This is a genomic window from Nocardia sp. NPDC051981, assembly GCF_040680715.1.
GTDB lineage: Bacteria > Actinomycetota > Actinomycetes > Mycobacteriales > Mycobacteriaceae > Nocardia.
In genome coordinates this window covers 1-56,056 of the sequence record NZ_JBFAXK010000035.1, presented here as the reverse complement: position 1 = coordinate 56,056, position 56,056 = coordinate 1, and the positions used below count along the sequence as shown (strand labels likewise).

Here is a 56,056-nt window from a genome sequence, read left to right as displayed (position 1 = left end):
CGGCCGGGCGGAAGTTCATGAGGTGCACCGCGAATCGCGTGGACGCACGGAACTCGCCGAGCAGCCCGTCCGCGGCCGCAGGCACCACCGGCATCCGGATGGCGGCCGCGAACCCGTGCAGCCGCGCACCCAGTGCGAAGCCGCGCAGATCGGCGGTGCGGACCAGATACTCGTCGGCGACAAGGGAATTCAGCAGCCGGTAGGTGGTGGCGGGGGCGATGCCGAGGCGTTCGGCGATCTCCTTGGCGGTGACGCCCACGCCGCAGTCGGCGACCGCCTCGAGTATGGCGATGGAGTTGGAGACGGTGGTGGTGCGGCGGGAGTCCTTCATCGCGCCTACCGGAAGGTCGCGGTGGGCAGCAGGTCCGCGCGCTGCGGCTCGTCGTAGATGCCGAGGCCGCGCAACCGATCCGGCGCGCAGACCCCCAGCGCGACGGTGAAGAGCGCCGCGGCCGCAAGCACCACGGCGTAGGCGATCACGACGGTGACATTGTCGTTGCGGGCCGATACCCCGGCGGCGACCATGAGGATTCCGAGCAGGGTCGCGGTGACCGTGCCGAGCAACGCCATGCCACGGCTGGGTTCGCCGATGCGGCGCAGCAGCGCCGGAGTGGCCAGGCAGGCGGGCAGATACGAACCCAGATAGCCGAGCGCGCTCAGGGTGAGGAAGCTCCGAATCCCGTCCTGCGGTTCGGCTCCCGACAGCAGGTACCAGACCGCGCAGGCCGTCACCGCGCCGACCGCCGCGACGATCGCGGGCGCCGGCGTGTGGAAACGCGGGTGCGTGCGACCGGCCGCGGCCGGGGCGATGCCCTCGCGGCCCATGGTGAACAGGACACGGACCAGGGCATTGATCGACGCGACCGTGCAGGCGAAGAACGATGCCGCCACCCCGAGATCCAGGACCGCGCTCAGGAATCGCGAATTGTCCTGCAACACCAGGTCCGTCACCGGGGTGGAACCGGCGGCCAAGCCCGGCGGCGCGGCGGCCAGCGCCACCGCCTGCGCGGACACCGTGATCAGATAGATGACCGCGGCGGCGACCGGCGTCCACGCCAGCGTGCGCGGCACCGACCGGAACGGCCGGTATGCCTCGGCGGACAGCGTTGTCGCACTCTCGAACCCGACGAAAGCGCTGATGGCCACCACCGCACTCATGGCGAGACCACCGGTGCCGCCGTGCCATTCGAAGGCGCGGCCGGCCTGCGCGCCGACGCCGTCGCGGGTCAGCAGGTAGCCCATCAGAGCCAGGACCGTCACCACCGAGACGCATTCGATCAGCAGGGTCACCGAGGCCGACAGCCGGATCCCCCGCACCATGAGCACGGCCGCGGCCGAGGCCGCGATCAGCAGCAGCGCGACAATCGTCGCGGTCCCGCCGAATCCGGCGAGTCCGGCGGTCACCGCGACCTGGTCCAGATACGTGCCGACCGCGATCAGCCCCGCCACGCTGACGCTCGCGTACCCGGCGATCGCCGACCAGCCGACCGGTACGGCCACCGCGGGGCCGAGCCCCTTGGCCACATACGTGTACAGCCCGCCGGTCACCGCCAGCCGCTGCGCCATCGGCCGGATCACCAGCGCCACACCCCAGGCCAGCAGCGCGGCCGCCAGGAACGCGGCCACGCTCGCCCCGCCCCCGGCCGCGCCGATCACGAACGCCGGGGTGACCACGGCCGTTCCCGACGGGGCGATGGCCGCGACCGACTGCGCGAACACCGGCACGAAAGGCAGTTCGCGCCGGGTCAATCCGCGCACCGGCGAACGTCCGGACACCGGGGGCCGACTCGGCGCAGCCGATCTCATCCGTGCGCCTCTCTCTGGACCGGTTCCCTGACAACGGGTTGCCACAGCGTCGCCGATCCGTATTGCACGGGCGTAAACACAAGTAACATCGGCTTGTCTCGAGGCGAGAGAAAAATCTTGCGCCTTTCCCGCCGACGGTCACCGTCGCACACCCGCCGCTGTTACAGACCGTCTATAGCGTTCCGCGCCATCGGAAAAGACCCCGCCACCCGGTGATTCCGGGGCGAGCGCAGCAGAGAGACGGATCCATGACGCAGCAGATCGAACGCGCCACCGCCGCACCGCCCGGCGCCAATCCACCCGACGGGGTGCACCGCCTCAAAGCCAATGCCGTCGGTTTGCTCGGGGTGGTGTTCATGGCCATCGCCACCGCCGCGCCGATCACCGCCATGACCGGCAATGTGCCGTTCATGATCTCGGCCGGGACCGGGACGGGCACGCCCGCCGCGTTCCTGATCGCCATGGTGGTGCTCGCGGTGTTCTCGGTGGGCTTCACCACGATGTCCAAGCACATCACCGCGACCGGCGCGTTCTACGGGTTCATCTCGTTCGGACTGGGCCGCTCGGCCGGGCTGGCGGCGGGACTGCTGGCCACCTTCGCGTACATGGTGTTCGAGGGATCGCTGGTCGGGATCTTCTCCAGCTTCGGCACGAATACCGTTGCGGCACAGTTCGGCGTGCACGTCCCCTGGTGGGTGTTCGCCATCGTCATGCTGGCGATCAATGCCCTGGGCACCTGGTTCGGGGTGGCCGTCGCGGAGAAGTTCCTGGTCGTGCTGCTGGGCACCGAGTGCGCGGTGCTGGCCATCATGGGTATCGCGGTGGCGCTGCACGGCGGTGGGCCGCACGGATTCTCGTTCGCGCCGCTGAATCCGGTCAATGCCTTCACCGGGCCGTCTGCGGGGCTGGGCTTGTTCTTCGCGTTCTGGTCGTGGGTCGGATTCGAGTCGACGGCCATGTACGGCGAGGAATCCCGTGACCCCAAACGGATCATCCCCAAGGCCACCATGATCGCGGTCATCGGCGTGGGCGTGTTCTATGTACTCGTGTCGTGGATGGCCATGTCCGGCAACGGCATCGGAGAATCGGCGGCGCTGGCGGCCTCCGACAACCCGATGGACCTGTTCTTCCACCCCACCCAGACCTACGTCGGGCATTGGGCGGTGAGCGCCATGCAGTGGCTCATGATGACCGGATCCCTGGCCTGCGGCATGGCATTCCACAACTGCGCCGCCCGCTACCTCTACGCGCTCGGCCGGGAGGGCGTCTTCCCTGTGCTCGAGCGCACCGTCGGCCGCACCCATCCTCGGCACGGGTCACCGCACATCGCGGGCGTGGTCCAGACGGTCATCGCCTGCGCGCTGGTCGCGGGCTTCGGAATCGCGGGCAAGGATCCCTATACCGGCACCTACACGCTGCTGGCGATCCTCGGCACCATGGCCATCCTGGTGGTCCAGGCCGCCTGTTCCTTCGCGGTACTCAATTACTTCCGCACCCATCACCCCGAGAGCCGGCACTGGTTCCGCACCGTGCTGGCTCCGCTGCTGGGCGGCCTCGCCATGGCCGGCGTGGTCGGGTTGCTGGTCCTCAATATGGGTACCGCCGCGGGCGCCGAATCCAGCTCCCTGGTCCTGAAGGCCACCCCGTGGCTGGTCGCCGCAATCGCACTGGGCGGCTTCGGTTTCGCCGAATATCTGAAACGTCGCTCCCCCGCCCGGTACGCGCGGGTCGGCCGGACCGTCCTGGAGGAAACCCACGAACGCTGACCCGTCCTGATGGAGCCATTCCGGAACTTGCGGCATGTGAGGTCCAGCGGCATGGAAACGGCCCGGAGCCTTGCGGCTTCCGGGCCGTCTTCAGCTTCGAGTCGGCGTGCACGTATCCGACGCCCCGCGGCAGCACCCTCGGAACCGTGCCATTGCGGTTCGCCCCACGACGGCCCGAACAGCCGAGCCGGAAAATCCGAAATGATCACGAAATCCGGCCGACCACACAGAGTCTCACCGGTCGCAGGAGTGCACACGCATCACACGGGAACGGACGGCACGGTAGGTCGGCGGGTTGGCGCGTGCGGTCAGTACCCGGAACCGGCGGCGCGGCCCATGCGGTCATGGTCCCGAGCTCGGCGGATAGCCTGGCGGAATGCGCATTGTGATCGACGATCTGAGCGGGGACGAGGTGATCGGACTGCTCGAGGCCCACGTTGCCGAGATGCTGGCGAACTCACCCGAGGACAGCATGCACGCGCTCGACGTGGCGGCGCTGCGCAAGCCGGAGATCACCTTCTGGTCGGCGTGGGAGGGCACGCAACTGGCCGGCTGTGGGGCGCTCAAGGAGCTGGATCCCGTGCACGGCGAGATCAAGTCCATGCGGACCGCGGCGAGTCACCGGGGGCGCGGGGTGGCGTCACAGTTGTTGCGGCACATCCTCGCCGAGGCCACCGCGCGCGGATACGCGCGGTTGAGCCTGGAGACCGGGGCGTCGGAGTTCTATCTGCCCGCGGTGCGGCTGTACGAGCGCTACGGGTTCGAAGAATGCGGGCCGTTCTCGGATTACGCGGCGGACCCGCACAGCGTCTTCATGACCCGGGCGCTCTGAGCCTTTCATGACCGGGGCGCTCTGAGCCGGAGTCAGCGGCCGACGCCCCTGGGTACCAGCCCGTTCAGCGCCGCCGCGATCACGCCCAGGATGGCGAAGATCACGGCCATCATCACCAGCCCGCCGGACAGCTGGGCGTAGCCCTGGTCGCGGGGGTCGATGAACGGGTAGGGGTACCAATCGGCGAACGGCCCGCGCAACAGCGTGTAGGCGCCGTAGGCCAGCGGGTAGGCCAGCCAGCCCAGGATGAGCCGGATGGTCGGCTTCAGACCGGCGGCCACCAGCAACCAGTCCGCGATCAGCACGATCGGGATCACCCGGTGCAGGGTGTCGTTGATCCACCGCTCGGTCAGCTGCACATCGATATCGGCCAGCAGCACCGCGTAGATGACGAGGGTGATGGTCAGGTAGAGGGTGGCCGCCCCGCGCAGCACCTGCCAGCGCCGGCCGGCCGGGTCACGCAGCCCGCCGACCAGCAGCACGATGATGCCCAGGATGTTGGACTGGATGGTGAAGTAGCTGAAGAAGTTGAGATACGAATAGTTCGGGTTGCCCGCATTGCGCAGCGGAATCCAGACCAGCGCCACCAAGCCCACGATTCCGAAGACGATGCGCAGCACCCGGATCCACGCGGGCGTTCCACCTCTGACGGCCATGGCCCGATGGTCGCATGCCGAACTGCCCGACCGCAGACAATACGCCGGTGCGGCACACTTCCGGCAAGCGCGAGATCGGGCCGCTCGACACCGTGCCGACCGGCCCGGACCGACTCTTCGCTATCGTTGACGATGCAATGACCAGGACCGCCGCCACCTCTCGCGAGCTTCGTACCCGCCTGGCCGATCTCTCGATCCGCGACGAGCACCGGTTGCGTCGCAGGCTCGACAAGGCCCGCGGCGGCGATCTCACCGACCTCGAAACAGATATCGACGCCGCGCAGCGCCGGGTGGACGCCCGCCGCGCCGCCGTCCCGGCCATCCGGTATCCCGAGCGGCTACCGGTCTCCGCGCGCCGCGACGACATCGCCGACGCCATCGCCGCACACCAGGTCGTGATCGTGGCCGGTGAGACCGGCTCCGGCAAGACCACCCAGATCCCCAAGATCTGCCTCGAGCTCGGGCGCGGGATCCGCGGCACCATCGGCCACACCCAGCCGCGGCGACTGGCCGCACGCACCGTGGCCGAGCGCATCGCCGAGGAACTCGGCACCGAACTGGGCGACGTGGTCGGCTACACGGTCCGCTTCACCGATCAGGCGTCGGACCGCACGCTGGTCAAACTCATGACCGACGGCATCCTGCTCGCCGAGATCCAGCGCGACCGGCTGCTGCGCCGCTACGACACGATCATCATCGACGAGGCGCACGAGCGCAGCCTCAATATCGACTTCCTGCTCGGGTATCTCAAGCAGCTGCTGCCCAAGCGGCCGGATCTGAAGATCATCATCACCTCCGCGACCATCGACCCGGAGCTGTTCGCACGGCACTTCAGTGACGAGAACGGCACGCCCGCACCGATTGTCGAGGTGTCGGGACGGTCGTATCCGGTGGAGGTCCGATACCGGCCGCTGTCGCTGGCGCTTCCGGTCACCTCCGAGGACCCCGACGACGAGGACACCCGGATCGTCGACCGCGACCCCACCGACGCCATCGGCGACGCGGTGCGGGAACTGCAGGCCGAGGGCGACGGCGACATTCTGGTCTTTCTCTCCGGCGAGCGCGAGATCCGCGATACCGCGGATTCGCTGCGGGACATGCGGCTGCCGCGCACCGAGATTCTGCCGCTGTACGCGCGGCTGTCGGCGGCCGAGCAGCACCGGGTATTCGAATCGCACACCGGCCGGCGCGTGGTGCTCGCCACCAATGTGGCCGAGACCTCGCTCACGGTACCGGGCATCCGCTACGTGATCGACCCTGGCACCGCACGCATTTCGCGCTACTCCATGCGCACGAAGGTGCAGCGGCTGCCCATCGAGTCCATCTCGCAGGCATCGGCGCGGCAGCGGTCCGGTCGCTGCGGCCGTGTCGCGGACGGTATCGCCATCCGGCTGTACTCCGAGGACGACTTCGAATCCCGGCCGCAGTTCACCGAACCCGAGATCCTGCGCACCAACCTGGCCGCCGTCATTCTCCAGATGACCGCGCTCGGGCTCGGCGATATCGAGAGCTTCCCGTTCGTCGAGGCGCCCGACGCCCGCGCCATTCGCGACGGCATCGCGCTGCTCGAGGAGCTCGGCGCGCTGGCCCGGGCGGAGGCCGAAGCCGGCGCGCGCAAGGATATTCCCGATGCCGGTCTGATCCTCACCCCCATCGGCCGCGAAATGGCGCAGATCCCGGTCGATCCGCGCATGGCCCGCATGCTGGTCGAGGCCAACCGCGGCGGCTGCCTCGCCGAGGTCCTCATCATCGTCGCGGCCCTGTCCATCCAGGACGTCCGCGAACGCCCCGTCGAACACCAGCAGGCCGCCGACACCAAACACGCGCGCTTCACCGTCGAGGGCTCCGACTTCCTGGCCTACCTGCACCTCTGGGACTATCTCCGCGAACAGCGGAACGCCCTGTCCTCCAACCAGTTCCGCCGCCTGTGCCGCGACGAGTTCCTGCACTACCTCCGCATTCGCGAATGGCAGGACCTGCACGGCCAGCTCCGCACCATCACCCGCGGCCTCGGCTGGAACACCGCGGGCTCGGACGCCCAATTCGACCGCACCGCAACGCCTTCCGACGACGCCGGAAACAACCCGCGTAACCGCCGCGGCCGTAATCCAGGCCGTGGCAGCGGTACCGGCAGTGCCGAGCACGACGGGAACGGCTTCGGAACCGAATCCGCCGAGCGCGGCGGTGCCGCCGCAGGCTCAGTGCAGGGCCGCAACATCAACGGCGGCAATGCCACTCAGCGCGGTGGGCAAAGCTCCGAGGCCGGGCGTGCGGAGTCGGCATCGGTCGCCGACGACACACGCCGCGGCGGATCAGTGCGCGGCCGGGATTCGCGCCGCGCCGATGACAGCGGGCGCGGCAGGTCCAGCGGACGCGGCAACGATTCGGGCCGCCGGGGCGGCGGCGCGGGATCGAGCGGGCAGTCCGGCCTGGCCGAATCGCTCGCGGCGAAGGCGGGGCTGGACAATGACTCGCTGCCGTGGGATGTGACGTCGATCCACCAGGCGCTGCTGGCGGGCATGCTGTCGCATATCGGTGTGCGGGAGGCGGAGACCCGGGAGTTCCTGGGAGCCCGCAATGCCAAGTTCATGATCTTCCCGGGTTCATCGCTGGCCAAGAAGCCGCCGCGGTGGGTGATGGCGGCCGAGCTGGTGGAAACCTCGCGCTTGTGGGGACGGACGGCGGCCCGGATCGAACCCGAGTGGGCCGAGCGGCTGGCCGGGGACCTGGTGAAACGCACGTACTCCGAACCGCACTGGTCGGCGAAACGGGGTGCGGCGGCGGCCTACGAGCGGGTGACGCTGTACGGCATTCCGCTGGTGACGCAGCGGCGGGTGGACTTCGGGCGGATCGATCCGGAATTGTCGCGGGAGCTGTTCATCCGGCATGCGCTGGTGCAGGGCGAGTGGCAGACCAAGCACGACTTCTTCGCGCGGAACCGCGAGTTGCTCGACGATGTCGCGGATCTGGAGCATCGGGCGCGACGGCGCGACATCCTGGTCGACGATCAGGTGCTGTTCGACTTCTACGACCAGCGCATCCCGTCGGACATCGTGTCGGTGCGGCACTTCGACAGCTGGTGGCGCAAGACCCAGCGCACCGATCCGAACCTGCTGGACTTCACCGCCTCCACGGTGGTGAACGAGGATGCGGCACTACTGGATCCGACCGCCTACCCCGACAGCTGGCGGCAGGGCGAGCTGACCTTCCCGCTCACCTACCAGTTCGAGCCCGGCCAGGCCGACGACGGTGTCACCGTGCACATACCGATCGCCCAGCTCGCGCACGTGCGCGCGGTCGGCTTCGACTGGCTGGTCCCCGGCATGCGCGAGGAACTGGCCGCCGCGTTCATCAAGACGCTGCCGAAACAGCTGCGCCGCACCGTGGTTCCCGCCCCCGACTTCGCCAAGGCCGCCCTGGACCGCCTCACCCCGCGCGCCGAACCACTGCGCACCGGGCTGGCCCGGGAGCTGTCGCAGCTCGGCTCGGTGACCATTGCCGCCACCATGCTCGATCCGGCGGGCCTGCCCGACCACCTGCGCATGACCTTCGCCGCCACCGACCCGACCGGCGCCGTCGTGGCCCGCAGCAAGAGCCTGACCGAGCTGAAATCCAGCCTGGCGGAACAGGTCTCGAAGTCGGTGGCGCGCGCCAACAACGCCGCCGAGCGGGCCCCGTCCACGGTGTGGACCTCCGAATCCCTGGGCACCCTGCCGTCCTCGGTGAAGCGCCAGGTCAGCGGTCAGACCATTACCGGTTATCCGGCCCTGGTCGCGGAAGCGGACGGCGTGGCCGTACGCGTCCTCAGCTCCCCCGCCGCCCAGGCCACCGCCATGCGCACCGGCACCCGCGCCCTGCTGCTGGGCGCGATCACCACCAATACCCGCGCCGTCACCGCGGGCCTGCCGCCCACCGATCGCCTCGCGCTGAGCCAGAATCCGTACGGCACCCTCGACGCCCTGGTCGAGGACTGCCGCGCCTGCGCCGCCGACGAACTCATCGCCGCCAATGGCGGACCGGTGCGCAGCCCCGAGCAATTCCAGGCGCTGGTGGAGAAGGTCCGCCCGCAGTTCACCACGGCCGTCGCGACCATCGTCCGCTCGGTCGTCCCGGTCCTCGCCGAGGCGCACCGGCTGCGCGCCGCCCTCGCCGAATCCCGCGACCGGGACGCCACCGACGATGTCACGCACCAGCTCGACGACCTGATCTTCCCCGGATTCATCGCCGAGTGGGGCAGCGCCCGGCTGCGGGAACTCCCCCGCTATCTGGAAGCCGCCCGCCTGCGCCTGGAGGCGCTCCCCGCCTCCGCCAACCGCGACCGCGCCGGCCTGGTCGAACTCGACCGCGTCCACGCCGCCTACGACCGCCTCGTCGGCAATCTCCCCGAGGCGCGCCGGGGCGGCCGCGACATCGTCGAAATCTGGTGGATGATCGAGGAACTCCGCGTCAGCCTCTTCGCCCAGCAGCTCGGCACCCCCTACCCGGTGTCGGCGAAGCGCATCGAGAAGGCGATCGACATCGCCCGCCGCCCACCCCAGCAAAAGCGCTGACGGGGCACGATCTTTCGTGCAACACCACCGACATGCACTGGCGCACATACCTTCTCGGAAAGCAGTTGCGGGTCAGCGCATCGCCCCTCCGCCGGGCATGGGACGCCGGGAAATGAAGTGGTCCGGCTCCGAATTGCTCGGGGCCGGACCGGGAATCGATGTGGGGTGACCGATAGCGGTCGCCCGTTCACTTGGTTGCCGCGCCCACGGTGTGGTCGGCGCGGTGCTTGCGCAGGTCGGCGATCTCGCGTTCGAAATCCTCGGCGGAGCTGAAGGATCGGTAGACCGAGGCGAAGCGGAGGTAGGCGACCTCGTCGAGATCACGCAGCGGGCCGAGGATGGCGAGGCCGACCTCGTGGCTGGGCACCTCGGGGGAACCCTTGGCGCGCACCGCATCCTCCACCTGCTGCGCGAGCAGGTTCAGCGCATCGGAATCGACCTCGCGGCCCTGGCAGGCGCGGCTGACGCCGCGGATGACCTTCTCGCGGCTGAACGGCTCGGTGACGCCGCTGCGCTTGACGACCGACAAGATCGCGGTTTCGACCGTGGTGAACCTGCGCCCACACTCCGGGCAGGCACGTCGCCTCCTGATGGCGGTGCCTTCCTCGGCCTCACGCGAGTCGACCACCCTCGAATCGGGATGACGACAGTACGGGCAATGCATCCGGGATCCTTCGTCGATGCCTGGGCTTCCACAGCAACCTCGAGCAATCTCGAGGATACCGTGACGGACCCGATCGGCGGCGTCCGCCCGTGTCCGCAGGCCCGAATCAGGTGGTCACCTGCCACTGGGAGGTCAGGTCGGCGAGCAGATCCGGCAGGCGCTGCACCAGCCGGCCGTTGGTCAGCATGACCGGGAACGGCACGGCCAGAACCGGTCTCGCGGCGGCCGGATTCGCGCACAGTTCCAGGTAGCGCGGCAGCAGATCGTGGGTGATGTAGTTCCACCGCGTGTCGCGGTCGGCCCAGTTGAAGTCGGGCAGCGGGGCGCGCAGCGACATCGCGCCCGTGATGAGGGTGGTGGGAGCGAAGACGCCGGGCGCGCGGACGCCGGGAACGGCGGCCTTGCCCGCGATCGTGCTCACGTAGGTCATGACCCGGCCCAGGTCGCCGCGGCCGTGCGAGGTGACATCCCACTGGTCGGCGATGATCTGGTTCTGTTCCCGGTCGGTCATGCGCAGCGCGGCGTCGGCCAGGCCGTCGGGGGTCCCGGAATCGATCTCGCGCCAGGCTGTGACGGCGTTCTCGTCCAGCACGCCGGCCCGGTACATCTCCTCGACACCGGCCAGGCCCGCGGCCGCGTAGGCCTCGTGCATGGGCACCTGGTCGATGAAGATGTGCTTCTGCATGATCATCAGCCGGGTCTGGTACCAGGCCAGATCATCGGCGGTGAGCCGCTCGCCCGCGGTGCCGAGGGTCCGGATGTCGGCGGGCAGGATGTCCAGCAGCTGCGACGGGGTGCCGCGCAGCAGATCGGCCACCGAGTCACCGAGCTGATGGATGCCCGGCACGGTGAGAATCGCCGACACATCGCCCATGTCGAAGAAGCCCGACGCGAACGACCCGCCGGCCAGCCCGGCCAGTCCGGTCCACCAGTAGTCCGGGTGCGCGTTGTTGAGCCGCAGGTAGTTCACGTAGACCTGGGTGAAGGTGCGGGTATTCGCCGCGACGCCGCGCCCGGGATCCCAGGCTGCCAGGTCGATATCGGCATTCCGGGTCGCGGTGACCAGCCAGTACTGATGCAGCAGAGTCGCGTAGTGCCGCGGCTCGACACCCGCGGCGCGCGCGTCGTCGAGCGCGGCGCGCAGGGTGTCGGGATCCAGGGGCAGTGCGGGATTCAATCCGCCGCCGCCCGCGCCGTCACCATTGACCGACGGCAGATCCAGATACGCGGCATAGGCGGACTCCGCATGCGCGGCCGGTGCGGTCACCAGCCCGACCACCAGGCAGGTGAGGACACCGGCCACCCGGATCAGCCCTCGAACTCTCGGCATTGAACGCCCCCTGTCGCTGTGCGCGCGGGCCGGAGCACGGCCCGCGCGGATGTAGCCTCTGTCACATCCAGGGGGACGCTAGCAACACGTTTCAGTTTTCAATCTGCATTTTCGGCCACGCCCATGGCCGTCGAGCTCTATCCCGAATAACGGCTATGACCGGGCAACTACCACAGCAGCGAGCTCGCTATCGCACCGGCGCCGGGACCATCTGAACCGAGGACGGTGTGGTCTGCGAATCGAAGTCGCCGGAACGCAAGTGGGCCAGTCCGATCAGACCGGCCACGGCCAGCGCGCTCATCAAGGCGGTGATGGCCAGGGCCGCCAGACCGACCTGGGCGCGCTGCACCCGATCCAGCGGATGCGCGCCACGGGCGCGCCGGGCCGCGTGTCGCACGACGACATGGTCGCGTCGAACACCTGCGCCGGCGGCGGGCCGGACCCGCGCGCGGCAGGGGCGACGGTCCAGGGTGGGACGGCCCGCGGCCGCGGGCGTCCCGGTCCGGAACCGATCCGAACGCAGCTCCGAGGGGATGCTGTCGAATCCCAGATCGCTTCCCAGAGTGTCGATTTCGCTGACCACGGCGCGCATCGAAGAAACCTCCAAAGTAGGGCGGACCGAATGATGCTGGACAACTGACTCGATCATGTGTTCGAAGAACTGATGTTCGAATTTCTACCACGGCCCACCGACAATGTCACTGATTTCCCCGACATGCGTCGAACAGATGTTTGATCACACGCGTCACACGGACTACAGTCGAGACACGAGTTCCCCGGACGCACGATGAACCGCTTCCGGGAACGAATTCCGGTGAGCGACAGCAGTGAACGGAGGACGGCGGCGGTGAGCGAACACGGCGGCGCGGATGGTGAGAACGGACCCCTTGGTCCCGACGGTGGCGGCCCCCTGTCCGAATCGTCCGGTGTCGGCGCCGATCTGACCGTGCGCCAGCGCAAGGTGCTGGAGGTCATCCGCACCTCGGTGCACGACCGCGGCTATCCGCCCAGCATCCGCGAGATCGGCGATGCCGTCGGCCTCACCTCGACTTCCTCGGTGGCGCACCAGCTCCGGGCACTGGAGCGCAAGGGCTATCTACGCCGCGACCCGAATCGCCCACGCGCCGTGGATGTCCGGGGCCTGGACGAGACGGCGGTGCGCGCCACCGCCGGCGTGTCGCAGCTACGCGCGGTCAATACCGAGGCCGATGCCTCCGACGAGCACCCCGTCCCGACCTACGTCCCGGTGCTGGGCCGGATCGCCGCCGGTGGCCCGATCCTGGCCGAGCAGGCGGTGGAGGATGTCTTCCCGCTGCCGCGCGAACTGGTCGGCGAGGGTTCGCTGTTCCTGCTGAAGGTCGTCGGTCAGTCCATGATCGACGCCGCCATCTGCGATGGCGACTGGGTGGTCGTGCGGCAGCAGAACGTGGCCGACAACGGGGACATCGTGGCCGCCATGATCGAGGGCGAGGCCACCGTGAAGACCTTCAAGCGCACCGGATCCCAGGTGTGGCTGATGCCGCACAACCCCCTGTTCGAACCGATTCCGGGCAATGACGCCCAGATTCTCGGCAAGGTCGTCACGGTCATCCGCAAGATCTGACCGTGCCCGCACTGCCGTGGCCCGGCGACCGCCCCGCAGACCGGCCGCCGGGTCACGACAGTCGTCTCCGTCAGTGGTTGAGCACGCCGTTCCACACCGCGTGCGCCCCCGAGTCCCCGACCCGGTAGGTCTGCCACCCGGCCGCCGCGCCGCTCGCGATCACCAGCAGTGCGATCAGCGCCGGCACCGCCCGGCCCAGCGGCTTCCCGCGGCCGCGCCGCAGGTGCACGAAGACCAGCAGCACGGTCGAAACCAGCAGCGGCGCAACGAAATACAGCATCTGATGGCCGAGTCGCGCGTGCTCGTCCACCACCGGGGGATTACCGAGCTGCCGCTGGAACCACTCCCCCGCCTCCACGGTCACCGGCGTCAATGCCGTCACCAGTACCACCAGGACGGCCGTCGGCCAGATCAACCGGCTGCGGGCCGCGGGCCACAGTGCACACAGGATCAGCAACCCCGCGGTCAGCGGGACCAGCACGACAATCACGTGCACCAGCAGGACATGGGCGGGCAGCCCATTGAATGTCGACATATATCGGCTCTTTCGAACTCGGCGAACGAAGCCCGGCGTATCAGAACAACGTAAGCCGGGCCCGGCCGGTTCGGTTCGGACCCACGGTCGTCCGGCGAGTTCGGATCGGGACCGTGGGTCGCGCGAGCAGTCAGTCGGTTTCGGTAGGCACCACGATGCGAGAGATGAGCTGAGTGGGCGCCTCGTCGCGTACGGGCATCGGCTGGGCGGCGGCCGGCGCGGCGCCCTTCGGGGCGACGGTCTCGGGCGCCGCGGACGCGGCCGGCTCGAGCGCCGCGGACTCGGGGGCGGCGACCGCCTCCGGCGCGGGAACCGGTAGCACATCCACGATCTGGGGGGCCGGCTTGTCCTGGGCGGGCGTCGCCGGCAGATCCGGCATGGCGGCCAGCGCAGCGGCCGGGTCCAGGTCGCGGGCGGCGGGTGCGTCGGAGTTCAGCGCGGCCAGGCGGCGGGCCCGCAGGTCGCCGTTGAGCGCCGTGGTCACCTGGTCCGGCGATCCGGCGGGGGCCTGGACGATACGGCGGGTCGGGACATCCTCGACCGGCACGGCCTCGGCTCCGCTCGGCAGACCGGAGCCGGCGACGAAGCCGAGCACCTCGTACTGCGTGCCGATCGTCATGACGGCCGAGTCCTTGTCGTGCGCAATGTATCCCTGGTTGGTGCCCATGACGCGACGCAGCGACTCCAGCCAGCGGTGGTCGAGAACGCGGCAGTCGGCCCAGGGGAAGTACTCCAGCCCGGTCCGTAGGTAGAAGCGGTCGCCGATGCGCGCACCGCGCAACAGCTCCAGCACCCAGGCATCGATGAGATTCGGCTGCGCATTGCGATAGATGCGGGACTGCGGGGGCACGGAACCCTTCGCGAATTCCCCGAAGGAGTTCAGCAACTCACCCGGAAACTCTTCTAACTTCCCAAAACCCACGACATCTAAACCAAGAAGTTGCTCTGGAAGTTGGGCTGCGATCCTGCGCTCGTCGTGCAGTTTGAACTTTCTATTGATGTTCTCAGTGCGCATTTGTCTCCGACTTCCCATTCCAACCTGGACGGAACCCTAGCATGAACCCGACCGTTTCAAACCAGTTTGGTCGGCCGCCCAAAGCCATGGTACGGGCACTCCCGCAACTAATCCGCAACCAGCGGTTACGGCTATCACGACGCAACGAACCGCCCGTTCGGGATCATTGGCCATAGCGTCCGGCGATGATTTCACCCTGATGCCACAGGCCCGGATTCGCAGGCTCCCAGTAGTTTCCGTGTGACACGACATCGAACGGCAGGGCCCGCAACACGGGAAGGTCGATAGTGGCCCCGGAAGAAGTGAAAGCCGTTGCGCGAAATTCGCGATCGACCGGATCGACCCCATGGAGAAACTGTCCGAACCTGGGCACCGGATCAGCGGGGTCGGCCGTGGCGTAGACATGCGCACCGTTGTGGCCCGCAGGAATACCCGTCAAGTGCAATTTCGAAACATCATCAACACCTACCCCAGGACTTCCCACGAACACCACATCGTCGGCAGCCAGAGAGTTCGCTCCGCTGGCCGCCGCTCCGATCACGACGCTCCCGTAGCTGTGCCCGACGACCGTCTGATGGGCCGCGAGCCCGGGGTGGCCGGCCCGCAGTCCACTCTCGAACCGATCCAGCGCGGGCGCGCCCGCCCGAGCCCGGCGATCACGCACCGCCTCGGCCAGATCCGGCGGTGCGTCGTACCCGTACCACGCGATGACCGACGTCCGCGCGGCCGGATCGGCTCGCTCGGCCGCATCGAGCAGCGCACGCGCGCGGTCGACCCCGACACCGATACCGGTCAGCGACGATCCGGTACCGGGAACGAAGGTCGCGACATTGACCGCGAGATCCGGATTGTTCAGTGCGATCGCGCCGTGGCCGTTCCGATCCACCGCCAGCATCAATCGGCCCGAGCCCGGATCCCCGGCCTGATTCGCGAGCGCCGCGTACCCGGCATCGCGCGTCCGCGCCTCCGCCCGCGCGGCTTCCCACTCCCGCAACCGAATCCAGCCCGCGCTGGTGGTCGGCAAGTTCTCGTGCCGCGTCCAGTCCCGGTGCTGGTCGGCCAGCCGCCGATCCTCCGCCGCGGCCTCGGCCCGCAACCTCTGTAAGGCGATCCGGTTGTAGTGGTCGCGAGCCAATGCCGGCACCCCATCGCGGTCCCCGAGCAACGGATCGGCCGCGAACAGCGCGTCCTGATCCGCGGGTGTCAGCGACTTCCACAGCGCGCAGAGCACTGTGGGATCTTCCGGAAGACTCGCGGTCCCGTCGAGAATCCCCGCGACCCGAGTACTCGGCCCGCCACCCGTCGGATCCACGGCCAACCCCGCCAGCGCCTCCGCCACCGCGCCGAGGCGGGCCCCGACCCGCTCGTCGATCTCCCCCGCGAGATCCAGCAGGGGCACCAGCCGGGCCTGCACCTGCTTCGCCTTCGCGTCGAAACCCGCCTGGAAGATCAAGTCCAGCGCCGAGTTCCCGGTATCGGAGCGCGGCCCGCGGACCGTGCCGTCCTCCGCGATCCGGCAGCCGGTGTCCCGGGCCTCGTCGGCGAGCTGCCCGACCAGCGCGCACACTCGCTCGAGCGCGCCCGCCTCAGCGAATGCGTCGGCGATGTCGAGCAGTGCCGCACCGACATGGTTCGCCGCCAGCTGGGACTCCCATGCCCGCAGCGCGGCCGCCGTCCCCGCCGCGCCCTGCCACCCGGCGACCGTGACATCGGCCAGGCGCCCCACCCGTGTCATGGCCCCGGAGAACGCCGAATCAGCCACCGCCACACCAGAACTGGCGCGGATCGCAGCGCCCGGCTCCCACCCTCGCACTTGCGAAAACCCCGCTCGTACCATCGCGCCTCCCCACGCAATCCCTTCCGATTCGCGAAATCCGCACTGCCGCCGGGCGCAAGCGACCCGCGCCCCAGGCGCCCAACTCCGTCCAACGCGCCACTGGTCACCCTCGGCGCGGAACGCCGCACCGGTAGGCGCCAATGGCGAACACCGTTCAGCAGGAGGCGAGTTCGTTGTTCGCGCGGCTGCCGGACCGGCGGGCCGGTCAGGAAGCGCCGTGCAGGTAGCCGTCCAGCTGGGTTTCGAGGGCTAGTTCGGTGGCCTCATAGGTGGTTGCGGTGCGGGCGGTGGTGTCGGCGAAGGTGTGGAGGTGGGCGGCCAGCCCGCGAAGGACGGCCAGGAGCGGGTCGCCGACGGTGACAGCGGCGGCGCTGATCGCGGAATTCGGCATGGCCCGAACGACTTTGGCGATCAGGTCGACCGGGTCTATGGCCGAGATGGTCCCGGCTTCGGAGTGGATGCCCGCCGCCATGATTCGAAGCGCCGTGATGTCGGCGCGCAGCATGTCTGTCATGCCTCCCCCTTCGTGTGGACCACACCCTAGCGGTGGCGGGACGGGAGGGCTCGGCGGAAAGGAGGGGGCTGTGGACAGCGCGGTGGCTGTTCACATGCGGGTGGGTTCAGGTGGTCGCGGCGGCCCGGCGGGCGGCATCGCGGGCGAGCGCACGGTCGCGCTGCTCTTCGAACCGGACCACGTCCTTGCCGAGTTTGTCCAGGTACGTGGCCAGGCTGTCCCGGACTTGCTCGCCGCGCGCGGTGAAGTCGGCGCGCTCGAAGATATTCCATTTGCGCAGCACCGGGAGGATCACCTCGTCGAGATGCTGGCGCAGATCGTAGATGCCGTGCTTGGCGATGAGGACGCTGTTGCGGCGGAAGTCGGGCATGCCGGCACCGGGCATGCGGAAGTTCTCGATGACCGCGGTGATCGCCGCGAGGGCGTCGTCGGGGACCAGGTCCAGGGCCGCGCCGCAGATATTGCGGTAGAAGACCATGTGCAGGTTCTCGTCGGTGGCGATACGGGCGAGCAGCCGGTCGGCCACCGGATCGTGGCAGGCCTTGCCCGTATTGCGGTGCGAGACACGGGTGGCCAGCTCCTGGAACGTCACGTAGGCGACGCCCTGCAGAACGGCATGGTCACCGGTTCCGGTGGGGTCGTCGACGCCGGTCCCGACGCAGATCATGCGGGCATGCTCGAGCGCCACCGGATCGACCGCGCGGGTGACCACCAGGTAGTCGCGGATGGCGATCCCGTGCCGGTTCTCCTCGGCGGTCCAGCGGTCCACCCAGGTGCCCCAGGCACGCTCACGGGTGAACGAGTCGGAGATCAGCCGATGGTAGGAGGGCAGATTGTCCTCGGTGAGCAGATTGGTGATCATGGCGGCCCGCGCCGCCGGACTGAGCCGGGACTGCCCGGGTTCCCAGTCGATTCCGCCCAGGGCGGCGAAGTTGCGGCCCTCGTCCCAGGGCACGTAGTCGTGCGGATGCCACTCCTTGGCCACCGAGAGGTGCCGGTTCAGATTCGCTTCCGCCACCGGTTCGAGTTCGGCAAGCACTGCGCTCGCGGTCATGGAATTCGCCACGTCGTGTCCCTGCCCTACGACTTGATCTCGGCACTCCCCATTGCCAGGAGCCTACCCGGATCCGCGGTGAATCGCCCTGGCGCTCTTGGAAGACGACCGTTCTGTCGATTGGCGGAATCCGGGTGATCGATACCGATGGGCTGTAAAGATTTTCTCCGTCTGCAACACCGCACTCGTTTTCGATCTTCAGATCGTGTTCAATGAACGCGGCAATCCATTGCCTTCGGTTCGAATCACCGATGGGTCCGCGACTGCGGTCCGGACCAGGTAGTCCTCGCCCGCCAGGTGCCGGCTACACCCCACGCCAGCAGAACGACCAGCCCGATAGGAAGCGCCGGTCCGGCAGCGCCGTGATCAGGAGGCGGGTTCCCGGCAACACGCCACGGACCGATCGGGCGACGCGAGTCCATGCGTCACCGACCGCGTTGATGTTGAGCTGCGCAAATGCGATTCACCGGCGAAAACAGATATCTGCGATACCTAGGAGGGCAGATGGCGGCCGTTCCCGCATCTGCGAGAAAGGCACTACTCACCATCGTCTTCACCGTGCTGGTGATGGCCGCGGCATTCTGGCAGCGGGATGCGGTCCTGACCGGAGTCCACGCCCTCGCCGGAGCCGACCCGCGCTGGCTGCTGCTGGCCGCGCTCGCCACCCTCGCCCTTTGGCCCACCTCGGTTTTCATGCTGCGTGGTTCGATACCGGCCGACACCTCCACCCGGCAGCTGTTCGCCCTCCAGCTCGCGGTACCCGCCATCGGCTTGGTGCCCGCGGCCTCACTGCTGCTGCGGATGCGGTTTCTGCGCCGCACCGGACTCAGTCATACCGGCGCGGTGGCGTCCATCGCGCTGATGGGATTCGCCGCGCTGGTGGTGCGGGTTCCGCTGGTGGTGATCGCGGCGCTGGCCGCGCCGGGCCTGATGAGCCGCAATGGCGCGCAACCCCCGTGGCACGACCTGGGTCCCCGTGCTTCGGCGTGGTGGCACCACCTGATCGGCGGAAATCTCTGGCACACAGCCGCGATCATGATCATCGCCGTGCTCGCGGGAGGCATCGTCGTGGCGGTGGCCGCGCGGGCGATGAACCGCCGGGTGCAGGCGCACGGCGGCTGGCGGCGGCTGCCCGCCCGCATGCGGCACGCGCGCTCGGATGCCGAACTGGCCTGGAAATCGGTGGCAGCCACCGCGGTCCGTCCGCGCCGCGCGGCGGCCCTCTGGATCTGTGCGCTGATCCAGCCGCTGCTCATGGTGGTGGCGCTGTGGGCGGTGCTGCACGCGGTCGGCGCGAACCTCAGCCTGCCCGACACGTTCGTGGTGGAACTGGTGACCGTGGCCCTGGCCCCGCTACTGCCCTCCCCGAACGGGGTGGCCACCAAGGAGATCACCATCGCGGCCGGCCTCACCGCGGTCGCGGGCCTGACCGGCGGGGTGGCGGTCGGCGCGGCCCTGGGATTCCGGCTCCTCACCTTCTGGTGCCAGATCCCGCTGGGCCTCGCCTCCTTCGCCTATCTGAACCATCGCCGCGCCATCTGAGCGCGGCCCGGATTCGGTTACCGATCTCGCGGTATCAGTTGCCGATCTTGCAATCGATGGTCGCGAACTTGGCGACCCCGCCCCACATGGTCTGCGCGACGCCCTGCGCCTGATGCTTCCCGTGTTTGGCCTCCACCGTCACGGCGGGCAACTGCTCCCCCGCCCACGTCTGCGCGGTACAGGTGTAGGTCGGAACGGCGGCCTGGGCGGTCGCGGCATCGACAGCCACCAGGGCCGGTGACATGGCGGCGACGGCCAGGGGCAGGCCGACCAGATACTTCTTGCTCACGGCGACTCCTTGTGCGATCTCGGGTGAGCTGCAGCCCAGATTCTCGCACGGCTGCGGCGAGCCCGCCGCCGAACCTGCCGAGCGTGGTCGACGATGAGGGCACTTTCGACGGCGTCGCGGCGTTGATCACCCTGAGGGCGGCCACTATGAAGGAGTTCGCCATGTCATTCCTCGGTTCCCTGCTCGGGCTCGCCCTGACGCTGTTCATGCTGCTGCTGCTGGCCCGCCTCATCATCGACTGGATCGGCGTGCTCGGCGACACCCCGCCGGCGCTGCGGAAGGCTCGGGATGTCGTTCATCGCCTCACCGAGCCGGTGATCGCGCCGGTGCGCAGGGTCCTGAAACCGGTCCGGCTCGGCGGCGTCTCGATCGACCTCGCCTTCACCGTGGTGTTCATCGCGGTGCTCGTGCTGCGCGCGATCGCCTTCAGCTTGTAGCGGCGGCTACGGGTTCCGCGGCGGGGAGGTCGGGAAAACTGTTGGGGCGCAACAGCGGAATCGTGGCGAGCATGAGCAGTCCGGCGAGCGCGATAGCGGTGCGGGGGCCGGTGACGGCGGCGAGGAGGCCCCAGAGGGCCGTCATGGCCGCGGTATTCATGTTGCTGGTGATGGACCAGGCGGAGAGCATGCGGGTGGTGCGGTCGGGTGTGGCGCGTTCGAGGCGGAAGGTCGCGTAGACCGGGTTGAAGACTCCGCAGCAGGTGATGAGGCCGAATTCCACCACGATCACCACCAGCAGGCCGGCGAGGCCGGGGCCGATGCAGGCGAGGGCGGGCACCCAGCAGGCGCGCAGCATCCCGGTGGCGACGAGCACCCGGCGCTGACCGAACCGGCCGACCAGCGGTGTCGCCGCCCGCGAGCCGATCAGGCCGCCGAGGCAGGGAATGCCGAACGCGAGCCCGTACTGCCAGGGCGCGAAGCCGAGATCGCGCAGCATGATGACGGCCAGCAACGGTTGGGTCGCCAGGATCAGGCCGTTGACCAGGATCGTGTTGACGAACAGCGGTCGCAGCGCGCGGTGGGTCAGGATGTAGCGCCAGCCCTCGACCAGCTCGCCCATCCGGAAGCCCCCGCTCCCGCTCGGCGCGGGCTGCGGCTCACCCCCGCCGATGGCCCGAATTCCCAAGGCGGACAACAGGAAGCTGACGGCATTGGCCGCCACGGTGACCACCGGTCCGAAGATCCCGATCGCCGCGCCCCCGAGCGGCGGGCCCAGCACGGACGCCGTCCACATGGTCGATTCGAATCGCCCGTTCGCCAGGAGCAGGTCTTCCTTGGGCAGCAGGGTTTTCAGGTATGCCCCCGACGCCGCCCGAAATGCGATGTCCGAGGCCGCGACGATCACCGAAACCACCACCAGCTGCGCGAAACTCAGCACGCCCGCCGCGAAGGCCAGCGGCACGCTCAGCACCACCGCGAAGCGCGCCAGATCGGTGGCGATCATGACCGGCCGCTTGCGCCGGAATTCCATCCACGGTCCCAGCGGGATCGCCACCACCGCGCCCACCGCCAGTCCGGCTGCCGCCAGCAGCGACACCTGCCCGGGCCCGGCGTGCAGGACCAGCACCGCGATCAACGGGAAGGCGTCGAAGGCCAGCCACGATCCCGCCGTGCTCACCGCGAAAGCCGTCCACAACCAGCCGAATCCGCGTCCCAGTGACCGCCTGCCCGCCATACCGCCCGCCTCGTGCTGTCCCGCCGTCGTTGTCCGGCAAGATCGAAGCAGACCCGCGACCTCGGGATCAAACAACCGAACCGCCCGCGAGCCACAACCGGACGTTGTGCGCATACTCTCGTCGCATGGATCTCGAGGCCGTGCGCACCTTCGTCGCGGTGGCGGACACGGAACGTTTCCAGGACGCCGCCACGGATCTGTCGATCAGCCAGCAGGCGGTCTCGAAACGCATTGCGGCCCTGGAGAAGACGCTCGGCGTCCGGTTGTTCACCCGCACGGCGCGCGGCGCCCGCCTGACCCTCGACGGGCAGGCCTTCCTCCCCCATGCCCGCACCCTGCTCCACACCACCGAACGCGCCCTGGCCTCGGTGAGCCCGGGCCGCCGGGCGCTGCGCGTGGATGTGGTGGGTCGCCAGCTCGCCCCGGCCGGGCTGCTGCGCGACTTCCACCGCGCCCATCCCGATTTCGAACTGGACGTGGTGCGGCTCCCGCACGCGGGCGCGGCCATGGAGGCGCTGCTGGAGGGCTCGGTCGACGCCGCGTTCCGCTGTGTGCCCGCGCCGGGGCACCCACTGCCCGAGGGCCTGCAAGCGACGCCGATCTTCGACGAGCCGCTGGAGCTGCTCGTCGGCCCGGCCCACCGGCTGGCCAAGGCGCGGACATTGTCGCCGGAAGATCTGGCCGGCCATCGCATCTGGATGCCGAGCCTGGTGAGCGGTACCGAATGGTCCGCCTATTACGCGTCACTCGCGGCGGCCTTCGATCTCACCATCGATTCGGTCGGCCCGAATTTCGGCCTGGAGCCGCTGCTGGACGCGGTCGCCGATTCCCCGGAGGTCGCGACGCTGGTCGGCGAGGACACCCGCTTCCTCTGGCCCGACACCCACGGTCTGCGGCGGGTGCCGCTGCGTGACCCCACGCCCGTCTACCCGCACTCCCTGCTCCAGCGCGCCGCGGACCCCCATCCCACGCTGGCCGCGCTGCACGGCCATCTGGCCGGCGCGGATGTGGACCGTCCCGGCACCTGGGTTCCGGATTGGGCGCGCGCCTCGGAATAACCTCCGGCCCGTGGTGATTGGATGAGGGCATGACGAGCGCTGACTTGCTGGTGGACGCATTCGGGCGGATCAAGGAGAACGTGCACGGCGCGGTGGACGGGCTCACCCCGGCGGAACTGGCCACGCGGCCGGACGGGGATGCCAATTCCATCGCCTGGCTGATCTGGCATCTGACCCGCGTGCAGGACGATCACATCGCGGATGTCGCGGGCCTCGAACAGGTGTGGACGGCGCAGGGCTGGGCGAAGCGATTCGACCTGCCCTTCGACGATTCCGCCACCGGATACGCGCACAGTTCCGCCGAAGTGGCGCGGCTGGACGGCGTTTCCGCCGACTTGCTGCTCGGCTACTTCGACGCGGTGCACGATCAGACCATCGGGTACGTGTCCACGCTGACCGACGCCGATCTCCCCCGCATCGTGGACACCCGCTGGGATCCGCCGGTCACCCTGGGAGTCCGCCTGATCAGCGTGGTCGACGACGATATTCAGCATTCCGGCCAGGCGGCCTACATTCGCGGAATGCTATTGCGCCGCCGTTGATCTTGCTGCGGGACGCACGGAGAATGCGGACATGGCATTCACCGTGGACCGTTTCGATCATGTGGTCATCAACTGTCTCGACCCGGTGGCGACAGCCGACTGGTATGCCCGCGTGCTGGGCATGAGCGTGGAGCGGTTCGGCCCCGCCGGGCGGCTCGCGCTCACCTTCGGGAATCAGAAGATCAATCTCCGGCCGGTCGGCGCGCTGGACACCGACCCGAACTGGACCACCGGGGCCACCGAAGCCGCTGGGGCACAGGACCTCTGCTTCGTGACCACGGCCGCGCCCGAGGCGGTCGCGGAGCACCTGACCGCGTGCGGGGTCGAGATCGTCAACGGCCCGGTGGTCAAGATCGGCGCGCTGGGCGAGATGGTCTCGCACTACTGCCGCGATCTCGACGGGAATCTCATCGAGATCGCGGTCTACCCGTCCTAGCTCCGGCCGCCGGTCAGGCCCACCGGTAGTCGACGCCGGTCAGCTCCGCACTGAGCTCCCAAAGCTTACGGGCCTGGAATCGGCTGTAGGCAAGGGGATTTCGCAGGGTACGGCGGGGATATCCGAAGGTCCCGAAGGCCGGGCCGCAGTAGGAGTTGCCGGCCAGGCCGGGCATGGTCGCGGCATACAGTTGCGGCAGCGCGCCCTTGGCGTCGGATTGCGCCAGCGAGAACAGCATTCGCTGCTGGACGGCCGCGAAGGCCGCCGCCACGCCTTTTTCCGAGCCGGAATCGTAGAGATTCGTCGCCGACAGACCCGGGTGCGCGGCTACCGCGGTCAGCGTCGACCCGGCGGCCCGGGCCCGCCGCTGCAATTCGGCGGTGAACAGAAGATTGGCGAGTTTGGATTGGCCGTAGGCCAGCCAACGGCTGTACACCACCCGCCAATTCGGATCCAGCCAGTTGATCAGGCCGCCCCAGGCGGCGATGGACGACACGGTCACCACGCGGGCTTCGGGTGCGCGCAGCAATTGGGGCAGCAGTAGTCCGGTCAATGCGTAGTGGCCCAGGTGATTGGTGCCGAACTGCGCGTCGAAGCCGTCGGCGGTGCGCTGATGTCGCGGCAGGGCCATTACGCCCGCATTGTTGACCAGGATGTCGATGGGCGTGCCGCGCACATCGAGGTGGTCGGCGGCACGGCGGAGGGAGGTCAGGTCGGCCAGATCCAGCGGCAGCACTTCGGGTTTGGGGCCGGTGGCCGCGGCACCCACCTGCTCCAGCGCGGCCGCGGCCTTGAGCTCATTGCGGCAGGCGAGCAGGACGTGCGCACCCTTGGCGGCCAGGGCTTCCGCGGTGCGCAGACCGAGCCCGCTGTTGGCGCCGGTGACCACGGCGGTCCGGCCGGTCTGGTCGGGGATGTCGTCGATGGTCCAACGGCGGGCGAGCAGGGGCGGGCTGGTCACGGTCGGCCGGTCGGGCAGCGCCTCGGTCATACGGTCGTCCTCCTCCTCGAATTTCCGTCTGAGACAATGTACCCAGTTATGTAGGACCGCGCAGTCCCGCGAATAGAGTCGACTAGCCGGGACCAGATCCGATCCCCATTCTGTCTGGGACAATCCCGAGGAAGTGGGGCCATCCCACTCGCCACCATCATGTTTATCATCGTCGCCGTAGTGGGAGCGATCGCCGCGCGGGTCTTGACACACTGGTGCTGCGCGCCTGGGCCACAGCGGTTCTCACCGGCGGTGGTTTCGCCGTGCGGCCAGTGCCGAGCGCCGACATCGTTCAGCTTCGGCGACGTAGTCGGCGCAGTCCGCCGGCACTCCCCGACCGGGCCGGATCGTCGGCGCGATCGAGGCAACCGCGCCCTCCTGCCGCTGCGCGCCGAATTCTGGCTGGCCTACCGGCTCACCCGCGCCTTCCCCCGCACCAGCCGGGCCCCCATGGGTGACGGGCGGACCCGAGGTCGAGCGGGTGGCGCGTTTCCTCATCGACCACCCTGGTTTCCTCGGCGTGGCCAGGGAAGCGGCTGCGATAATGCCCCAACGTCGGGGACTCCAAATATATTGGGAGCCCCCGGAATACGATGGCGTCCACCACCCATATCGATGAGGAGACAGATCCATGACCGTCCATCCACCCGCCGAGCCACCCACCAAAGGCAACCGGGTGATCCTGGCGGTGCTAGCGCTGGCCATCATCGGCGCGCTCGTGGCGGCGGCCATGGCGACCGCCGTCTGATCAGGCGGACGCGCTCTGCCGGTGCACCGCGGAATCCAGGCCCATACCCAGCAGTTCGTCGAATCTGGCCAGCACCTTCTCGTGGTACATGGCGAACAGATCCTCGAACAGCGCCCAGCTGTGCCTGGGATGGACCGGCCGTGGATTCCCACACCGCGAGCAGCGCCCGCCACACCAGGACGTGCAGATCGGCGGAGGCCGCGAAGTACGCCTCCACCGCCTCCGGCACCTCGAACAGCATCTCCCCCACCGAATTGAGCACCGCACGCTGCATGGCGTGGCCCAGATCGGTGAGCACCAGGCGCACCAGGCCGACCTCGAGCTCGAGCATCCGGGTGCGATCGGGTTCGGCGCTGCTGGCCTGGGTTTCGAGTTGGTCGACCGCGGCGGTCAGCACCGCGGGCTCGATGCCGCGCTCGGCTGCGGTGTAGTCGAGCAGTGCCTCCAGCACGATGGCGCGCTCGGCCGCCACGATATTGCCGAACATCTCCGCGGCCACCTCGGGTGCGTGCATGGACAGCCGGAACAGCCGCCGGTACACATCCAACCCGCCCGCGCGGCGCACATCCCGGACGGTGAAACCGCGGCCGCGATGCGCGTCCACGAAGCCGTAGGACTCCAGGCGGCCCAGCACCAATTGCGCTGTGGCCCGGTTCATATCGAATTCCTCGGCGACCTGGCGGACCGACGGCATCAGATCACCGGGCGCGTACTCACCGGTCGCGACGCGGCGAGCGAGCTCGTCCGCGACATCGGACACGACCGTCTGGGCACCCATCCTGTCACCCTTCGATAACTTTCGGATACGTCCCAGACAGTTTAGACTTTCGTGTGCCAAACTGCACGTGCATGCGCCGTGACGGGCCACTCATCGGACCTGGTGAGAGCCACACCGGACGCCGGCGCGGTGCCGCGCACACGACGAGGTGAGCAATGTCGATTCGGCGTATCGGGGAACGGTCGGGGGACGACGGGGGCAGGCCGCCGGTTCGCGGCGCGGTCCGCAATGCGCGAATCGCCAGTCTTCCGGTCGCATTCGCGGGCCGGCAGGCCGCCGGGGTCGGCAAGCGGGCCCTCGGCCGATCCGCGGCCGAGGTGGACTTCGAGATCCGGATGCGCACCGCCCAGCACATTTTCGAGGTACTCGGCGAATTGAAAGGCTGCGCCACCAAACTCGGGCAGTTGCTCTCGCTCTATGAACTCGCGCTGCCCTCGGAGATCGCGTCGCCGTACCGGACCGCGCTTGCCCAGCTGCAGGATGCGGTGCCCACCATGCTGCCCGGGACCGTGCACGAGGCGATGGCCGCGGGCATGGGCGAGAACTGGCGCTGGCACTTCACCGAATTCGACGATCGGCGGGCCGCGGCGGCCTCCATCGGACAGGTGCATCGCGCGGTGTGGCGCGACGGGCGGCCGGTGGCGGTCAAGGTCATGTATCCGGGCGCGCACCTGGCGGTGCTCGCCGATCTGGAACAGCTGCGCCGACTCTCGGTGCTGGCCACGGTGTTCGCGCCCGGCGCGGACGTGCCCGCGGTGACCGAGGCCATCTGCACCTGTGTGGCCGACGAACTCGACTACGCGGCCGAGGCCGACCATCAGCGGCGCTTCGCCGAGGCGTACGCCGGCGATCCGGATTTCGTGGTGCCCGATGTGATCACGCAGCGGGGCGATGTGATCGTGACCGAATGGCTCACCGGCACACCGGTTTCGCGGATCATCGAATCCGGTTCGCCCGGGGAGCGCGGCCGGGTCGGGATGCTCATCATCCGATTCCTGCTGTCGACCTGGTCGCGCACCGGCCTGCTGTACTGCGACCCGCACCCGGGCAATTTCCGGGTGCTGCCCGACGGGCGGCTGGGCGTGGTGGATTTCGGGGCCTGCACGCCCTGGCCGCCCCCGGGTTTCGAGGCGCTGGTGGGCGAGGTGATGGAGGCCGCGTTCAACGGCGGCATACCCGAATTGGACGCGGCGGTGCGGCGGCACGGCTTCGTGCGGCCCGGACGCAACTACGACGTGGCCGCCTTGGCCGAGGGGCTCGACGCGGTCGGCGAACCGCTCACCGTGCCCACCTTCCGGCTCACCACCGCCTGGCTGCGCGGGCACGTCCGCTCGGTACTGGCGCCGCGGTTGTCCAATGTCCACCGGCAACTGGACATGCCCGCCTATTTCACCCCCTTCGCGCGCTGCTTCCTGACCGCGCTGGGCGTGGTGTGCCAACTGGAGACCGAGGGGCCCATCCGAGCCGAATTCGCGCGCTGGTCACCGGAATTGGCCGCGGTCTTCGACCGCCACGACACCCGCCACGCTCAGCCCACCGACCTGGCCGTCGTCCGTCACCTGCGCCCGGTCCCGCCTGATCGCCGTGCGTCGGTAGTCGGCTGAACTCCTCACCATCGCAACGGGTCTCGCGCATCGGCCGGCATGGGCGAGACTCCTGGTCTGCGCGCATGCCGGTAGACCCGCGGTTCAGCTGTTCGGGGTGAGCGCGGGCGGCTGCCAGCTTCCATGGGCGGCGTCGTCGCGCGGTGCGTAGAGGCGCATGGCGAGATTGAACGTCCCGGAGGATGGGATCGGCAGCCAGTTGCCCTGGGGGACTTCGGGTCCGGGCTTGGCGGCCTGCAGGACGAGATCCACCGAACCATCAGGGTTGGGGGTGACGGCGGGCTGGTGGCCGACGGAGTAGATGTTGTCCGGGTTGGGCACCAGGAAGTGGTCGGCGGTGTAGGCGGTCAGCGACCAGAAGGCGTCCGCGGGCGGCAGCTGGCCTGCCGGAAAGTGGCATCGGTAGGTGCGCGGGGTGCCGCCGGAGTCGGCGGGAACATTGCCCATCATCGGATAGATCGCGTCGGCAGGCAGATTCGCGCCGAGGGCGGTCAATGCCGTGTTGGCGCGCAATGGGTAATCGGTGCCGTAGGCGCCGAGGTTGGTGGCATAGCTCCAGCCGTTGACCTCCTTCGCACCCGGGTTCTTGTAGTCGTGGATCCGCTGCTGGGCGTCGTGGACCGCGGCGTTCAGAGTGTCGGCGTCGATGCCGGTGACCGAGCCACCGGGCTTGATGCCCAGGCCGGCGAATCGGGCGAGCGCGTCGGCGTCGGCGGGTGCGGGAGCGTCGGCAGCCATCAGTTCATTGAGCTTGGCGAAAAAGGCTGCACCGTCCATGTTCTGGACCTGCTTGGCCGGGCTGTCGGACATGCCGCCCGGTGCACCATTGAGCGTGGGCGTGTCCGGGTTGGCGGTCCAGGCGCTCAGCGGCATGAGCTTGATCTGGTTCTGCAGAGCGACGACCGCGTCGTGGTCGTCCGGGCTGTTGAGAGCGAAACGGATGATGATCCACGTCGTGGCGGTGGGCATGTCCAGGCGATTGAGCCCATCGGGAAGCTGCCCGTTCCAACCGGGGCCGGTGACGGCGTACGTGAACGGGCCGGACTGACCGCCGCCGGACACCTGCGGGTGCACGCTCGAGGGGTTGTGGACGGTATTGGTCCAGGCGTCCATCATCTGGGCCAGCCAGTAGCGGTCGGGCATGACCGGAATCTGCAACACCATCGGCTCGGCGCGCAGGTCCAGCCACGCCTGGCTGTAGAGGGTGTCGACATTGGGGGTGACGACGGTCTTGTCGTCGGGGCTGGGTGTCGTGTCGAACCGCAGCAGGGTGTTGGTCGGCGCGGCGGTGGCGCGGGTGGCGTCCATGAGGACCAGCGGGTAGCCGAAGATGTAGGCGTCGGTCGCGATCGACTTCGGATCACTACCACCCGCGGCTGCGGGGGTAGTGGTGGTAGTGGACGACGTGGACGAATTCTTCGAGCTACTGCACGCCGCCAGCGCGGCCGTGGCCGCCAATCCGGCCGCGGCACCCAACAATCCGCGTCGCGACATCGGGAATCCGGGAACACCGTCGGGCATGGCTGCCGCTCCTGTCGGTATGGGAACCTGAAAAGGCCGTTCCCGCACGGTAGCTAATCATTAGCGGATTTCCCAGGCATCTCCGGTTCATGTCGATAACGACCGTTCAGATCCCATACACCACCTCGGATTCAATACCCGCAATCGCCACATTATGGTTTCCTATCGATCAGATATGAGATCAATAGCGAACTATCGGCGAATCTGACATGCAGGCCATTCGACAAACCGTGTGGGAGGCGGGTTTCCAGCGGCGTCGAGGCGATACAGCCCGACCATCCGGACGGCTCGGTCGATGTCCACTTCGGACCCAGCGCCCCCGACGGCACGAAGTCCAGCTGGGTTCCCACCAGATCAGGCCGGGAATTCGAGGTCATGTTCCGCTTCTACGGCCGCCGGCAACCGCTGTTCGACAAGTCCTGGAAGCTCCCCGACATCCAGCCCGCGTGACCGCAGTGTCCGATCGCTATAAGGCACCGGATCATGCGATCAGGTGTTTCGAAAAGGGGGTGGGTGATGAGCGGTCTCGATACCATTCATTGGGAGGTGCGCCATGACGAAGGTGCTCTTGATCACAGGGGATGCCGCCGAGGACCTCGAGGTGATGTATCCCTATCAGCGATTGCTGGAAGAGGGGTACGAGGTCGACATCGCGGCTCCGGCTCGGAAACAGTTGCAGTTCGTGGTCCACGACTTCACCGAGGGGTTCGACACCTATACCGAGAAGCTGGGGCGGACCTGGCCCGCTGATCTGGCGTTCGCGGAGATTGATCCGAGCCGGTATGCGGCGCTGGTGATTCCGGGCGGGCGGGCGCCGGAGTATCTGCGCGGGGACCAGGACTGCCGGCGCATCGTCCAGCACTTCGCGGAAACGGATAAGCCGATCGCGGCGCTGTGTCACGGACCGCTGATCCTGGCGGCCGCGGGCGTGCTGCGGGACCGCTCCTCGAGCAGTTATCCGGCGCTCGAACCCGATGTGGTGGCGGCCGGAGGGCAATGGGTCGACAGCCCGGACCATGTCGACGGCAATCTGATCACCGGGCGCGCCTGGCCCGACCATCCGCAATGGATGCGCGCCTTCCTCGACGTGCTGCGCAAATCCGCTCCGCCCACCGCCTGACAATCCAGCATATGGTGGCGGCATAGAACGGGACGGGGGTCGGGCATAGAACCGATCTATGCATCCATCGAATTGTGAGCGCTACCGGGGGAAGTGCCGGTCCGCGAGGGTTGAGACATGACCACCGTGACCTTCCGCCGCACCGCTGCCGCAGCTCCCGCCGCACAGGTGAGCACCCCGACGGCGGCGGGCGAGGGGTGGCAGCCGCTGCGGCACCTGGCGCCGAACTGGTTCGCCGCGGTGATGGGCACCGGCATCATCGCCAATGCCGCCGCCACCCTGCCGACGCAGTTTCCCGGATTGAAGGGCGCCGCCACCGTGGTGTGGGCGCTGGCCGCGCTACTGCTGACCGTGCTGGCCGGGGCCTGGGTCCTGCACTGGCGGCGGTATCCGCAGGAGGCGCGGGCACACGGGCAGCACCCGATCATGATGCAGTTCTACGGCGCGCTGCCAATGGCCCTGCTGACCGTGGGCGCGGGCACCCTGCTGCTCGGCAAGGACATCATCGGCTCGACCGCCGCGGTGGCCATCGACTGGGTGTTGTGGTCGGCCGGAACGGTTTTCGGGCTGATGACCGCCGCCGCCATCCCCTACCGGATGATCACCCGCCACACTTTCGATCCCGACTCGGCCTTCGGCGGCTGGTTGATGCCCGTGGTGCCGCCGATGGTGTCCGCCGCGCTGGGCGCACTGCTGGTGCCGCACACTCCGGCCGGGCAGCTGCGGCTGACCATGTTCGTGGCCTGTCTGGCCATGTTCGGACTGAGCCTGATCGCCTCGCTGGTCACCATCACCTTGATCTGGTCGCGGCTGCTGCATCACGGCCTGCCGCCGGCCGGGATGATCGCCACCGTCTGGCTGGTGCTCGGTCCCCTGGGCCAGTCGGTGACCGCCGCGGGCAGCCTGGCCAATGTCGCCCCCGGCGTCGTGGATGACCGCACTGCCGCCGGGCTCGATGTCTTCGCCGTCCTCTACGGCGTTCCCACCTGGGGATTCGCCATGCTGTGGCTGGCGCTGGCCATTGCCGTCACCCGGCACGCCCGCACCTCCATGCCGTTCAACCTGACCTGGTGGGGCTTCACCTTCCCGCTCGGCTGCTGCGTCACCGGCAGCACCGCGCTCTACCAGCACACCGGCGCCGACCTGTTCGCCGTCACCGCCGTGGGCCTGTACGCCCTGCTGGTCGCCGCCTGGGCCGTGGTCGCCGCCAGGACCGTGCACGGCGTGCTGCGGGGCGATCTGCTGCGACCCGTGCGCTGACAGCGCGACCAGCGCACGTCCCGGGTGGATCCGGCCGGATCCGCCCGGGACGAATTCGTTGCGATACCACCGAAACGTCCCCGCTGTAACCCCGGGCGCTATCTACTGACAGACGTGAACACGCGTCGATGTATTCGTTGGATGCGGGAAGCGGCGGTTCATGGTGCGACGGGTCGAATCCGAGCGCCGGACGCAGCCTGCCTCGAGCTCGAGCTCGGGTCGGGAGTTGCGGCTGGTGTCCGGTGACAGCTACGCCAGCTGGGAAGCGGTGTACCGGGACAATGTCACCTGGGTGTACGCGTTGATGTTCGGCAAGGTCGGCAACCGGGCCGACGCCGAGGATCTCACCGCCGAGGTGTTCACGGCAGCGCTCAAACCGCTGCGCATCACGGCGAGCGCCCCGGAGGTGCGGGCCTACCTGCGCGCCACCGCGCGCACGGTGCTGGCCGCGCACTGGAAGGCGCGAATGGGCCGGGAGATCACCACCATCGAGGGCGATATCCCCGATGAACCGGCCGAGGAATTCCACGACTCCGTGGCGCAGGCCCGCGCCAAGGCGGTACTCGCCGAACTCCCGGACCGCTACCGCCGCATTCTGGAACTGCGCTTTCTCCAGGGGCTTTCGGTCCGGGAGTCGGCGCAGAGCCTCGGTGTCACGGTGGCGAATGCGAAGGTGTTGCAGCATCGGGCGTTGCAGATGGCGTCCCAGCTGAATGAGCGAGGTGTGCGGTGAGCGGGCGGGAAGTGCGGCGGTTCGTCGATGAACTACTGGCCGGCAAGAAGTCCACGGGCTTCCGGCCCGATGAGTCCGAGGCCGAGGAGATGCGCACGGCCATCGAACTGCGGGCCGCGCGCCTGGGCAGCGACGCGCCCAGCGAGGAGTTCCTGAGCAGTCTGCAGCGCCGGCTCGCGGCCGAGATGGACGAGGAGCCGACCCCCTCGCACCCGGCGAACGGTTACCGCCGCCGGAACCTGCTGATCGGCACCTCCGCGGCCGCGGCCGCCGTCACGGTCGGCGCGGTGGTGGATCGGACCCTGATCGGGCACGGGCAGCCGGGCTCCCCGCCCGCCGCCAAGCAGGCCCCGCTGTCCCCCAATACGGGCGCGTGGCTGCCGATCGCCCGCTCCACGGATCTGCCGGAGGGCGCGACGATCGCGTTCGATGTCGGCACCGTCAATGGATTCGTGCGCCGCGACAAGGGGAATCCGGTCGCGGTTTCCGGCGTGTGCACGCATCAGGGCTGCAAGCTGTGGCTCGACGCCCCGGCCGAGCGCCTGCGCTGCCCGTGCCACTCCACTTCCTTCTCCATCCAGGGCGAGGTGGTCACCCATCAACTGCCGGTGGCGCCCGCGCCCTTGCCCACCGTCCAGGTCCGCGAGAACAACGGCACCATCGAGGTTTTCGCGCCCACCGAACCCGCCTAGGCTCCAATAGCGCTGGTGCACAGCGGTTTCCGTCCCGTGTAACCCCCGCCCCTATCTATGGATGATCGGTTCGCAGCAGCGAACGGAACCATCCCGGATGGAGGCCCGGACCCCATGACACCCACCCGCAGCCGGCGGCGCGCAGCCGTCGCCGTCACCGTCGCCGCGGCAGCCCTGCTGACGGCGAGCGCGTGCAGCTCGAACGGCGGCGGCAAAGCCACGGACAACGCCGCCCCCGGCTTCACCTTCGCTTCCGGCACCGCTACGCCCGGCATGGTGCCGGACGGCAGCGGGCCAACCGGTATGCCCGGCATGTCCATGCCGAGCTCGTCCGCCCCGGCGGCGGCACCGGCCGGCCCGAATGCCGTCAACATCGACAACTTCGCCTTCGGGCCCAGCTCCCTGACCGTCAAGGTCGGCACCACGGTGACCTGGACCAACAAGGACGAGGAACCGCACACCGTGGTCGCCAACGACGGCAGCTTCCGCTCGCCGACGCTGGGCAACAACGCGACCTACACCTTCACCTTCTCGAAAGCGGGCAGCTTCGCCTATGTCTGCTCGATTCATCCCTTCATGCACGCGACCGTGGTGGTGACCCAATGAACACTCGCAACCCGGACGACCGGTACGCGGACTTCGAGGACGAGGACACGGCCCGCGATCCACAGAAGATGACCCGCCGCCAGCTCATGCGGCACTCCGCCTGGTTCGGCGCGGCCGTGGGCCTGGCGGTGGTGGGCGGCGAGGTGGTCTCGCACGTGGCCGGCACCGCGCTGGCCGCGCCGGCCCGGCCCACGCTGCGGTTCGCTCAGGTCAGTGACAGTCACATCGGTTTCACCGGCACCGCCAACACCAGCGTGACCGATACCTTCACCGAGGCCATCTCACAGGTGAATTCGCTGGGCTACGAGCCCGACTTCGTCATCCACACCGGCGATCTCACGCATCTGGCCACGGCCGAGCAGTTCGATCAGGTCCATCAGATGATGCAGGGAATCAAGACCCCGCACGTGTTCACCGTTCCGGGAGAACATGATTCGAGCGACGACGGCGGATCCCGATACCGGTCGACGTTCGGGAACGGCACGCGCGGGGACGGCTGGTACAGCTTCGACATCGCCGGCGTCCACGTGATCGGGTTGGTGAATACGCTCAATCTCAAGGATCTCGGACACCTCGGGCAGGACCAGCTGGACTTCGTGCAGAAGGACGTAGCCGGATTGTCCAGTGACACACCGATCATCGTGTTCAGCCACATACCGCTGTTCGCCATGTATCCCCAATGGGGCTGGGGCACAGACGATGCCACCCAGGCGCTCAGCTATATGAAGCGGTTCTCCTCGGTGACCTGCCTCAACGGCCATGTGCACCAACTGTTCACGAAGACCGAGGGCAATGTGACGTTCTACAGCGGCACCACCACGGCGTATCCGCTGCCGAAACCCGGTGACGGGCCCGCACCCAAGCCGGTGACGCTGCCCGCGGGCAAGCTGCACGACGCTCTCGGCATCCGCGAAGTCACGTATCAGAAGGGTCAACAGCAACTCGCTATCAAAGAAGAATCGCTGAAATGACCACTGCCCAACGGTGTGTCGCACCCGAGTCTCACATCGTTGTCATTTCGTCAGCACGGCCTGGCGATGGAAGATCGGAAACGGAGGGTAATCTACTACGCTGGGCAGTAACAAGATGCTGTGCAGCAGTGCGGCGCACGGCGATTACAGGAGGGAAGCTATGCCACCCCGCCGTTTTCGGACGAACGCCGCAGCGAGCGTATTGATCACATTGGTGCTGGTGCTGGCGGCCTGCTCGTCCAATCTCCCGAGCGGGAATGTGGGTCCGCGCACTCCGGTTGCGCAGTCCATCGCCATCACGCCGGCGCAGGGCGCGGACAAGGTGGATCCGTCGGCGCCGGTGAAGGTGAGCACGTCCAGCGGCGTGCTGACCGATGTGACGCTCACCAATGAGGACGGCAAGGTCATCGAGGGCACCTTCACGCCGGACAAGACGGCATGGAAGCCGAACGATCAGCTGGGCTACAGCCGCACGTACACGCTGAAGGCCTCGGGCATGGACGTGACCGGTCCCACCGGTCCGGTCACCTCCAGCTTCACCACCATCGCCCCGAAGAACCAGACCAAGGTGTATCTGAACACCACGGGCGGGCAGGCGATCGTCGACGGCAACAGCTACGGCGTGGGCATGGTCATCGTCGCGCACTTCGACGAGGACATCACCGACCGGGCCGCGGCGCAGAAGCGTCTGGTCGTCACCACAGATCCGCCGGTCGACGGCGCCTGGTACTGGATGGACAACCGCAATGCGCATTGGCGGCCCAAGGAGTACTGGAAGACCGGCACCAAGGTGAACGTGGCGGCCAACCTCTACGGCGTCGAGGTCGGCAACGGCCTGTTCGGCCAGGAGGACTCCAAGGCCAACTTCGTGATCGGCCCGTCGCACGTGTCGATCGCCGACGACAACACCCATCAGGTGCAGGTGTTCGAGAACGGTCAGCTGATCCGCACCATGCCCACCTCCATGGGCCGCGGCGGCAGCGAGACCATCGCCGGCAAGACGTTCACGTTCTGGACCATGCCGGGCACGTACACGGTCATGGACAAGGCCAACCCGGTCATCATGGACTCCTCGACCTACGGTCTGCCCGTCAATTCACGGCTCGGATACAAGGAAGCCATCGGCTGGGCCACGCGCATCAGCACCGACGGCATCTATCTGCACCAGCTGGATTCCACGGTGTGGGCGCAGGGCAATACCGACACCTCGCACGGGTGCCTCAACCTCAACGCCGAGAACGCGCAATGGTTCTTCAACTTCGCACAGCCCGGTGACGTGGTGGAGGTGCACAATACCGGCGGTGCGCCGCTCGAGGTGTGGCAGAACGGCGACTGGACGCTGAGCTGGGATCAGTGGCTGGCCGGTAGCGCCAGCTGAATCCGCTCGCGCGCGGCCAGCTGACCGGTCCGCGCGAGATACCAGGCGGCGACACAGAATTCGGCGGCCACCGTGCCCCACACCAGCGTCCACACCGAGTGGGTGCGCAGCGTGAGGAGCAGCGCGGTGGCCGCCACCGCCGTTCCGATCACCGCGCCGATCATGATGCCGGCGGTGTCCTGACGCACCGGCAGGATGGCGGTGGTGACGAACGAGGTGGTGGCGGTGGCGACCAGAATGCAGACCTCCACGCGCAGGATCGGCACCACGGCCCGGAAATCGTCGTCGTAGATGAGCTGCACGGCGAACGGGGCGGTCACCCAGATACCCGCCACCGCGACGGCGGCCACGATCACACAGGCGGCCAGAGCGCGCATCTCGTGCCGCCAGAAACCCGGATCGGTGCGCTCGCGCGCCATGCGGGGCAGCAGCGCCAGCCCGATCGGATCGAGCAGCGATTGCACCGCGCGCACGAGTTTGTCACTCGCCGAATACAACCCGAGCGAGGCGGCGTTCAGCACCGAGGAGTAGACGGTGGCGGTGCCCTGCCCGTAGCTGGTCACCAGCAGCCGTGACGCGAGTACGGGCGCACCGGTGCGCAGGATCATCGGGACCTTGGTGGGGCGTCCCGGGCGGCCGAACCGGGTGTGGGCGTCCCGCCAGGTCAGCGCGACGGTGACCACGGACGACAGCAGCAGGCACAGCAGCACCACCTCGGCGTGCGGAAGTCTCGGCAGCACCGCGACCAGCAGCACGAGGTACGCCACGCGCCCGGCGATCTGATAGGTCATCGAGGCCCCGAATCTGGCCTGCCCCACCAGCAGCCAGTCCTCGGACATGGACAGGAATCCGCCCACGAACAGCCCCAGCAGGATCATGCGCAGGTGCGGGCCGGCGCCGACGGCGAGTCCGGCCGTGAGCGCCACCGCGATGATGCTCAGCCCCGCGCCCCGCACCGCGAGGTAGCTCCCCCGCAGCTCGTCGAGCCCCTCTTCGTTCAGCAGCGCTGCCAGAAACGTATTGATGCCGAGGTCCACCAGCAGCGAGCCCAGAAAGTAGGCCGACATCCCGATGGCCAGCAGCCCGACCCCGCTCACCCCGAGCGTCCGCGCGGTCAACGGCACGGTCACCGCGGTCACCAGGAACTGCCCGTACTTCCCGAGACTGACGAACCCGATGTCCCGCAACACCGGCAGCAGCCCATCCTCGGCCACCTTCGCGCGCATCCGCCCGACCAGCGCCGTCCCCACCAGTCGCCGTCCCGCCATAGCGGTCCTCTTTCTCCCCGACCGCGCACTCCGGCCAGATCCCGAAATTCTCCTGCCCCCTCCCCACCCCCGCCACCTCGAACCCCCGACTCACCGCAAAACGTAACCCCGCATTCAAATCAATCGCCCAGTCACCCAGCCCGATTCACCACGACCGTCGAGTACCGGGCACCCAACCACCGACCTGCGCAACGGGTTCCAACGTAGGCTCGACGACGCACCGCCCAACCGAAAGGGTGACCCGATGTCCGACGACACCATGTTCAGCGTCTACGGCCGAATGACCGCCCTCCCCGGCCGCCGCGACGACCTGATCACCTTGCTCCTGAACGGATTCCGCGCCGGCGGCCCCACCAGCGGCCTGCTCACCTACACCATCAATACGGCCCGCGACGACCCCGACACCATCTGGCTCACCCAACTCTGGATCAACAAGCCCGCCCACGACGCAACCACCCGCTCCGAACCGGTAGCCGCCATCACCCGCCAACTCCCGCCACTCCTGGCCCGACAACCCGAAGGCTTCTACGGCGACACCGTCCACGCACAAGGCCACACCCCCGGGTAACAAGAATTCCCGCGGCCCCGGGAATCCGCCGTCAACATCATGACGAGTTTCGATACCTGGCGCGCGGAACAGACCTGACGTGGGTCCACAATGTCCAGAATGAAGGGGTTGCCCATCGAAAGGTCGTTCCGACGATGAAGTCCACCCGTATAGTCCTGGCCTCCCGCCCGACCGGTATGCCGCAGCCGGAGAACTTCCGCACCGAGACGGTCGAACTGGACCCGCCGCAGCCGGGCGAGGCGCTGCTGCAGACGCTGTACCTGTCGCTGGACCCGTACATGCGCGGCCGTATGAGCGACGCGCCCTCCTATGCCCCGCCGGTCGAGATCGACGAGACCATGTGCGGCGCGACCGTCTCCCGCGTCCTCGAATCCACCGATCCCGCACTGCGGCCGGGCGATATCGTGCTGGGCTGGGGCGGCTGGCAGACGCACTCGGTCGAGCATGTGCGGGCTCTGCAGAAACTGGACCCGAGCGCCGCGCCGCTCACCACCGCGCTCGGTGTGCTGGGCATGCCGGGTTTGACCGCGTACTCCGGTCTGCTCACCATCGGGCAGCCGAAGCCGGGCGAGACCGTGGTGGTCGCCGCCGCCACCGGACCGGTCGGTTCGACCGTCGGCCAGATCGCCAAGATCAAGGGCGCGCGAGCCGTCGGCATCGCGGGCGGGCCGGAGAAGGTCGCCCTGCTGCGCGAGCGCTTCGGCTTCGACGCCGCCGTCGACCATCGCGCCCCCGACTTCGCCGAGCAGCTGGCCGCCGCCACCCCGGACGGCATCGACGTCTACTTCGAGAATGTCGGCGGCGCGGTCTTCGACGCGGTCCTGCCCCGGCTCAATCAATTCGCCCGAATTCCGGTGTGCGGCTTGATCGCCAACTACAACGACACCGACCTGCCGCCGGGCCCCGACCGGCTACCGCTGCTCATGTCGAGCATCCTGCGCCGGAGCCTGACCGTGCGCGGCTTCATCGTGTCCGAGTTCGCGAGCCAGGCCGGTGAGTTCTATCCTGCTGCGGCGCAATGGATCGCGGAAGGCAAGCTCGCCTACCTCGAGGATGTGGTCGACGGCCTCGACCACGCCGTCGCCGCGTTCCAGGGCCTGCTCACCGGCAAGAATCTCGGCAAGCTGGTCATCAAGGTCTCCGACTGACGACGGACCCCGGACTTCCGGGACTCCCGTATCGGCGGGCGGAAGTCCCGGAAGCCGTTCTCTTACTTCATGACCGCGATGTACGGCCGCAATCCCAGAGCGATGTCCACACAGACGCCCAGCAGCACGTCCCGCTCCACCGGGTCGAGCGGGTGCTCGAGCCAGAGCCGGGTGCCCAGGATCGGGACGGGAAGCGGCTGCCCGGCCCGATCCCACCAGAAGGACTCGTTGTAGAGATCGTTCGCGATACGGCGCAGGCTCCAGCCGCCGACCGTGCGGACCACGTCGAGGCGGCCGGTCTCCTGTCCCATGCGGTCGAGCACCACGATGCGGAAGAGTTCCGGGGTCCGGGCCTCCTCCGGATCGGGTACGAAGTGGAAAAGCGTTCCCGCCGTGGATCCCACGGCGGTCGAGGTGTCGGCGCGCTGCACGGTGGCCAGGGAGGTCCCGTCGCCCCGGCTGAGCACGGTGGGCGCGGAGTTCTTGGACTCCACCCACACCACCGACCCGTCGGCGTAGGTGATGCGGTGCTTGCCGGTGCCACCGTTCTTGAAGCCGAAGAGGATGGCGGCCTTGGCCGCGAGACCATTGCCCGCGCCCTGCACCCCGGTGGCCAGCGGGTCACCGGGGCCGGCACTGAAGGTGATCTTCAGTGCGTTGCTCACCTTGTGCACGACCCGGCCCTCGATCATTGTCGAGGGGTCCTGCGGCGCTGACATCGTTCGATCGTAGGCCCGCGGGTTCGAGTCCAGCGGCGGTTTCGGCCCGGCACGCCGGACGCGACGCGCCCCTAGCTATTGGGGAAGCCGACCTTCGCCAGCGCGGTGGTCCAGTCGGTGGCGATCGCCACCTGGGCGTCGACCAGCGCCACCTTGCCATTGCAGATCAGGGTGTGCAGCTTGGTCTCGACGCCGTCCTTGGGATTGTTCGGCCCGGCGCCGGCCTGGTGGCCCGGTGACGGCGGTTCCACCCAGATATTGCGCGGATCGTTGGGGTCGCCGCCCAGTTCCAGCGAGATCAGGTGGTCGTACTCGGCATCGCGGGGGTCGCCGGTGTAGTCGTAGGACTTGATATTGGCGGCCTTCTCCGGATTCGTGATCGACGTATTGGGCCGAATCGAGGCGGTATAGCCCGACTTACAAATGGTGTCGGCCAGATTCGTCGCTGTCACTTTGGGATTCGTCGCACCCGGGGTGCAGTTCGGGTCGGGCAGCGGCTGGCCGTCGGCGGTCTGGCGGTAGTGGCAGCTGCCGGGCGCGGGCTGCGCCGCCACCGTGTACGTGCCCTGGGGACCGGGGCCGACCGGGATGGTGCCCTCCTTCTCCTTGGGCGCGGGCTGCGGAACCGCTTGTGCCGGTGCGTTGGCCGGATGGGTGGCCTCCCCCTTCGAACACGCGACCGTCAAACCCAGGACCAGCAGGGCCATCGCAAGCCCTTTGTGCGCCTTCATAACTTCCCCTGCTCGAGCCGGATAGCCGCCTAATTGTGCGCTATCCCTTGGCGATCGGCCACCCGTCACGGCGACACTCCGAGCAGAGAGGCGGAACCTGGTTACCCGCCAGGCAATACATACCGACCGGTTATGCTGCAACGATGACAGCAGATCTGTCGCACTCCCCCGCGGCAATGCAACCGGTCGGCTCCAATGGCATTCGGGTCCGCGCCCTCGCGCTGGCCGCCCTGCTGCTCGGCTCCGGCGTCCTGCACTTCCTCGCACCCAAGCCTTACGACACCCTGATCCCGCCTCAGCTCCCGGGCAAACCCCGCACCTACACCCAGGTTTCGGGCGTGGCCGAGCTGATCTCCGGCGCGCTACTGGTGGTCCCCCGCACACGTGGTCTGGGCGCACGCCTGGCGGTGCTGATCCTCCTCGCCGTCTTCCCCGGCAATCTGCAGATGGCGGCCGACTGGCTGCGCAGCGATCGCCCGCTGCCGCTGAAAGTCGGCGCGCTGCTGCGGCTCCCGCTCCAGATTCCGCTGATCACGACCGCCCGCAAGATCTATCGCGGCGTGTGACCGGGCGCGCGCCCCACCCGAGCGGACCGGTGCCGTCCAGCATGAATCTGAACCGGAGCGAGTCCACAGTTGCTGATGTGTTGTCGAAGAACAGAACACATTCGTTGCCATGGTCCGTGTCAGCGTCGACGAGGACCGGGACGATCATGAGCAGCACCCCGAAACCCAGCGGAGCGAGGCTCTTTACGAGGGCGTTTCGAGCAATCTCACGACTGGTACCCATCACTGTCTCGAGCGCATATAACCCCGACCGTGAAATGATTTGGGTTCGCGGTGAATTAACCAGTCAGAACCGTCTCCGAACCGAGATCCGGTTGCGCCGCAGTTAACAGGAAATTGACAGGTTTCGGCTGGAAATGTCTCGAGGTTCGTGTCGATGTAATTGACTATGACCTCGATTCAGGCCCCTTCACCGCACGCACGGTGGTTCTGGATCGCGGCCGGCAGTTTCGTCGCCGTGATCTCCCTGGCAGCCCTCAGCGCTCCCACTGCGTTCGCCACGTCTCATGATCAGGCCGGTGTCGGCCAGGTACCCGAGATCACGGCCCCCAGCGCGACTGTGATTGCTCCACACCCCATTTCGGTGACGGCCATCGCCCAGCAGATGCAGACCGCCATCCAGACGGCCTCGCCCGGCACCAGTGTCGGCATCGACGTGGTGGACACCACCACCGGGGCGGCCATCGCCAGTCTCAATGCCGACGAGCAGTTCTACACCGCCTCGGTGGTCAAGCTGCTCATCGCCCTGGACGCGTTGAAAACCCAGAACTGGCAACCGGATCCGGACACCACGACCCAGATCACCCGGATGCTGTCCACCAGTGACGACGACATCGCCGACATGATGTGGGACAACGGCGGCAACAACGCCATCATCGATCGCATGGTCGCCGCCATCGGACTGTCCGCGACCACCGCACCGGACGACACCGCCCAGTGGGGCGAAACCCTCACCACGCCACGGGATGTGGTCTGCGTCTTCCACTACATCACCACCGCGATCCCGGCCCCGGCCCGGGACCTGATCGTCGGCGCGCTGCACAATGCCTCCGAGACCGCCGCCGACGGCACCGACCAGTACTTCGGCATCCCCGATGCCCTCACCGGTGCGACCTGGGCGGTCAAACAGGGCTGGATGGATCTGGACTCCTCGACCACCCTGGACACCACCGGCCTGGTCTCCCCCTCCCCCGATCAGCCCTATCGCTATGCCGTGGTGGTGCTGTCCACTCAGCCCGCGGGCACCAGCTGGTCGGTGGCGGGCGCGGCCCTCACCGCCGGGGTGACCCTGCTGCACGCCACCCTGAAGTGAGCCCGCCGCCACCGTACCGAGCATCGTCACCGACCGAGAGTTGGAGTCGGCCATCGGATTCGGGAGACGGAGGAGGAGCCGGACTGGTCACGGTGTGGACGATCGCCCGCGAGTTGGCGCATCGGCTGCCTCGGCTTCGACGCAGCTGGCGATCTATACCGCCTGGCGACTGCGCGGCACCGCCGGGGCGCTCGTCGGCGGATGCTGTTTCATCGCACCGGGTTCTACTGGCGGCGCGCCGCGGTGTGGTGAGCGCCCTGCTGGGCGCGGGCGCGCTCGGGGTGGCCGCGGCGCTGGCGGGCTGGCCGGTCGGCTGAGGTGCGTCAGACCGTGATGCCGAGCGCTCCGGCGACCGCGCGGGTGAGGTGGTCGGTCACCTGGGCGGGGCTCCAGTGGCGATGCTCGGTGAGGTCGTAGACCACGCGCTCGTCGAAGATGGTGATCCACAGCAGCACCGCGTAGGTGAGGTCGTATTCGGCGGTCTTGCCCTGCAGCGCAAGGGCGTTCAGCACCTCGGCGAGCATGTCGTGCAGGGCGGTGATGGATTCGTCGCCGTCGGCCAGCCGTTCGATGAAGCCGCGGGAGCTGCGGATGTAGCGCACGGCCGGACCCCACTGCCCGGCCTGGTCCACCCAGGTGCGGCAGCAGCGGTGGAACCGTTCCACCGGATCGGGGCCGGCGTCGACGGCGGCCAGCGCCTGCACCAGATGTTCGATGGCGCGACGGTGGAAGGCCTGCAGGGCGTCCTGCGGGGTCGCGAAATGCCGGTACGCGGTGGCCACGCCGACACCCGCCGCGGCGGCGAGTTCCGGGATGGAGAAACCGATCCGGCCTGCCTCCAGCAGGCTCTGGACCGCGTCGACCAGCAGCACGCGGCTGCGCTGGGCGTCACTGCGGGTGTTCACGGGCACGCCTCCATCCTGCGCGAGCGCGACGCGGTATCAGTGCACGGCACTCGAGTAGAGAAGTTCTTCTCAGTTTCGTATTCTCTAACAGAGAAGATCTCCTCATTTAGGAGGGCCAGGATGGGGGCAGCCGCACCGGGGGCGCTGCTGGTGCTGATCATGGCGCAGCCGAACATGGCGACCGGGATGATGCCGTACTACCGGCACGCCTGGACGCTCGCGCCCCTGCTCATCACCGTGATCTTCGCCGCCTACCTGTTCGCGCTGACCCCGGCGCTCGCACTGGTGGGCACGCCGCCCACCCGGCGGGGCTGGTGGTGGCGCATCGGGGTCGGCAGCGGGTTCGGCATCGCCGCGGATGCGGCCATGGCCGTGGCACATTCACCGTGGCCGGCGGTCGCCGCGCGCATCTGCGCGGGGCTGTCGGTGGGGTTGGTGACCGGCTCGCTGGCCGGATTGATCCTGGAACGCAAGGGCGAACGCGGGCGCACGGCCATGGCGGTGGCGACCGTGTTCGGCTCGGCGCTGGGGACGATCGCGGCCGCGGTCGTGGCGCAGTATCTGCCCGCACCCGGGGTGACCGTCTATGTGGGGCACGCGATCCTGCTCGCGGTGACCGCGATGGCGGTGCTGAGCGATCGTGCGGCGCGCCCGGCGGCGATCGCCGGCCGCGCGGCCGCGGCTCCCGAGACCGCCGAACCGCGAATCGCCGGATACCTCAGCGGTATCGCCGCCTGGGTGTCGGCGGGACTGGTCGTCGCCCTGCTGCCGAGTTACGGTGCGGAGCTGCTGGGCACGACGAATCTCGCCCTGCCGGCGCTACCCGTCACGCTGTATCTGGTGAGCGCCTGGCTGGCGCAGCGCCTGGTCGCGCCGGGCAGGCTCGCCGCCGAACCTGTTGCGGCGCAGTGGATCATCATCGCCGGGGTCGCGCTGGCGGCGGCCGTGTCCTGGCTGCCCAGCCTGGCGCTGCTGCTGTGCGGTAGCGCGGTGGCCGGTTCCGGGCAGGGCATCGCCTATCGCTCCGGACTCCGGATCGTCAGTGCCGCAACACCTCCCGATCAGCACGCCCGGGCCGCCGCGCGCTTCGCGGGCGTTGCCTACGCGTGCGCGGCGGTCGCGACGGTGGGTTTCGGAGCCATCGCGACCGTGGCGTCCATGCGCGACGCGGTGCTCGCCGCCGCGATCGTCCTCGTACCTGTAGCCATGACCACCGCAGTCTTCCGTCGGCGCGCAACGGCGCGCGCTGCGGACTCCGTTCCCACTCCGCAGATCTCGACAACCGCATAATTCTGCCGCCACATATTCGACGCATCGAATGGAACGGCACAATTGATCGCGCGCGAATTCCGATCGCGCGCAATTCCGCATGCTCGCAATGATTTACATTGCCGAATACTCCGGAATTCGACGAAACGAAGTCGTTACGCGAGTTCACCACCACATAAACTCCGGCCGTTTCACTGGAATACATCAGCCCCAAAGACATTCTCTCCGAATGGATTCCAGAAATGGCAGCACAAACTCGGGCCGGCGTGACTCCGGCAACCCCGGCCGCCGGCGGAACGCTCACCCGCAGTCTCGGCCGGGTGGACCTCATCGCCATGGGCGTCGGCACCATTGTGGGCGCGGGCATCTTCGTCACCACCGGCATCGCCGCCGCGACCAAGGCGGGGCCGGCCATCGTCCTGTCGTTCGTGCTGGCCGGGGCCATCTGCGCACTGGTGGCGCTGTGCTACAGCGAACTCGCGTCCATGACGCCGCTGTCCGGCAGCGCGTACACCTATACCCGCGGCACGCTGGGCGAGGTGCCCGCGTTTCTGGTCGGCTGGAATCTGCTGCTCGAATACGCGGTGGCGGCATCGGCCATCGCCATCGGCTGGTCCGGATTGTTCGGGGCCGCCCTGGATTCCTTGTTCGGAGTGACACTGCCCAAGGCGATTTCCGCGGGCCCCAGTGACGGTGGCGTCATCAATCTTCCGGCGGTCCTCATTGTCGCCGCGCTGATCGGTGTGCTCATGTTCGAGGTCAGACTCACCGCCGTCGTGGTGAAAACTCTGGTGGCCTTGACCATCGGCGTCCTCGTCCTGGTGATCGCGGTGGGCGCGCCCCATCTGCATCCCGGCAACTGGTCACCCTTCCTGCCCTTCGGCGTGCACGGTATCGCGGCCGGCGCGGCGCTGGCGTTCTTCGCGTATCTCGGTTTCGATGTCGTCGCCACCTCCGCCGAGGAGACCCGCGATCCGCGCCGTGACCTGCCGTGGGGCATCATCGGCTCGGTCGTCGTCGCCACCGCCCTCTACGTGGCCGTCAGCGCTGTATTGACCGGTGTCGCACCGTATTCCACTCTCGGCAATGCCGCGCCGGTGGCGACCGCGCTGGCCGCCGTGGGGGCCGGGTGGATCGGCAAGGTGATCCTGGTGGCCTCGGTGGTCGCGCTCACCAAGGGACTGCTCATGGTGTGCTACGGCCCGACCCGCCTGGTGTTCGCGATGAGCCGGGACGGCATGGTTCCGAAGGCGCTGTGCCGCACCGGTTCCCGGGGCACGCCCGTCCGGCTGAGCCTGCTGCTCGGCACGGTCGTCGCCGCGGTGGCCGGGCTGCTGCCCATCGGCACGGTGGCGGAGCTGGTCAATATCGGCGCGCTGTTCGCGTTCGTGATCGTGGCCGTGGGCGTGCTCGTCCTGCGCCGCACCGCACCCGGCCGCCCGCGTCCGTTCCGGGTGCCCTTCCTGCCCGTGGTGGCCGTCTGCGCCATCGCCGGATGCGTCTGGCTGGCAACCACATTCGAGGCGCTGACCTGGTTGCGATTCGTGATCTGGAGTGCGGCGGGAGTCGCACTGTATCTGTTCTACGGTCGCGGTCACGCGACCGCCGTTCCCGGCCACACCGCCACCGCGCTCGATCCGGCCCCGGTGCCCGGTCCGACCCCGGCGATGGCCGATTCGACCGCTGTGACCACTACCGCGACGGTGACCACCGGAGGTGCCGCGTGACCGCGCAGCTCGACAGCTTCTACCCGACCTGCGTCGACTTCGGCACCCTCGACGAGATCCATCGCGCGGCCGCGACCACGCTCCCCGCCGACGTCCTGGACTTCATGGAGGGCGGCGCGGGCAAGGAGATCACCCTGCGGGAGAACCGGCTCGCCTTCGACCGCTGGCGCATCCTGCCCGCGCCGATGAGCGGGGTGGGCGCGCCCTCCACCCGCACCGAATTCCTCGGAATGCCCCTGGAGACACCGCTTCTCACCGCACCGTTCGGCGGTGACGCGCTGTTCCATCCGGACGGGCATCCGGCCGTGGCCCGGGCCGCCCAGGCCCGGGGAGCGCTGTCCGTCGTGCCGGAGGCGGGCAGCTTCTCCTATCAGCGGGTGCGCGCCGACGCACCGCGCGCCGCCCGGATCGCACAGGTGCATCCCTTCGGGCACGCGGCCGCGGTCGCGGACCAGGTGGCGCGACTGGGCTACGACGCGCTGTGCGTCACCCTCGACTGCCCGGTCGGCGGCTTCCGCACCCGCAATATGGCCAATCGCTTCGACCCCGACCAGCGGCACTTCGCCGGGAATCTGACCGGCGAGGACGGCGCTCCCGGCGTCGCGGAGATCTTCGGGCAGCTGCTCAAACGCGGTGGCATGGTGTGGGATTGGGCCGAGCTGGCCGGCGCCGCCACCGGGTTCGGGCTGCCCTGGATCGCCAAGGGCGTGCTCACCCCCGCCGCGGCCGAACGCGCCCTGGCCATCGGCGCGAGCGCCCTGGTCGTCTCCAATCACGGTGGCCGCCAAGTCGATCCGGCCCCGGCCAGCCTGGACATGCTGCCGCGCATTCGCGCGGCGGTGGGCCCGGAGACACCCATCCTGCTGGACAGCGGGATCCGCACCGGCAGCGATGTGTACCTGGCGCTCGCGCTGGGCGCGGACGCGGTGATCCTGGGCCGCGCGGCCATCTACGGCCTGGCCGCCGCCGGGGAGGCCGGAGTGGATCGGGTGCTGGAGCTGCTCACCGAGGAGCTGCGCACCCTGATGATCCTGTCCGGCGCGGCCACCCTCGCCGAGATCGACGCCACCCGGATCATGCGAGCCGCCCCGTGAGCGCATTCCCGTTGGCCCGCACCGCGGCCGGGCTCGTGTTCACCTCCGGCCTGGCCGCCGTCGACCCGGACACCCTGACCGTCACCACCGCATCCTTCGAGGACCAGACCGCCGAGGTCTTCAGGCAGCTCGACGCCGCCCTCACCGCGGCGGGCAGCAGCCGCGCCCACGTGCTGCGGCTGGACTGCCACCTGTCCGATCGCCGCTGGTTTCCCGGCTGGAACTCCGCCTTCCGCACGCATTTCCCGACGGCCGCACCGGCGCGGATCACCACCGTCACCACCCTGCCCATCGACGGGCTGCTCATCGAAATCCAGGCGATCGCCGTCGCCACCGCTCAGGAAGATCGATCATGACCGCAGTCACCCCGCTCGTCCAACCGCAGTCCGCCCTCGGCGATTTCACCATCCGAGACGTCATCGAGGGCCAGACCGCCGGCCAGCTGATCGTCGCCGCCGACGACTGGGGCTGGTGGGTCACCCTGCTGGGCGGCGACACCGTCGCGCCCACCACCGGCATCCAGCAGACCGTCGCCGAGGGGCTGGTGCGCGCCGGCTTCCTGCTGCGACGCGGGCGCCGCTACCGGCTCACCCACACCGGCCACGATGTCGGCAAGAACCGCGGCTTCGTGCGGGTGGCGGTGCGCGGGTGGGAACCCACCTTCCGGCAGCTGTCGGGCAGCCCGCACCGCGAATACATTCCCGCCGCCACCGAACCCAGCGAGGTGGCTCGCGGCTGCACCGATATCGCGCGGCGGCGGCCGGAGATCTTCGAGGCCATCGGGCACGCCATCGCGACCGGAACACCCGGCTGCACCATCGATCTCGGCTGCGCCGACGCCGGGCGGGTGCTCGCGCTGGCCGGAATCGCCGAGCGGGAACGGTTCCTCGGCGTGGACATCGAGGACGGCGTGATCGCCTCGGCCACCGCCGAACTCACCGCGCGCGGGCTCGGCGACCGCATCACCCTGCTCGCCGGATCGGTGCAGCCCGAACCGGAACCGCCCGCCTGGCTGGCCACCGTCGACCGCGATGCCGTCACCACCGCCATGTCGTTCTTCCTGCTGCACCAATTGGCCAGCGACGGTGACGGCATCGCCGCGGTGCTGCGCGGCTGGATGGACTGGTTCCCCAACCTGCGGCGGCTGGTGATCGGCGACGGCTACCTGCTCGAGGCCCCGTATTGGACACAGCAGCCGTGGTTCTCGCCCACCTACGAGATCTATCACGCGGTCACCGGTGTGCGACTGTGGACGCGCCAGGAGTACGAGCAGGCCTTCGCCGAACTCGGCTGGTCCGTGCGGCGGCGGCTCGAGGATCACACCATGCTGGTGACCAGCATTCTGGAACGCGACTGACCCGAATTCCCCGGCCAGAGCTCCGGCCGGCTTCGCACATGGCCGGGGCCGGCCCGGGGTAGGCTCGCCGGGTTCGTTCGATGTTGAAGGAGAGTTCGTGGGTAAAAAGAGCCGTCTCGCTTCGGGTTTCGGAGTGATGGCTGCAGGGGTCGCGTTGCTGGGGGCGGCCGCGGGGGTGGCCGGGGCGGAGCGCGCACTGACCGCGCCGGAGCAGGTGTTCGTGAGCTACCTGCAGGAGCGCGGTGAGCTGCTGACCGATCAGGATCAGCAGCTCGCGGCCATCGATGTCGGCAAGGCCGACTGCGCGGCCATCGCTTCGGGCATGACCAAGGAGCAGCTGTCCGAACAGCTTCCGGGTGGGGCGGCCGAGAAGGAGGAGGCCGTGCTGTTCCTCGACGCGGCCACCGCGCCGGGGAGCCTGTGCGGCTGAGCTGAGCCGCGGACGTAGCGAGCCTGCGGGCGCTGCCGGGCAACGGCAGCGCCCGCAGGTTTTTTCGGGCCCGGACGGGTCCGACTGATTTCCGCGGCGGTGTCGTGATCGCGGCAGCCCGTTCGTGTAGAGGGTGAGCCCGGCACTCTGGCCGGGTCGCAACCAAGGAGCGAACATGGGCAGGATCATCGCGGTCGTCAACCTCACCCTCGACGGCGTCATGCAGGCGCCGGGCCGCGCCGACGAGGACACCCGGAACGGATTTACCGGCGGCGGCTGGGCACACCGGTACGCGGACCCGGTCCAGGGCCGGGTCATGGGTGCGCACATGGCCACGCACAGCGACAGTGGCCTGCTGTTCGGCCGTCGCACCTATGAGGACTTCTTCGGATTCTGGCCGCATCAGACGGACAATCCGTTCACCGAGGTGCTGGACAAGACGGAGAAGTTCGTCTGCTCCCGCACCCTCGCGGAACCGCTGCCGTGGCAGAACTCGACCCTGCTGCCCGGCGATGGTGTCGCGGCCGTGCGCGCGCTCTGCGCCGGGCGGCCGGACCTGGATCTGGTGGTCCTCGGCAGCGGCGAGTTGCTGCGCTCCCTCATGCGCGCGGGCATGATCGACGAGTACCTGCTCTCGATCCACCCGTTGACGGTCGGTCCCGGCGCGCGCCTGTTCGACGGCGTCGACGTGGGCCCGCTGCGGCTGACCGACAGCGTCACCACGACGACCGGTGTCCTCATGGCCACCTATCGTCCCGCCGGAGAGGAGCCGCGTTGACCGAGTACCTGCTCAGCGTCTATCAGCCCGACGACACCGCGCCGCCGGACAACCTCGACGAGATCATGAGCGAGCTGACGGCACTCGATACGGAGATGCGGGAGTCCGGGGCATGGGTGTTCGCGGCCGGGCTGCACGCGCCGAGTACCGCGACCGTGCTGCGCGCGCAGGGCTCCGAGGTACTGGTCACCGACGGGCCCTTTGCCGAAAGCAAGGAGCACATCGGCGGTTTCACCGTCATCCGCGCCGCCGATCTGGACGAGGCGCTGGACTGGGGTCGCCGCATGGCACGCGTCATCGGGCTGCCGATCGAGGTCCGGCCGATCCAGGACAGCTGACATGCCTTCCGGCACAGTCGATGTCGCGGCCGTCTTCGCCGAGCACTACGGCCGCGCGGTGGCCTCCCTGATTCGTGTCTTCGGCGATGTCGATATCGCCGAGGACGCGGTGCAGGACGCCTTCGCGACCGCCGTGCAGCGCTGGCCGCGCGATGGGCTGCCGCCGAGTCCACCCGGCTGGATCATCACCACGGCCCGTAATCGCGGGGTGGACCGGCTGCGCCGCGAGGCCGCCCGCGCGGACAAGTACGCCCAGGCCGCGCTGCTCCGGGCCGAGGGCGAACCGATCGAGGAGGGCCCGGTGCGCGACGACCGGCTGCGCTTGATGTTCACCTGCTGTCATCCGGCGCTGTCCCGCCAGGCTCAGGTGGCGCTGACCCTCCGCCTGCTGGGCGGGCTGTCCACGGCGGAGGTCGCCCGGGCCTTTCTGGTGCCGGAAACGACCATGGCGCAACGCCTCACCCGCGCCAAGGGCAAGATTCGCGATGCCCGGATCCCGTATCGGGTGCCGTCCGACGCCGAGCTGCCCGCCCGGCTAGACGCCGTGCTCGCGGTCGTCTACCTGATCTACACCGAGGGCCACACCGCCACCGCCGGCGCGCGCCTGACCCGCGCCGACCTGTGCACCGAGGCCATCCGGCTGGCCCGGGCGCTGGCCGAGCTCATGCCGGACGAACCCGAGGTCCACGGCCTGCTCGCTCTGCTCTTGCTCAGCGAAGCACGCAGTGCCGCACGCACCTCCGGGGCCGGCGAGCTCATGCCCCTGCCCGAGCAGGATCGAAGTCTCTGGGACACAGCCCTGATCGCCGAGGGCCACGCTCTGGTCCGAGAATGCCTGCGGCGCAACCAGCCCGGCCCCTACCAGATCCAGGCCGCGATCAACGCCGTCCACACCGACGCCCGCACCGCCGCCGACACCGACTGGCCGCAGATCCTCCAGCTCTACGACCAGCTCCTCACCTTCACCCCGAGCCCGGTGGTGCGGCTCAACCGCGCGGTGGCCGTCGCCGAGGTCGCCGGACCCGCAGCCGCACTGACCGAACTGGACCGGTTGGACCTCGACGACCAGCACCTCTTCCATGCCGTTCGCGCCGACCTCCTGCACCGCCTCGGCCGGAATGCCGAAGCCGCACAGGCATACCGCGCCGCAATCGCCAACGCCCGCAACGACACCGAACGCGACTTCCTCGTCGCCCGCGCCGAGGCGGCACGCCCTGTCTGACCCGCTCAGCGCTTGGCCAGTCGCTCCCACCGAGTCGTCCGGCAGCCCGAACTGCATGTCTGCCGCCCACGGCATCACCCGCATTGAGCGGATCGTCACCGACAACGGGGCCTGCTGCCGCGCCGACATCTTCGCGCGAGCCCTGCTTGGCTGCCGGCACCGCGTCACCGACCGTGCGGGGCCCTGCTTCACCGCCGAGGCCGCCCGCCGGCCCTCAATTCTCCTGGGCCGCAACAGGGTCCTGTGGGTTTCCATCGCTGTCAACCGCTGACAGTGTCCTGTCAGCGACCGGGCGCAGAGTGCGGATTCCCCTCTCCGAAAGGAATCACGCGGTGGCACAGCAGGACCCGAAGATCCAGGCGATCAGCGACTTCTTCGAGGCGTATGCACGCTACGACTTGGACGGCATGAGGGCGGTACTCGCCGACGACATCGCATGGACTATTCCCAGGCACCACGCGCTCTCGGGAACCAAGCACGGACTCGACGAGGTCCTGGCCTTCTTCGCCCAGCTGGCCAAGGCGGGCATGAAGGCCCAGACGTTCTTCCTCGAAGCCAACGCCGAATACGTCGTCGATATCCATCGCGGCTACTCGACCGAAGGCGAGGGCCAGGTCGACACCCTGTGGGCGCTGGTGTGGCACTTCAACTCCGACGGCAAGGTGGACCGCGTCGACAACCTGACCCTCGACCAGCACCAGATGGACACCTACATCTGGAAGAACTTCTCCCTCGCACCCCTGCCCACCCGCCTCGCGACCGCCTGAGGTGCGGCGTTCTACCCGAAGGCAATTGTGAGCGAGCGAGCCGGGTCCCGAGTGATCGGCAAACCGATCGATCCGGCCGACACCGAGGACAAGTACCCCCTCGTCTGCGCGAAGCCCGCCTCGGCCGATCAGCTCGCAAGCCTCACCGGCACCACATCATTCGGCGCTATCAACTCGACCCCGGCCCACGGCACCGACTTCGACGTATCGGTACCACTGACGAACTCCTTCAGTAGGTTCCAGGCTCGCCGGCCGGGCAAATCGGGCGTCCTCGTCGCGCCTCGTCGCGCCTCGCCCGCGGAGGGCGTGGGTGGCGCTACGGTTCCGCCATGATGCTGCTGCAGCCGCCCACGATCGCGTCAGCGCAGGAGAAGGGGATGATCCTCGATGTGGCCGCGCTCGGCCGCCACGATCCCCTCGGTGCCGACATCCCGTACGTGCGCGCCACCGACGGCTGGATGTTCGAGCTGCCCGAAGAGTTGTGGGAGTGGGCGACGTTCGTCATCGGAGGCAATGTGCACAACCTCCAGGCCGGATACCCGTCGGAGTTCCCGTGCCGGATCGAATTCGGGGTGCGCGACGGCCGCATGTACGCCGAGATGCTGTAGCTCGCATAGGGGCCGAAGACCGGAAGACACGCTCATGTACCCAGGCAACACGATTCCTACCGGCATCCCCGGTAGCCCGGAGCCCCAGGGTTTCAGCCACGTGGGCGTTTCACCGACCGGTCGGGCCGGTTCCCTCCGGCATTCTGTCACGACAATCTCGATCACGTAGCTAATTCCGAGATGTCGGTGACCACCCGTGCCTGGGCACTCTCGATTCGTGCCACCAGCGCGGCATTCGGGCCGCTCCAGCACAGGATCTCGATACGGTGCCTACGGGTGAGCCGATCGTGGAACGCGGCAGGAATCAGGGTGCGGTTATCGCGCCGCATTCCTCACTTCGGATCATCCGGCCGGGGGTCAGTGGACGACTCCGGAATCGATGCCCGCTTCGCCGACTCCGAGCGGCGCATCGTGCTCGGCAGCCGGGTGGATCGGCCCGCAGACTCTTCCTATCCACCCGGCCCGAGCAGCAATTTGGATCGTCACGGCGGAAATAGTCGCGTGAGGTCACCCGGTATCTGGGCATCGACCTGCCGGGGTTGCTCGCACACGTCGCGATCGGGCCCGCGGTGCACGAGCCCCAGCCTGGTCCTGAATCAAGGGCACAATAGGCGGCATGAGCCTCGGATATGTGCCGGTGACCGTCGAATCCCCCTGCCGCACTTCACCGGAGACCGCCTTCGATATCATCGAGCCGATCGACCTGACCACCATCTTCACGGGAATGGGTCCACTGCCCGGCGTCGGCGGTGTCCGCGACCAGTCCGGGCCATGGGACACCATTGGCAACACCCGCATTCCAGTCCTGTCCGACGGCTCCACAGCCCGCGAACGCCTCATCGCCTATACCCGGCCCCACAGCTTCGCCTACGAAATAACCGATTTCACCGGCCCGCTGCGTCTTCTGGTCGAAAAGGTCCGTGGAGAGTGGACGTTCACCCCCGACGGTTCGGATTGCCTTGTCCGCTGGACTTATTCGTTCCATCCACGCCCAGGTCGATACTGGTTCACCCGCCTTGCGGTCGCGCCCGTTTGGCGTCGCTACGCCACCGCCACCCTCGTCCGCGCCGTCCGCGCCGCCGAAACAGCACTGTGACCCCCGATTCAGGCCAGGCCTGGGGTACGGACGTCGGTGTCGGCGAGTACGGGTGTGAGGTCGACGCCGGGCGGGGGACGCAGGCGACGTAGGTTGCCGTCGATGCTGGTGACATACAGCGCCCAGCCCTGTCCGTCGCGGGCGATCCGGACCGAGGTCGGGCCGTTGGGCAGCATCGGGCTCGAGGTCTGCCAGCCGGTAGCGATGGTGCAGGTGGCGCCCGTCGCCGGATCCATGCTGTAGACACTGCCGGAGGTGTCGCCAGCGAGATAGAGCTGCCCGGCCTGGGTGGCCTCCATGTCGTCGAGGCCCGGGAACAGGCCGTCGTGAACGCCGGCGACCACAGTGGCGGCCGTCGGCGCATCCAGCGGAATTCTCAGCACCTGCGAGGTGAAGTCGTTCACGGTGTAAACGGCTGTCTGGTCCGCTGTCAGCGCAATACCGTTGGGGTAGGGCGTATTCGACCATCGCGGGGTGAATTCGCCGGTGGACGGCCGATACCGGCTCATGCCCACCGGTATGGGAATCGACAGGTGGGAGATGAGCAGGTCCCCGTCGGGAAGCAACAGCAACCCGTTGGGTTGAACCAGCCCGGTCAACAGCGTGGTCACCGCGCCGGTGGTCACGTTGTAGCGCCGAAGGGTACCGGTGCCGGTGAACGCGGTGCCGTCGCCTGTCAGGAAGTACAGCTCGTCACCGACCAGCCGCAACCCAGCCGGATTGTCCAGACCCGACAGGAGCATGGTGACCTCGCCGCTGGAATCGACGTGGTACAGGACGCCTTTGACAATGCCGGACACGTAGAAGCCGCCGCCCCCGTCGGTCTCGAGATTCTCCAGACCACCCAGACCCGACGCGAGAATATCGGCTTGCCAGCCCTCCGTGCATGAAGCCCCATCGGTCTCCGCGTGCGCGCCCGGAGCGGTCGCCATCAGTCCGGCCACAGCGGCCGCCGCACATGCGCTCGACAGCAACCTATGAATCCGATGAACTGCTCCCACCCCGATCGACATGCGGCAGATCCTATCGATGGGGACTTACATCTGCAGTGCCAACCGACCACTTGACGCTGCCGCGTACACGGAATGCGTTATTGGTTCGACCTGCGAAAGGCACTGTCGCTGACGACTCGCGCGCTTGCTTCACCACGCGGGGATCCAAAAGGTGCCGGGCTACGCCGCAACGCCGGAGGAGAGTGAGTTGGCGGCTCGAGCGGACATGGTGACGAGGTACCTCAGCGAGTCAGGGGGGATGCTTTGCCCTCCTCCATCAAAGTCGATGGGAGCAGCGGGACTGTGCTCGAGGGGGATCTCCGCTGCGGCAGGTCCGGCTGCGAAAAGTATTGCGGCGGCAGGCAGTCCGGCCAGAGTCGCGAGGACGGCGATGCGGGTACGTCGGTGTTTCATGAGTCCCCGACCGTAAGTGAACTGCTAGCAATTCACATCGGTTCGAGTGCCCTCCAATGCCCGGGGCGCGGCGTCGCAGCAGCGCGTATCCGGCCCGCGAGCGCGCGTCCCTAGAAAACTCACACCGCCAGCCGCCATCAACCCATCACGTCGGTGATCCCCACGTCGACGACTCCTGCGCTTCCTGGTGACCACCCGAGCTACGCCACGCCCCGGGACTTGACCGTGCCAACAACGGATACCCGTGTCGGGTATGGCCAGGCTGATTGAACGGCGCTGGGTCACCGCGAGTGGCCTGCTGGCAGCGGTTGACAGTGCGGTGTCAGCGCCGTCGGGCAGTATTCGCGGCCATGACGGAAATGACAGCGACGATGCGGGCCGCCTACGTACCGACCGGCCGATGCGATGCGGGAAATGCGTAACCTGCCCAGGCCGCAACAGGGGCCCGCCGAGGTACTGATCCGGGTGCGGGCCTCTGCTACATCGACACCTGGTCCACCACAGGGGTGTTTGGATGGAATTCGGGGATGGCGTTTCGACGCGAGGAGAAATATGAAGGCCAGATCAGTGCTGTTCGCCGCGTTCGCCACCGCCCTCGTGGCGGCCGCGAGCGGATGCTCCGCCAACTCGTCGACCCAGGCG

The 56,056-nt window shown here is 68.4% G+C and carries 57 protein-coding genes and 1 pseudogene (1 of these 58 cut by a window edge); 36 read left to right on the top strand and 22 right to left on the bottom strand.

Going from position 1 to position 56,056, the window contains the following annotated elements; genetic code table 11:
• Window positions 1-331 carry the beginning of an IclR family transcriptional regulator C-terminal domain-containing protein gene (locus AB0L60_RS37755; RefSeq protein ID WP_364624411.1) on the bottom strand. It extends 398 nt beyond the left edge of the window, so only the first 331 of its 729 coding nucleotides appear in the window; it begins with the start codon at window positions 329-331; its stop codon lies off the left edge, out of view.
• A gap of 5 nt (window positions 332-336) precedes the next feature.
• A complete protein-coding gene (locus tag AB0L60_RS37750) occupies window positions 337-1,758 on the bottom strand; it encodes an APC family permease (protein WP_364624409.1) in 1,422 nt (473 codons plus the stop codon).
• A gap of 296 nt (window positions 1,759-2,054) precedes the next feature.
• On the opposite strand from AB0L60_RS37750, the gene AB0L60_RS37745 reads away from it, so the two are divergent.
• Both AB0L60_RS37745 and AB0L60_RS37740 read left to right on the top strand, forming a co-directional pair.
• The gene (locus AB0L60_RS37745) at window positions 2,055-3,572 is read left to right on the top strand and encodes an APC family permease (protein ID WP_364624407.1); all 1,518 of its coding nucleotides are present in this window, start codon (window positions 2,055-2,057) and stop codon (window positions 3,570-3,572) included.
• Between the two features lie 376 nt (window positions 3,573-3,948).
• Entirely contained in the window at window positions 3,949-4,404 is a 456-nt protein-coding gene (locus AB0L60_RS37740; RefSeq protein WP_364624405.1) for a GNAT family N-acetyltransferase, read from the top strand.
• Window positions 4,405-4,436: 32 nt separating this feature from the next.
• Here AB0L60_RS37740 and AB0L60_RS37735 read toward each other — a convergent pair whose 3' ends face one another.
• Window positions 4,437-5,060 carry a Pr6Pr family membrane protein gene (locus AB0L60_RS37735; protein WP_364624403.1) on the bottom strand — a complete coding sequence of 208 codons (624 nt, stop codon included), beginning with the start codon at window positions 5,058-5,060 and terminating at the stop codon, window positions 4,437-4,439.
• 137 nt (window positions 5,061-5,197) lie between these two features.
• Between AB0L60_RS37735 and hrpA the strand changes: the two genes are divergently transcribed.
• Window positions 5,198-9,610: an ATP-dependent RNA helicase HrpA gene (hrpA, locus tag AB0L60_RS37730; RefSeq protein WP_364624471.1), complete on the top strand. Its 4,413-nt coding sequence runs from the start codon at window positions 5,198-5,200 to the stop codon at window positions 9,608-9,610.
• A gap of 187 nt (window positions 9,611-9,797) precedes the next feature.
• On the opposite strand, the gene nrdR is transcribed toward hrpA, so the two are convergent.
• The 3 genes from nrdR to AB0L60_RS37715 form a co-directional block, all read right to left on the bottom strand.
• Window positions 9,798-10,274 (bottom strand): transcriptional regulator NrdR, encoded by a 477-nt coding sequence (gene nrdR, locus AB0L60_RS37725; RefSeq protein WP_354848181.1) that lies wholly within the window; start codon window positions 10,272-10,274, stop codon window positions 9,798-9,800.
• Window positions 10,275-10,380: 106 nt separating this feature from the next.
• Window positions 10,381-11,604, bottom strand: coding sequence for a hypothetical protein (locus AB0L60_RS37720; protein ID WP_364624400.1), 1,224 nt, complete (start codon window positions 11,602-11,604; stop codon window positions 10,381-10,383).
• Window positions 11,605-11,791: 187 nt separating this feature from the next.
• Window positions 11,792-12,196, bottom strand: coding sequence for a hypothetical protein (locus AB0L60_RS37715; RefSeq protein WP_364624398.1), 405 nt, complete (start codon window positions 12,194-12,196; stop codon window positions 11,792-11,794).
• A gap of 318 nt (window positions 12,197-12,514) precedes the next feature.
• Between AB0L60_RS37715 and lexA the strand changes: the two genes are divergently transcribed.
• Window positions 12,515-13,207 (top strand): transcriptional repressor LexA, encoded by a 693-nt coding sequence (lexA, locus tag AB0L60_RS37710; protein WP_364624469.1) that lies wholly within the window; start codon window positions 12,515-12,517, stop codon window positions 13,205-13,207.
• Between the two features lie 70 nt (window positions 13,208-13,277).
• Here lexA and AB0L60_RS37705 read toward each other — a convergent pair whose 3' ends face one another.
• The 5 genes from AB0L60_RS37705 to AB0L60_RS37685 all read right to left on the bottom strand — a co-directional run bounded on the left by AB0L60_RS37705 (window position 13,278) and on the right by AB0L60_RS37685 (window position 18,162).
• On the bottom strand, window positions 13,278-13,742 hold the full coding sequence (locus AB0L60_RS37705; protein WP_364624396.1) for a DUF2231 domain-containing protein: 465 nt from the start codon (window positions 13,740-13,742) through the stop codon (window positions 13,278-13,280).
• A 130-nt stretch (window positions 13,743-13,872) separates the two neighbouring features.
• On the bottom strand, window positions 13,873-14,664 hold the full coding sequence (locus AB0L60_RS37700; protein ID WP_364624394.1) for a hypothetical protein: 792 nt from the start codon (window positions 14,662-14,664) through the stop codon (window positions 13,873-13,875).
• 256 nt (window positions 14,665-14,920) lie between these two features.
• A complete protein-coding gene (locus tag AB0L60_RS37695) occupies window positions 14,921-16,519 on the bottom strand; it encodes an alpha/beta hydrolase (protein WP_364624392.1) in 1,599 nt (532 codons plus the stop codon).
• Window positions 16,520-16,799: 280 nt separating this feature from the next.
• Window positions 16,800-17,108, bottom strand: coding sequence for a hypothetical protein (locus AB0L60_RS37690; RefSeq protein WP_364624390.1), 309 nt, complete (start codon window positions 17,106-17,108; stop codon window positions 16,800-16,802).
• A 106-nt stretch (window positions 17,109-17,214) separates the two neighbouring features.
• Window positions 17,215-18,162 carry an acyl-ACP desaturase gene (locus tag AB0L60_RS37685; RefSeq protein WP_364624388.1) on the bottom strand — a complete coding sequence of 316 codons (948 nt, stop codon included), beginning with the start codon at window positions 18,160-18,162 and terminating at the stop codon, window positions 17,215-17,217.
• 504 nt (window positions 18,163-18,666) lie between these two features.
• Here AB0L60_RS37685 and AB0L60_RS37680 point away from each other — a divergent pair.
• The gene (locus AB0L60_RS37680) at window positions 18,667-19,704 is read left to right on the top strand and encodes a lysylphosphatidylglycerol synthase domain-containing protein (protein WP_364624386.1); all 1,038 of its coding nucleotides are present in this window, start codon (window positions 18,667-18,669) and stop codon (window positions 19,702-19,704) included.
• A 34-nt stretch (window positions 19,705-19,738) separates the two neighbouring features.
• Here the strand turns inward: AB0L60_RS37680 and AB0L60_RS37675 are convergent, their stop codons facing one another.
• The gene (locus tag AB0L60_RS37675; RefSeq protein WP_364624384.1) at window positions 19,739-19,993 is read right to left on the bottom strand and encodes a hypothetical protein; all 255 of its coding nucleotides are present in this window, start codon (window positions 19,991-19,993) and stop codon (window positions 19,739-19,741) included.
• An 83-nt stretch (window positions 19,994-20,076) separates the two neighbouring features.
• On the opposite strand from AB0L60_RS37675, the gene AB0L60_RS37670 reads away from it, so the two are divergent.
• Window positions 20,077-20,430 carry a YggT family protein gene (locus AB0L60_RS37670; RefSeq protein WP_364624382.1) on the top strand — a complete coding sequence of 118 codons (354 nt, stop codon included), beginning with the start codon at window positions 20,077-20,079 and terminating at the stop codon, window positions 20,428-20,430.
• Here AB0L60_RS37670 and AB0L60_RS37665 read toward each other — a convergent pair.
• Window positions 20,420-21,667: an MFS transporter gene (locus tag AB0L60_RS37665; RefSeq protein ID WP_364624380.1), complete on the bottom strand. Its 1,248-nt coding sequence runs from the start codon at window positions 21,665-21,667 to the stop codon at window positions 20,420-20,422. The genes AB0L60_RS37670 and AB0L60_RS37665 overlap by 11 nt on opposite strands.
• Window positions 21,668-21,792: 125 nt before the next feature.
• Between AB0L60_RS37665 and AB0L60_RS37660 the strand changes: the two genes are divergently transcribed.
• From AB0L60_RS37660 to AB0L60_RS37650, 3 genes are read left to right on the top strand one after another with little or no spacing between them, the layout of a single operon-like run.
• Window positions 21,793-22,725 (top strand): LysR family transcriptional regulator, encoded by a 933-nt coding sequence (locus AB0L60_RS37660; RefSeq protein ID WP_364624378.1) that lies wholly within the window; start codon window positions 21,793-21,795, stop codon window positions 22,723-22,725.
• 29 nt (window positions 22,726-22,754) lie between these two features.
• Window positions 22,755-23,267, top strand: coding sequence for a DUF664 domain-containing protein (locus tag AB0L60_RS37655; RefSeq protein WP_364624376.1), 513 nt, complete (start codon window positions 22,755-22,757; stop codon window positions 23,265-23,267).
• A gap of 31 nt (window positions 23,268-23,298) precedes the next feature.
• Window positions 23,299-23,703, top strand: a complete 405-nt coding sequence (locus AB0L60_RS37650; protein ID WP_356998299.1) for a VOC family protein — start codon at window positions 23,299-23,301, stop codon at window positions 23,701-23,703.
• 13 nt (window positions 23,704-23,716) lie between these two features.
• Here AB0L60_RS37650 and AB0L60_RS37645 read toward each other — a convergent pair whose 3' ends face one another.
• A complete protein-coding gene (locus AB0L60_RS37645) occupies window positions 23,717-24,694 on the bottom strand; it encodes an oxidoreductase (RefSeq protein ID WP_364624373.1) in 978 nt (325 codons plus the stop codon).
• Window positions 24,695-25,398: 704 nt separating this feature from the next.
• Window positions 25,399-26,220 carry a GntR family transcriptional regulator gene (locus AB0L60_RS37640; protein WP_364624370.1) on the bottom strand — a complete coding sequence of 274 codons (822 nt, stop codon included), beginning with the start codon at window positions 26,218-26,220 and terminating at the stop codon, window positions 25,399-25,401.
• Between the two features lie 155 nt (window positions 26,221-26,375).
• On the opposite strand from AB0L60_RS37640, the gene AB0L60_RS37635 reads away from it, so the two are divergent.
• Window positions 26,376-27,824, top strand: a complete 1,449-nt coding sequence (locus AB0L60_RS37635) for an AarF/ABC1/UbiB kinase family protein (RefSeq protein ID WP_364624368.1) — start codon at window positions 26,376-26,378, stop codon at window positions 27,822-27,824.
• A gap of 84 nt (window positions 27,825-27,908) precedes the next feature.
• Here AB0L60_RS37635 and AB0L60_RS37630 read toward each other — a convergent pair whose 3' ends face one another.
• Window positions 27,909-29,345 (bottom strand): DUF1254 domain-containing protein, encoded by a 1,437-nt coding sequence (locus AB0L60_RS37630; protein ID WP_364624366.1) that lies wholly within the window; start codon window positions 29,343-29,345, stop codon window positions 27,909-27,911.
• A gap of 129 nt (window positions 29,346-29,474) precedes the next feature.
• Between AB0L60_RS37630 and AB0L60_RS37625 the strand changes: the two genes are divergently transcribed.
• From AB0L60_RS37625 to AB0L60_RS37590, 8 genes are all read left to right on the top strand, one after another.
• Window positions 29,475-29,795, top strand: a complete 321-nt coding sequence (locus AB0L60_RS37625; RefSeq protein ID WP_364624467.1) for a DUF1214 domain-containing protein — start codon at window positions 29,475-29,477, stop codon at window positions 29,793-29,795.
• A 103-nt stretch (window positions 29,796-29,898) separates the two neighbouring features.
• Window positions 29,899-30,465 (top strand): DJ-1/PfpI family protein, encoded by a 567-nt coding sequence (locus tag AB0L60_RS37620; RefSeq protein ID WP_364624364.1) that lies wholly within the window; start codon window positions 29,899-29,901, stop codon window positions 30,463-30,465.
• Window positions 30,466-30,582: 117 nt separating this feature from the next.
• Window positions 30,583-31,725 carry a TDT family transporter gene (locus tag AB0L60_RS37615; RefSeq protein WP_364624362.1) on the top strand — a complete coding sequence of 381 codons (1,143 nt, stop codon included), beginning with the start codon at window positions 30,583-30,585 and terminating at the stop codon, window positions 31,723-31,725.
• Window positions 31,726-31,885: 160 nt separating this feature from the next.
• A complete protein-coding gene (locus tag AB0L60_RS37610; RefSeq protein WP_364624360.1) occupies window positions 31,886-32,458 on the top strand; it encodes a sigma-70 family RNA polymerase sigma factor in 573 nt (190 codons plus the stop codon).
• Window positions 32,455-33,150, top strand: coding sequence for a Rieske 2Fe-2S domain-containing protein (locus AB0L60_RS37605; protein WP_364624358.1), 696 nt, complete (start codon window positions 32,455-32,457; stop codon window positions 33,148-33,150). The genes AB0L60_RS37610 and AB0L60_RS37605 overlap by 4 nt, the downstream gene beginning before the upstream one ends.
• A 114-nt stretch (window positions 33,151-33,264) precedes the next feature.
• A complete protein-coding gene (locus tag AB0L60_RS37600; RefSeq protein ID WP_364624356.1) occupies window positions 33,265-33,756 on the top strand; it encodes a cupredoxin family copper-binding protein in 492 nt (163 codons plus the stop codon).
• Window positions 33,757-33,824: 68 nt separating this feature from the next.
• Entirely contained in the window at window positions 33,825-34,727 is a 903-nt protein-coding gene (locus AB0L60_RS37595) for a metallophosphoesterase (protein ID WP_364624465.1), read from the top strand.
• A 160-nt stretch (window positions 34,728-34,887) separates the two neighbouring features.
• Window positions 34,888-36,105, top strand: a complete 1,218-nt coding sequence (locus AB0L60_RS37590) for an Ig-like domain-containing protein (protein WP_364624354.1) — start codon at window positions 34,888-34,890, stop codon at window positions 36,103-36,105.
• On the opposite strand, the gene AB0L60_RS37585 is transcribed toward AB0L60_RS37590, so the two are convergent.
• Window positions 36,078-37,331: a lipopolysaccharide biosynthesis protein gene (locus AB0L60_RS37585; protein WP_364624463.1), complete on the bottom strand. Its 1,254-nt coding sequence runs from the start codon at window positions 37,329-37,331 to the stop codon at window positions 36,078-36,080. The genes AB0L60_RS37590 and AB0L60_RS37585 overlap by 28 nt on opposite strands.
• A gap of 286 nt (window positions 37,332-37,617) precedes the next feature.
• On the opposite strand from AB0L60_RS37585, the gene AB0L60_RS37580 reads away from it, so the two are divergent.
• Window positions 37,618-37,941, top strand: coding sequence for an antibiotic biosynthesis monooxygenase (locus AB0L60_RS37580; RefSeq protein ID WP_364624352.1), 324 nt, complete (start codon window positions 37,618-37,620; stop codon window positions 37,939-37,941).
• Window positions 37,942-38,075: 134 nt separating this feature from the next.
• Window positions 38,076-39,089: an NADP-dependent oxidoreductase gene (locus tag AB0L60_RS37575; protein WP_364624350.1), complete on the top strand. Its 1,014-nt coding sequence runs from the start codon at window positions 38,076-38,078 to the stop codon at window positions 39,087-39,089.
• A gap of 62 nt (window positions 39,090-39,151) precedes the next feature.
• Here the strand turns inward: AB0L60_RS37575 and AB0L60_RS37570 are convergent, their stop codons facing one another.
• Window positions 39,152-39,808: a hypothetical protein gene (locus AB0L60_RS37570; protein WP_364624348.1), complete on the bottom strand. Its 657-nt coding sequence runs from the start codon at window positions 39,806-39,808 to the stop codon at window positions 39,152-39,154.
• A gap of 71 nt (window positions 39,809-39,879) precedes the next feature.
• Complete coding sequence (locus tag AB0L60_RS37565; protein WP_364624346.1) at window positions 39,880-40,539, bottom strand: hypothetical protein; 660 nt, start codon at window positions 40,537-40,539, stop codon at window positions 39,880-39,882.
• 176 nt (window positions 40,540-40,715) lie between these two features.
• Here AB0L60_RS37565 and AB0L60_RS37560 point away from each other — a divergent pair, with 176 nt between their 5' ends.
• Both AB0L60_RS37560 and AB0L60_RS37555 read left to right on the top strand, forming a co-directional pair.
• Window positions 40,716-41,105 (top strand): hypothetical protein, encoded by a 390-nt coding sequence (locus tag AB0L60_RS37560; RefSeq protein ID WP_364624458.1) that lies wholly within the window; start codon window positions 40,716-40,718, stop codon window positions 41,103-41,105.
• Window positions 41,106-41,493: 388 nt separating this feature from the next.
• Window positions 41,494-42,417, top strand: a complete 924-nt coding sequence (locus AB0L60_RS37555) for a hypothetical protein (protein ID WP_364624344.1) — start codon at window positions 41,494-41,496, stop codon at window positions 42,415-42,417.
• A gap of 323 nt (window positions 42,418-42,740) precedes the next feature.
• Here AB0L60_RS37555 and AB0L60_RS37550 read toward each other — a convergent pair whose 3' ends face one another.
• Window positions 42,741-43,322 carry a hypothetical protein gene (locus AB0L60_RS37550; RefSeq protein WP_364624342.1) on the bottom strand — a complete coding sequence of 194 codons (582 nt, stop codon included), beginning with the start codon at window positions 43,320-43,322 and terminating at the stop codon, window positions 42,741-42,743.
• A gap of 120 nt (window positions 43,323-43,442) precedes the next feature.
• Here AB0L60_RS37550 and AB0L60_RS37545 point away from each other — a divergent pair, with 120 nt between their 5' ends.
• From AB0L60_RS37545 to AB0L60_RS37485, 13 genes and pseudogenes are all read left to right on the top strand, one after another.
• Window positions 43,443-44,612, top strand: a complete 1,170-nt coding sequence (locus tag AB0L60_RS37545) for a hypothetical protein (RefSeq protein ID WP_364624340.1) — start codon at window positions 43,443-43,445, stop codon at window positions 44,610-44,612.
• Between the two features lie 221 nt (window positions 44,613-44,833).
• Entirely contained in the window at window positions 44,834-46,318 is a 1,485-nt protein-coding gene (locus AB0L60_RS37540) for an amino acid permease (protein ID WP_364624338.1), read from the top strand.
• Window positions 46,315-47,412: an alpha-hydroxy acid oxidase gene (locus AB0L60_RS37535; RefSeq protein ID WP_364624336.1), complete on the top strand. Its 1,098-nt coding sequence runs from the start codon at window positions 46,315-46,317 to the stop codon at window positions 47,410-47,412. Before AB0L60_RS37540 ends, AB0L60_RS37535 begins: the two co-directional genes overlap by 4 nt.
• Window positions 47,409-47,768, top strand: coding sequence for a RidA family protein (locus AB0L60_RS37530; RefSeq protein WP_364624334.1), 360 nt, complete (start codon window positions 47,409-47,411; stop codon window positions 47,766-47,768). The genes AB0L60_RS37535 and AB0L60_RS37530 overlap by 4 nt, the downstream gene beginning before the upstream one ends.
• A complete protein-coding gene (locus AB0L60_RS37525) occupies window positions 47,765-48,769 on the top strand; it encodes a hypothetical protein (protein WP_364624332.1) in 1,005 nt (334 codons plus the stop codon). The genes AB0L60_RS37530 and AB0L60_RS37525 overlap by 4 nt, the downstream gene beginning before the upstream one ends.
• 97 nt (window positions 48,770-48,866) lie before the next feature.
• Window positions 48,867-49,199, top strand: coding sequence for a DUF732 domain-containing protein (locus AB0L60_RS37520; RefSeq protein ID WP_354848287.1), 333 nt, complete (start codon window positions 48,867-48,869; stop codon window positions 49,197-49,199).
• Between the two features lie 175 nt (window positions 49,200-49,374).
• On the top strand, window positions 49,375-49,977 hold the full coding sequence (locus AB0L60_RS37515) for a dihydrofolate reductase family protein (RefSeq protein ID WP_364624330.1): 603 nt from the start codon (window positions 49,375-49,377) through the stop codon (window positions 49,975-49,977).
• Window positions 49,974-50,315, top strand: a complete 342-nt coding sequence (locus tag AB0L60_RS37510) for a YciI family protein (protein ID WP_364624328.1) — start codon at window positions 49,974-49,976, stop codon at window positions 50,313-50,315. The genes AB0L60_RS37515 and AB0L60_RS37510 overlap by 4 nt, the downstream gene beginning before the upstream one ends.
• A 1-nt stretch (window position 50,316) precedes the next feature.
• A complete protein-coding gene (locus AB0L60_RS37505; protein ID WP_364624326.1) occupies window positions 50,317-51,537 on the top strand; it encodes an RNA polymerase sigma factor in 1,221 nt (406 codons plus the stop codon).
• A 61-nt stretch (window positions 51,538-51,598) separates the two neighbouring features.
• Window positions 51,599-51,700: pseudogene (locus tag AB0L60_RS37500) on the top strand (IS481 family transposase); the annotation flags it as partial.
• 169 nt (window positions 51,701-51,869) lie between these two features.
• Window positions 51,870-52,304: a nuclear transport factor 2 family protein gene (locus AB0L60_RS37495; protein ID WP_364624324.1), complete on the top strand. Its 435-nt coding sequence runs from the start codon at window positions 51,870-51,872 to the stop codon at window positions 52,302-52,304.
• 51 nt (window positions 52,305-52,355) lie between these two features.
• A complete protein-coding gene (locus AB0L60_RS37490) occupies window positions 52,356-52,637 on the top strand; it encodes a hypothetical protein (protein WP_364624322.1) in 282 nt (93 codons plus the stop codon).
• Window positions 52,634-52,912 carry a hypothetical protein gene (locus tag AB0L60_RS37485; protein WP_364624320.1) on the top strand — a complete coding sequence of 93 codons (279 nt, stop codon included), beginning with the start codon at window positions 52,634-52,636 and terminating at the stop codon, window positions 52,910-52,912. Before AB0L60_RS37490 ends, AB0L60_RS37485 begins: the two co-directional genes overlap by 4 nt.
• A 161-nt stretch (window positions 52,913-53,073) precedes the next feature.
• On the opposite strand, the gene AB0L60_RS37480 is transcribed toward AB0L60_RS37485, so the two are convergent.
• On the bottom strand, window positions 53,074-53,241 hold the full coding sequence (locus AB0L60_RS37480) for a hypothetical protein (protein ID WP_364624318.1): 168 nt from the start codon (window positions 53,239-53,241) through the stop codon (window positions 53,074-53,076).
• 302 nt (window positions 53,242-53,543) lie between these two features.
• Here AB0L60_RS37480 and AB0L60_RS37475 point away from each other — a divergent pair, with 302 nt between their 5' ends.
• Complete coding sequence (locus tag AB0L60_RS37475) at window positions 53,544-54,008, top strand: SRPBCC family protein (RefSeq protein WP_364624316.1); 465 nt, start codon at window positions 53,544-53,546, stop codon at window positions 54,006-54,008.
• An 8-nt stretch (window positions 54,009-54,016) separates the two neighbouring features.
• Here the strand turns inward: AB0L60_RS37475 and AB0L60_RS37470 are convergent, their stop codons facing one another.
• A complete protein-coding gene (locus AB0L60_RS37470; protein WP_364624314.1) occupies window positions 54,017-55,021 on the bottom strand; it encodes a hypothetical protein in 1,005 nt (334 codons plus the stop codon).
• Between the last annotated feature and the right edge of the window lie 1,035 nt (window positions 55,022-56,056).

What these genes read in the sequence shown, in the direction of transcription:
- AB0L60_RS37745 (WP_364624407.1), top strand. Translation starts at nt 2,055, where the DNA reads ATGACGCAGCAGATCGAACGCGCCACCGCCGCACCGCCCGGCGCCAAT.
- AB0L60_RS37740 (WP_364624405.1), top strand. Translation starts at nt 3,949, where the DNA reads ATGCGCATTGTGATCGACGATCTGAGCGGGGACGAGGTGATCGGACTG.
- AB0L60_RS37735 (WP_364624403.1), bottom strand. Translation starts at nt 5,060, where the DNA reads ATGGCCGTCAGAGGTGGAACGCCCGCGTGGATCCGGGTGCTGCGCATC.
- hrpA (WP_364624471.1), top strand. Translation starts at nt 5,198, where the DNA reads ATGACCAGGACCGCCGCCACCTCTCGCGAGCTTCGTACCCGCCTGGCC.
- nrdR (WP_354848181.1), bottom strand. Translation starts at nt 10,274, where the DNA reads ATGCATTGCCCGTACTGTCGTCATCCCGATTCGAGGGTGGTCGACTCG.
- AB0L60_RS37720 (WP_364624400.1), bottom strand. Translation starts at nt 11,604, where the DNA reads ATGCCGAGAGTTCGAGGGCTGATCCGGGTGGCCGGTGTCCTCACCTGC.
- AB0L60_RS37715 (WP_364624398.1), bottom strand. Translation starts at nt 12,196, where the DNA reads ATGCGCGCCGTGGTCAGCGAAATCGACACTCTGGGAAGCGATCTGGGA.
- AB0L60_RS37705 (WP_364624396.1), bottom strand. Translation starts at nt 13,742, where the DNA reads ATGTCGACATTCAATGGGCTGCCCGCCCATGTCCTGCTGGTGCACGTG.
- AB0L60_RS37690 (WP_364624390.1), bottom strand. Translation starts at nt 17,108, where the DNA reads ATGACAGACATGCTGCGCGCCGACATCACGGCGCTTCGAATCATGGCG.
- AB0L60_RS37685 (WP_364624388.1), bottom strand. Translation starts at nt 18,162, where the DNA reads ATGACCGCGAGCGCAGTGCTTGCCGAACTCGAACCGGTGGCGGAAGCG.
- AB0L60_RS37680 (WP_364624386.1), top strand. Translation starts at nt 18,667, where the DNA reads ATGGCGGCCGTTCCCGCATCTGCGAGAAAGGCACTACTCACCATCGTC.
- AB0L60_RS37665 (WP_364624380.1), bottom strand. Translation starts at nt 21,667, where the DNA reads ATGGCGGGCAGGCGGTCACTGGGACGCGGATTCGGCTGGTTGTGGACG.
- AB0L60_RS37660 (WP_364624378.1), top strand. Translation starts at nt 21,793, where the DNA reads ATGGATCTCGAGGCCGTGCGCACCTTCGTCGCGGTGGCGGACACGGAA.
- AB0L60_RS37655 (WP_364624376.1), top strand. Translation starts at nt 22,755, where the DNA reads ATGACGAGCGCTGACTTGCTGGTGGACGCATTCGGGCGGATCAAGGAG.
- AB0L60_RS37650 (WP_356998299.1), top strand. Translation starts at nt 23,299, where the DNA reads ATGGCATTCACCGTGGACCGTTTCGATCATGTGGTCATCAACTGTCTC.
- AB0L60_RS37645 (WP_364624373.1), bottom strand. Translation starts at nt 24,694, where the DNA reads ATGACCGAGGCGCTGCCCGACCGGCCGACCGTGACCAGCCCGCCCCTG.
- AB0L60_RS37640 (WP_364624370.1), bottom strand. Translation starts at nt 26,220, where the DNA reads ATGGGTGCCCAGACGGTCGTGTCCGATGTCGCGGACGAGCTCGCTCGC.
- AB0L60_RS37635 (WP_364624368.1), top strand. Translation starts at nt 26,376, where the DNA reads ATGTCGATTCGGCGTATCGGGGAACGGTCGGGGGACGACGGGGGCAGG.
- AB0L60_RS37630 (WP_364624366.1), bottom strand. Translation starts at nt 29,345, where the DNA reads ATGCCCGACGGTGTTCCCGGATTCCCGATGTCGCGACGCGGATTGTTG.
- AB0L60_RS37620 (WP_364624364.1), top strand. Translation starts at nt 29,899, where the DNA reads ATGACGAAGGTGCTCTTGATCACAGGGGATGCCGCCGAGGACCTCGAG.
- AB0L60_RS37615 (WP_364624362.1), top strand. Translation starts at nt 30,583, where the DNA reads ATGACCACCGTGACCTTCCGCCGCACCGCTGCCGCAGCTCCCGCCGCA.
- AB0L60_RS37610 (WP_364624360.1), top strand. Translation starts at nt 31,886, where the DNA reads ATGGTGCGACGGGTCGAATCCGAGCGCCGGACGCAGCCTGCCTCGAGC.
- AB0L60_RS37600 (WP_364624356.1), top strand. Translation starts at nt 33,265, where the DNA reads ATGACACCCACCCGCAGCCGGCGGCGCGCAGCCGTCGCCGTCACCGTC.
- AB0L60_RS37595 (WP_364624465.1), top strand. Translation starts at nt 33,825, where the DNA reads ATGACCCGCCGCCAGCTCATGCGGCACTCCGCCTGGTTCGGCGCGGCC.
- AB0L60_RS37590 (WP_364624354.1), top strand. Translation starts at nt 34,888, where the DNA reads ATGCCACCCCGCCGTTTTCGGACGAACGCCGCAGCGAGCGTATTGATC.
- AB0L60_RS37585 (WP_364624463.1), bottom strand. Translation starts at nt 37,331, where the DNA reads ATGCGCGCGAAGGTGGCCGAGGATGGGCTGCTGCCGGTGTTGCGGGAC.
- AB0L60_RS37580 (WP_364624352.1), top strand. Translation starts at nt 37,618, where the DNA reads ATGTCCGACGACACCATGTTCAGCGTCTACGGCCGAATGACCGCCCTC.
- AB0L60_RS37575 (WP_364624350.1), top strand. Translation starts at nt 38,076, where the DNA reads ATGAAGTCCACCCGTATAGTCCTGGCCTCCCGCCCGACCGGTATGCCG.
- AB0L60_RS37570 (WP_364624348.1), bottom strand. Translation starts at nt 39,808, where the DNA reads ATGTCAGCGCCGCAGGACCCCTCGACAATGATCGAGGGCCGGGTCGTG.
- AB0L60_RS37565 (WP_364624346.1), bottom strand. Translation starts at nt 40,539, where the DNA reads ATGAAGGCGCACAAAGGGCTTGCGATGGCCCTGCTGGTCCTGGGTTTG.
- AB0L60_RS37560 (WP_364624458.1), top strand. Translation starts at nt 40,716, where the DNA reads ATGCAACCGGTCGGCTCCAATGGCATTCGGGTCCGCGCCCTCGCGCTG.
- AB0L60_RS37555 (WP_364624344.1), top strand. Translation starts at nt 41,494, where the DNA reads ATGACCTCGATTCAGGCCCCTTCACCGCACGCACGGTGGTTCTGGATC.
- AB0L60_RS37545 (WP_364624340.1), top strand. Translation starts at nt 43,443, where the DNA reads ATGGGGGCAGCCGCACCGGGGGCGCTGCTGGTGCTGATCATGGCGCAG.
- AB0L60_RS37540 (WP_364624338.1), top strand. Translation starts at nt 44,834, where the DNA reads ATGGCAGCACAAACTCGGGCCGGCGTGACTCCGGCAACCCCGGCCGCC.
- AB0L60_RS37525 (WP_364624332.1), top strand. Translation starts at nt 47,765, where the DNA reads ATGACCGCAGTCACCCCGCTCGTCCAACCGCAGTCCGCCCTCGGCGAT.
- AB0L60_RS37515 (WP_364624330.1), top strand. Translation starts at nt 49,375, where the DNA reads ATGGGCAGGATCATCGCGGTCGTCAACCTCACCCTCGACGGCGTCATG.
- AB0L60_RS37505 (WP_364624326.1), top strand. Translation starts at nt 50,317, where the DNA reads ATGCCTTCCGGCACAGTCGATGTCGCGGCCGTCTTCGCCGAGCACTAC.
- AB0L60_RS37485 (WP_364624320.1), top strand. Translation starts at nt 52,634, where the DNA reads ATGATGCTGCTGCAGCCGCCCACGATCGCGTCAGCGCAGGAGAAGGGG.
- AB0L60_RS37480 (WP_364624318.1), bottom strand. Translation starts at nt 53,241, where the DNA reads ATGCGGCGCGATAACCGCACCCTGATTCCTGCCGCGTTCCACGATCGG.
- AB0L60_RS37470 (WP_364624314.1), bottom strand. Translation starts at nt 55,021, where the DNA reads ATGTCGATCGGGGTGGGAGCAGTTCATCGGATTCATAGGTTGCTGTCG.